The following is a 56765-nucleotide window of genomic DNA, read 5'->3' as shown; positions in this document are numbered from 1 at the left end:
GTACCGCAGCGGGAGCGGCGGGCACGGCAGGCGTAGGCCCTCCCGCCGCGGGTGCGTGCGCCGGCCCCGGGCATCCGGTCCGCGGCGCATGACCTGCGCGGTAATCGACGTGGTCGCCGCCACCCGGAACCCTGAAGGGCGTACCCCTTCGCCGGCACCGGATTCCGGGAGGTTCCCCCATGCCGTACTTCGCAAGCCCCGTCGACGGCACCCGCCTGCACCACGTCGACCACGGACCCGCCGACGGGCCGGTGATCGTGTTCGTGAACAGCGCCTACCTCGACACCGGCATGTGGGAGTACCAGATGCTGCCGCTGGCCGAGGAGGGCTTCCGCTGCGTGGGTTTCGACCGGCGCGGGCACGGCAGGTCCGACGACGTGTGGGACGGGTTCGACCTCGACAGCCTCGCCGACGACCTGCACGGCCTGCTCACGCACCTCGACCTGTGCGACGTGACCCTGGTCGGGCACTCGGTGGGGACGGCGGAGATCGTGCGGTGCCTGAGCCGGCACGGCCTCGACCGGGTCGCCCGGACGGTGCTGGTCGGCGGCATGGTGCCGGGCCCGGCACGCTCGGCGCACCACCCCGGCGGCGTCGACCCGGAGGTCCTCCGAGCGGGGAACGAGGTGTTCCGCCGGGACCGGGCGGCCTTCTTCGAGGGCGGCGCGCGGGCCTTCTTCGCGCTGGACCTCCCCGGGAACGAGCTCTCGCCGGCCTATGTACGGTCCATGGTCGAACGGTGCCACGGGGCGACCCCGCGTGCCGGGACCGCCCTCCAGGAGCTGCTGACCACGCTCGACGTCGCCCCCGAGACGGCGAAGCTCGACCTGCCCGCACTCGTCGTGCACGGCACGCACGACACCTCCGCGCCCCTGGACCTGACCGGCCGTCGAGCGGCGGCACTGCTGCCCGACGGCACGCTCAAGGTCTACGAGAACGGCGGCCACGGCCTGTTCGCCACCCATGCCGCGCAACTGACAGCCGACTTGCGGGACTTCGTCTCCCGCGGCTGACCGCCGGGCCGTCACGCGAAGGCGTCGACCCCGGTCAGCTCCGCCGACAGCCGCCACAGGCGGGCGGCCTGCTCCGGGTCGGTGGCGTGGTCGCGCACGCCGGTGCGGGGACCGTCCGCCGGCGCCGGCTCGGCGATGTCGCAGTCCTCGCAGTACACCCCGCCGAGACCGTCCAACTGCGGCGAGGTCGCCGCCCACACCTGGGTGGCGGCACCCTGCTCGGGCGTCTTGAAGCCCGCGGGGTTCAGCGGCCTGCCGTCCTCGTCGATCCAGCCGCGCTCGACCATCTCCTCCTTCGGGAGGTGGCGTTGCAGCGGGGTGAGGATCCCGCCGGGGTGGAGCGAGAAGGCCCGCACGCCCGAGTCCCGGCCGAGCCGGTCCAGGTGCACGGCGAACAGCGCGTTCGCCGTCTTCGCCTGGCCGTACGCCTCCCACTTGTCGTAGCCGTCCCGCCAGTGCACGTCGTCCCAGCGGATGCCGGAGTAGTGGTGACCGGCGGAGGAGACGGACACCACGCGGGCACCGCCCGGCGCGATGGCCGGCCAGAGCCGGTTGACGAGGGCGTAGTGGCCGAGGTGGTTCGTCGCGAACTGCGCCTCCCAGCCGGGCCCCACCCGCGTCTCGGGGCAGGCCATCACCGCGGCGCTGTCGATGACGATGTCGAGGCCGCGCCCCGAGGCGAGGAACCGCTCGGCGAAGCCGCGCACGCTGTCGAGGTCGCCGAGGTCGAGTTCGTCCACCTCGACCCCGTCGAGGCCGGCCAGCGCCTCCCGGGCGACGGACACCCGGCGGGCGGGGACGACGACCCGGGCGCCCGCCTTCACGAGGGCGCGGGTCGTCTCCAGACCGAGCCCCGAGTAGCCGCCCGTCACGAGCGCGAGTTTTCCGGTGAGGTCGATGCCGTGCAGGACGTCGTCGGCGGTGCTCCGGGCGTCGAAGCCCGAGCCGATCTTGTGCTGTGCAGTGCTCATGCGGAGCACGCTACGAATTGGAGGGCACTCGAAGTCAACCGGACGCGACCGGCGCCCGGCGGTGCGCCCGGGCGGCGTGCCGGGACGGAAAAAAGGAGCCCCGACCGGACGGGGGAATCACGGTCGGGGCGGTACCGGTGTGGGCACGCATGGCGGTCGCCTCTCGGCGAGACGCTCCACAGGGCTTCAGCCGGACGATCGTCCCTGTGGGCAATAGGTGAGGCCCGGGGACACTGTCCCATCCGCACCCACGGTTGGTTCAACGGGCGACTACCGGCTGGTGTTCCTCGGAATGGGGGCATTCGCGGTGATCTGCGTCACGGCGGGACCGGTGCGCGGGTGCGGGCCCGTCCGGGGCGGCGTGCGCCGTTCCGGGCAAGCGCACAAAGCCGAGTGAAGGGGCTCATATAGGCTGCTCGTTCTGTCTTCCGTGATCCGCACCGAGCTGGGGAGTCCCCTGTGTCCGTAGCGAGCACCGCGCCCGAAGGGGCGGTCGTGCCCACCGACGAGACGTCCGCCGAAGAACACTTCTGGGACGAGGGAATCTCCGCCGAGCAGGCGACCCCGGCCGCGACGGAGGCTCCGGCGGACGCCGCCGCGCCGGTGGAGGTGCCGGCACAGGCGGCCGCGCCCGCGGCGAGCGAGGAGGAGCCGGCCGACCCCGTGGAACCGGTGGACGAGCGGGTGACGCGGGACGCGCACGACTTCGGCGTCTACGCGCGGACCGGCGGCTGGGCCTTCGCGCTGAAGGTGGCGCGCAGCGTCCGCCCCGGCGGACAGGCGGCGGGCGAGACCCCCAAGATCCCCGCGAAGGAGTTCGCCTCGCTCGCCGGGTGCTCGCCCGAGCGGGTCATGCGCTACTACAAGGCCTGGGACAAGGCGGCCGACGACGGCCTCGTCCCGCACTTCGAGGTGCTCGCCCCGGGGCAGGACGTCGACCTGCCGGACTCCGACGCCTGGCTCGCCTACTACACCTCCCGCTCCAGCGCCTCCTCCGAGCGCGGCACCGCCATCACCGCCGCCGCCGAGGCCGAGGGCATCCGCCCGACCAAGGCCCTGGAGGTCGCGGAGAACCCCACCGCACTGCGGGCCGCGATCCTGGCCGACCCCTCCACCGCCCAGGCGGCCCGGGCCGCGCTGCTCGACCGGGTCAGGGAGGACCCGGCGCTGCAGACCGAGCTGGCCCGGGACATCGCGCGTACCGACGACCTGAAGAAGGCGGTCGCCACGGAGACCCGCGCCGCCGACCGGATCGGCTACGTCCGCCAGATCGTCGAGAACGGCCAGGTCAAGACACCGGCCGGGCAGACCATCGACGCCCCCGCCGAGCTGCGCGCGGAGGCCGAGCGGCACCTCTCCCTCATCGACGAACTGGACGAGGACGAAGAGGCCGGGCAGTGGGCGACCGAGGCCTACGACACCGTCAGGAGCCTCGTCGTGCAGACCGTCGAGGCCGACCCCGAGCTGCGGGTCCAGGAGCGCCGCACGAAGTTCTACAGCAGCCTCCAGCGGGCGACGAAGGTCTTCGAGGAGCTGACCTTCGACGACGTCGAGGACATCGACGACATCTACGAGGACGACATGCTGCAGCGCCTGGAGGAGCTCCAGGCGGCCATCGGTGCCTGCATCACCAACCTCCGCAGGGCGGCGCCCGCCTCGTGAGCCCCGAGCCGGCCGAGGACACCGGGGGAGTGCCTCCCGGTGTCCCTCCGGCCGGCTCGTCGGGCGCCGGACGTCACGCCCCGGGCGCCAGGGGGCTGTCCGCCAGCCGGGAGAGCAGATGGGCGGGGTCCCGGTAGACCGAGCCCGCCCCCGCCTCCTCCAGGTCGGCGCGCGGAATGCCGCCGCACAGGACGCCCACCGTGGTCACGCCGGCCCGGCTGCCGGCCTGCATGTCCCACACGGTGTCGCCGACGAACACCGCCCGCTCGGGCGGCACGCCGGCCAGCTCCAGGGCGTGCTCGACGGGTTCCGCCGCCGGCTTGCCCTCCGCCACGTCGTCGGCGCTCGCGGTCGCCTTGATGGCGTCGTCGGCGTCGATCGCCCGGCGCAGGGCACCCAGCTCGGCCCCGCCCGCCGAGGTCGCCAGGACGACGGTCCAGCCGTCGTCGGCCAGCCGCCGCAGCAGCCGTCCGGCGTCCCGCAGCGGGGGAAGCCGGTCGAAATAGGTCCCGTAGAGGGTCTTGTGCGCCTGGCTCAGCGCCTCGTCCCCGTCCGGGTCGCGGTCCTCGCCGAGCAGGTGGGCGATCAGGTCCTCGGACCCGAGCCCGACCGCCCGGTGGATGGCGTGCATGGGCACGTCGTGCCCCGCCTGCCGGAAGGCCTCCCACCAGGTCGTCACATGAAGGTGATTGGTGTCGACGAGAGTGCCGTCGACGTCGAACACGGCCGCCCGTTGCATCAGATGTGTGCTCCTTTCGCGCCGTACGGGTACCACGTCACGGGCGCGCCACGCGTCGCGGTGTCGTCCGGTCCCGGGTCCAGGCCAGCAGTTCGTCCGCCGTCCAGGTGGTGACGACGCGCTCGGCGGGCACCCCGCACTCCTCGGCCCGTGCACAGCCGTGGATCTGCCAGTCCAGCTGGCCCGGGGCGTGTGCGTCGGTGTCGACGGAGAACAGCACGCCCGCGTCCACCGCCCGGCGCAGCAGCCGCCGCGGCGGGTCGAGCCGCTCGGGACGGCTGTTGATCTCCACGGCCGTGCCGGACTCGGCGCAGGCGGCGAAGACGGCGTCCGCGTCGAACTCGGACTCGGGCCGCCCGCGCCCGGTCACCAGGCGGCCGGTGCAGTGCCCCAGCACGTCCGCGTGCGGATTGCGTACGGCGGCCACCATGCGGCGCGTCATCGAGCGCGCGTCCATGCGGAGCTTGGAGTGCACGGAGACCACCACGACGTCGAGCCGCGCCAGCAGCTCGGGCTCCTGGTCGAGCGAGCCGTCGTCGAGGATGTCGCACTCGATGCCCGTGAGCAGCCGGAACGGCGCCCACTGCCGGTTGAGGCCCGCCACCACGTCCAGCTGCTCGCGCAGCCGCTCCGGGGACAGCCCGCGCGCCACCGTGAGCCGCGGGGAGTGGTCCGTGAGCACCGCCCATTCGTGCCCGAGGGCCGCCGCCGTCCGGCCCATGTCCTCGATCGGGCTTCCGCCGTCCGACCAGTCCGAGTGCAGGTGGCAGTCGCCGCGCAGCAGCGCCCGCAGCTCCGCACCACCCCGGGCGAGCGGCGCATCCGCCTCCTCCTCCAGCTTCTCCAGGTAGCCCGGTACCTGCCCGGCCACCGCCTCGCGCACCACCTGCGCGGTCTTCGGGCCGACCCCCTTCAGGGTCTCCAGCGTCCCGGCCGCCACCCGGTCGCGCAGCTCGCTCCCGGGCAGTGCGCCCAGTACGCCGGCCGCGGTGCGGAACGCGCGGACGCGGTACGTGGGCGCCTGGGCGCGCTCCAGCAGGAACGCGATCCGGTCCAGCGCCTCGACGGGGTCCATCGGCACCTCCTGTCCTCAAGCCTTGCCCAGCCGCCGCCGGCCCGCACGGCGGATCGCCGCCCCGGGGGGCCGCCCACCGGCCGGCGCATCCGCGGTGCGAGCGGTGCGGCGTCTCACCCGGCTGGGCGAACACGGGCCCCCGGGCCCTCGGGCCTCCTTCCGGGCCAGGGCGGCGCCGCCCGCCACCCGGCACCGCCACCGGCTCCCGGGAACCGCTCTACGCTCGGAACATGACCGAAATCGCGAGCCCGCACATGTCCACCCCGCGGATCATGGTGCTCGGGGTGCAGCCGGGCAGGCCGCCGTTCCGCATCGTCGAGATCGACGGCGAAGTGGTCGGCCAGGCCAGGGCCGTGACCGACGTCCTGCTGGTGGCCGCGGCCTACGGCATCACGGTGCACGACCTCGACGACCCGGACGTGGTGCGCTGGGTCGGCGGCGACAAACTCACCTGGACCCCGCACTAGGCCCGCTCCGAGCGCGCCGCGGGGCGGGTCGGTACGGAAAGCGGAGGGTCCGGCCGGGGGCGACCCCCTGCCGGACCCTCCGCTGCCCGCCCGGGCGGTCCGTCAGCCCACCGTCCACTTCTGGTTGGCGCCGCCGGTGCAGGTCCAGATCTGCAGCCGGGTGCCGTTGGCCGAGCTGCTGCCGGTGACGTCCAGGCACTTGTCGGCCTGGGGATTGACGATGTCGTGGGCCGCGGTGACCACCCACTTCTGGTTCGGACTCCCGCCGCAGTCCCACAGCTGCACGGTGGAGCCGTTTGCCGTGCCGTTGCCGGTGACGTCGAGGCACTTGCCCAGCGCGCGGATCGTGCCGTCCGAGGAGACCGTCCACTTCTGCGCGGCGGTGCCGTTGCAGTCGTAGAGCTGTACGGGTGTGCCGTTGGCCGAACTCGCCCCCGCCACGTCCACGCACTTGCCGGCGAGCCCGGTGATCGCGCCCGCGGTGCCGCCCGAGTCGCCGGTCGTCACCTTCACCTCGTCCACGACGAGCTGCTGCGGGAAGGAGGTGGAGCCGTCGGGATTGCCCGGCCAGTAGCCGCCGACCGCCAGGTTCAGGATCAGGAAGAACGGCTTGTTGAACACCCAGGACTTGCCGCCCAGGTCGGCCGGGGTGCGGCGCTGGTAGACCGTGCCGTCGACGGACCAGCTGATGGAGTCGGGCGCCCAGTCCACCGCGAAGGTGTGGAAGGCGTCCGCGAAGGCCTGACCGCCGGGCAGCGTGTATCCGGCCCCGATGCCGCCCGAACCGGAGTAGCCGGGGCCGTGGATCGTGCCGTGCACCGTGGAGGGTTCGAAGCCGACGTTCTCCATGACGTCGATCTCACCCGAGTTGGGCCAGCCGACCTGGCCGATGTCACTGCCGAGCATCCAGAAAGCCGGCCACATGCCCTGCCCGCGCGGGATCTTCATCCGCGCCTCGACGTGGCCGTAGGTGCTGGTGAACTTGCCGGACGTGTTCAGCCTCGCCGAGGTGTACTCGCAACGGCCGTACCAGCACTGGTAGTTGCCCGGGTTCTCCTTGCGGGCGGTGATCACCAGGTGCCCCTGGCCGTCCAGGGCGGCGTTCTTGCTGCCCGAGGTGTAGTACTGCCGCTCGTGGTTGTTGACGTTGTCGCCGGTCTCGATCTGCCATTTCGAGGAGTTGACGGCCGAACCGGCGGGCCCGTCGAAGGTGTCCGAGAAGGTCACGGCCGCTGCCGCCGCCCGGGGGCCCGCGTGCGCGGGGACCACGGCGGCGGAGGCGACGAACACGGCGGACAAAGCGGCGAGCAGACATCTGCGGAGCAGGCGCGGGGAGTCCATGACTCTCCCTTCTGTACGGCGATCCGCACGCGCGGATGCGCCGACCGAGGTGGGGGGTGCACGCTTCGCCTTGATTTAAGAAGTGAGGTAAGGGGCTGTCAAGGCTTTGGTACGGACCACCTCGGTCGGCCCCGCGTCAGTCGCGACGGCGGCGGCGGGGGTGCACCGCCCGGCCGAGGCGTCGGCCCAGCAGCAGGTAACCCAGCAGCGCCCCGCCGGTGTTGAGGATGACGTCGTCGATGTCGAAGGCGCGCCCGGTGATGAACGCCCCCTGGACCACCTCGACCAGCAGCATCACCACGGCGGTCAGCAGCACGACCCGGATCAGCCCCCGGGTCTTCGGTGCCAGCATGGGCAGCAGCACGCCGAACGGCACGCCCAGCAGAATGTTCCCGCCGACCTGCTTCACCGCGTCGCGCAGGGCCGGCTGCGACAGGTAGGCCTCCAGGGAACGGCCCGGATGCAGGTTGTTGTGGGTCAGTGCCTCCGAGGCCGGGGACGGCTCCAGGGTGAGCCGCGCCAGCACGGCCGCGAAGCCCACCATGGTGGCGAAGGCCAGCAGCATGACGAGCAGTCGCAGGGGCAGGGGGAGCCCCCGCCGCTCCCGGGGGGCCGGCTCCGGCGGCGGCGCCGGTGATCGCCGACCGGACTTCGTGGTACGTGTGGTGCGCAAGCCCCGCAAGCCCAACGCCGTACGAACCATTCCGTCCTCCCGTTTTCAACTTCTCAGTGGTTGAGGCCTGTTACCCGCGAAACGGCGGGGGATGCCCGGTCGAGGCATCGGCCGTCAAGCGGTGTCGTCGGTGATCACCACGGACCGTGATGCCCTTCCTCGCGTCTGCCCGCTTTCCTCCGCCTCACCGGGCGGAGAGGGCATGAAGGTTGGGTGTCGCCCCACCGGACGGCCGGCGGGCAGGACCCGGGGCGTGGAGGAGCCTGCCGTGGCGGGCGGGAGGGGCCCGGGAACAGCATGGGGCCCGGCGGGTGGATCACCCGCCGGGCCCCGTGGTGAAAGACCGGTGCCGGTCGCCACCGGGCGGCGCTAGCCGTTGCCCGCCTTCGCGTAGTCCTGTGCCATGCCGCCGGCGAAGTCGTACAGGATGACCTGCTCGTCACCCACGACCCAGGCGTCGTGTCCCGGCGGGCACACGAAGACGTCACCGGGGCCGACCTCGCCCTCGGCCCCGTCGTCCATGAGCAGCCGCATCCGGCCCTGGACGACGTAGCCGTTGTGGTGGATCTGACAGCTCTCCGTGCCCGCGATCGGGCCCACGGACTCGGACCAGCGCCACCCGGGCTCGAAGGTCCCCACGGCGAAGTCCAGTCCGGTGAGGTGGACCGCTTCGAGGTGGCCGCGGGGGAAATCGCGCCGCTCGTCCGGCTTGTCGACCATTTTGATCTCAAGCATGACGGCTCCCTTCAATCGGGCCGTGCCCGATGTGCCGGGGCCGGTCCCGTCTCCTCCGCGACGTCCTACGGCCGGCGCCCACGTCGACCGGACCCCTCACCTCCATGCTCCGCCCGTTCGGCGGGGACTGCCATCCGGGGGAACGGCAGTCCCCCGGCCGGTGGTCAGGCGGCGCCGTACGTGACCTTCACCTCCTTGAAGCCGAGCGAGCCCAGCAGGCCCTTGAGCATGCTCGTGGTGTTCTCCTCGGCGCGCACGGTGAGTTCACTGTCGTCCGCGGCCTCGCCGATGTGCTTGACGGCGAGCTTCTGCACGGCGCGTTCGCTGTTGGGGTTGTCGGAGAAGAGGTCGCCGAGCCGGTCCAGGAGGCCGCGCTGCTTGGAGACGGCGTAGGAGTGGTCGGCGTCGAGCGAGGGCTTGCCGAGCGCGGCGTGCGGCAGCCGGAGCGTGGCGGACGTGCGGTCGTCGTTGACGGACACGTCCTTCTCGTCCAGCCGGCCGAGGTCCACGTAGGCGTCCACGGTGCCCGCGCCGACGTACAGGGTGCGGGTTCCGCGGATCGCGTCCGGCAGGAGCTTGGCGTCCTTCTCCAGGTCCACGACCACCTGGAAGTTGCCGGACGCGGCCTCGTAGCGGCTCATGTCCTGGATGGACTTCAGGAGCGCGGGCCCGGACCGGTCGTGCGTCTCCTCGCCGAACATGTCCCGCAGTCCGGGAAGCACGCTGAGCCGCAGGCCGGCGAACAGCACCGCGAGCACCGCGACGAGGGCGATGAGCGCCTTGATCCAGCCGGGCAACCGGTTCCCGCTCCTGCGGTCCTCGGACGTCGGGCGGGGCGTCTGCTTGGTGGACGTCGTCATGTCGACAGTCCTCCTTTCTCTACGCCGTCTGCCCCCCAATTCCGTCGACACAACGCCGGGTTGGCCGAATCCTCGCGGCGGCGTCGGACGATCACGCGCTCGGCGGCGGTCGGGCCCCGGAACCCGCCGGCCGCCGCGCGGCCAACGTCCGGGCGGGAACCGTCCGCCGTGCCGACGGCGCCCGCGGGCCGGTCCGGGCAAGAGCGCCGCCCCGCCCGTCCGGCGTGCCGACGGCGCCCGCGGGCCGGTCCGGGCAAGAGCGCCGCCCCGCCCGTCCGGCCCCGGGGCGCGGCTGGTAGACAAAGCTTCCCAGCCGCCCCGCCCGACCGGCAGAACCCCCGGAAGGTCCTCCCCGCGCACATGTCCATCTCCGTCACTCGCGATCTGCCCTACACCACCTCGGCGGACGGCCGCCCGCGGCTCCTGGACGTCTACCGGCCCCATCTCGCCGGACCGCTGTCCGTCGCTCTGCTCTGGCACGGCAGCGGGGCCGACGAGAAGGACATGCTGGCTCCCCTGGCCGAGGAGGCGGCGGGCAACGGACTGCTGGTCTTCGTCCCCGACTGGGATCCCGCCGCCGACGACGGGGGCCGGTCCCAACTCCTCGACTCCCTGGCCTACATGCGCAGCCGGGCCGCCCGGTTCGACGGCGCGACGGACCGCTCGGTGGTGGCGGGCTGGTCCGCGGGAGCGGGGGCGGCCGTGGGTGTCGCCCTGTGTCCCCGGTTCGACGACTGGCGCCCCTCCGCGGTGGTCGGGGTCGCGGGGCGCTACGACGTCGTGGCCCGCAGCACCGGGACGGTCCCTCTCGGCGACCTGAAGGAACTGCCCGCCTCGCGGATCCCCGTACACCTGGTGCACGGCGCCGACGACACGGTCGTGCCCGCCCACCACTCGCGCCGGCTGCTCGACGCGCTGCACGAGCAGGGCCGGCCCGCCAGTCTCACGGAACCGGGCACCGACCACGCCGGGGTGGTCATGACCGAGTTCGACCCGCTGCTGGGCCGCTGCCGTCGCTCCCGCTCCGAGCACGCGGTCCGGGCCGGGCAGCAGACGGCACGCATCCTCGCGCAGGCGGCCGTGTCGGGAGCCTGAGCCGCCCCGGTGTCCCGGGGAGAGGCGGTGACCGGCGGTGCCGGGCCTGGCCGTAGCATGTGCCGCGCAGTCCGGATCTGATCTTGGAGGAGCGGATCGTGCGTGACATCGCCGTCTTCAGCGGTAGTGCCCATCCCGAGCTGGCGGCGGAGGTCTGTGCGCAGCTGGGCGTGCCGCTCAGTCCGGCCCGGGTCAGCCGCTTCGCCAACGACTGCCTGGAGGTGCAGCTTCAGGCCAACTGCCGTGAGCGGGACGTCTTTCTGATCCAGCCGCTGGTCGAGCCGGTGCAGGAACACCTCGTCGAGCTGCTGCTGATGTGCGACGCGGCCCGGGGTGCGTCGGCCGGGCGGATCACCGTCGTCATGCCGCACTACGCATACGCCCGCTCGGACAAGAAGGACGCGCCGCGCATTTCCATCGGGGGCCGGCTGGTGGCGGACCTGATGGTGGCGGCCGGGGCGAGCCGCGTCCTGGCCATGACGCTGCACTCGCCGCAGGTCCACGGGTTCTTCTCGGTGCCGGTCGACCACCTGCACGCCCTGCGGGAACTGGCCGCGCACTTCCAGGGGTACGACCTGTCGCGCACGACCGTCGTGTCGCCGGACCTCGGCAACGCCAAGGAGGCCGCCGCGTTCGCGCGGATGCTGGGCGCCCAGGTGGCCGCCGGGGCGAAGCAGCGCTTCGCGGACGACCGGGTGAGCATCAGCTCCGTGATCGGCGAGGTGGCCGGGCGCGACGTCATCGTGCTGGACGACGAGATCGCCAAGGGCAGCACGGTGCTGGAGCTTCTGGAGCGACTGCGGGAACTCGGGCCGCGGTCCATCAGGGTCGCCTGCACGCACGGGCTCTTCGCCGCCGGTGCCCTGAAGCGGCTGAGCGAGCAGCCCGACGTCCTGGAGATCGTGTGCACGAACACCGTGCCGATCGCGGCCGAGGAGCGCACCGACAAACTGCGGATCCTCTCCATCGCCCCGGCCCTGGCCGAGGCGGTCCGGCGCATCCACAACGGTGAGTCGGTCAGCGCCCTGTTCGACGCGCCCGACACCCCCTAGGTGTAGTGGCCCGCAGCGTTGTTGACGCCCCTGATGGGCGGGTGTCCGCACCGTCCCTCCTGCCCCGCGACGCCTGGCACGCGCCTTCGCCGCACGGGGCGTAAGGCCGAGTGCATCCAGTACGGGGCCGTGCACCCGGCACGCGGAGAGCACGCTCCAGGCGGAGCCGGGCCCGCCCTCCGGGCGGACGGAGGGACGTTGCGGACACGACCCGGCCCGGCCCCGCACCGGGCGCCCTCACTCCGAGGGGGCGGGGAGCGCTTGTCCGGGACCGGCCGGGGCGGTCGCCGCCGCACCGAGGACCTCCGTCACGGACGCCACCGGAGGCAGCAGCCTGGCGAGCCCCGTGACCCGCAGGATCCGCAGCGTCAGGGGGTGGGTGCAGACCAGGTGCAGTTCGCCGCCCCGGGCGGCGACCCGGTGCCTGGCGCGGTACAGCAGACGCAGCCCGGAGCAGTCGAAGAACTCGACGTGACGCAGGTCGATCACCACCCGCGGCTCCGGGCGACCGGTCTCGGCGTCCAGGTGCGGGACGATGCCGAGCGCCGTGTCGATGTCGATCTCTCCGTGGAACTCCAGCACGGTGTGGCTCCCGTGGCGGTGGATCCGCAGATGCCGGGCAAGGGGTGCGGGTTCGTGCGGCACGACGACATCGCCTCCCACCGGTTGCTGGACCGGCCCCCCGTGGTGCAAAGCCGTTCCCTGCTCTGCAAGTTACCCCCGTACGAATGAATTCCAGCATGTTCGATTGACATATGTCTCGGAATTGCTCGGCGAGTCCCGGGGTGAGGAGGCGGGCGGGGGGAACGGCGGCGCGGGATGCCCTCCGCCCGGCCCGGAGCGGGCCGGGCCGGGGCACCCTTTTCGCTACGGGATCGTCAGCACCAGCTTCCCGGACGTACGGCCGGTGTCGCCGAGCGCGTGCGCCTTGGCGGCCTCGGCCAGCGGGAACGATCCCGCGATGGTCGCGCGCAGCGTGCCCGCCTCGACCAGCCCGGCGACCGCGGTCATCCCCGCGTGGTCGGCCTCGACGAGCATCTCCACCGCACGGACGCCCAGCCGGCCGGCCTCCTCGATGAAGTCCGTCGCGCCGCTCGGCAGGATTGTGACGAGGAGACCGCCCGGGCGCAGGACGCGCAGCGAGCGGAAGCGGTAGTCGCCGCCGATCGTGTCCAGGACGACGTCGACGTCACGGACGGCCTCGGCGAAGTCGGTCTCCCGGTAGTCGACCGGCTCGTCGACGCCCAGCTCGCGCAGGAAGTCGTGCTTGCCCGCGCTGGCCGTGCCGATCACGTACGCGCCGCGCGCCTTGGCGATCTGCACGGCCAGGTGGCCCACTCCGCCCGCGGCGGCGTGGATCAGCACCCGCTGCCCGGGCTGCACGTCGGCGGTGTCGACGAGTGCCTGCCAGGCGGTCAGCGCGGCGAGCGGGATCGCGCCGGCCTGCTCGTGGTCGACCGACGCCGGCTTGCGGGCGAAGGTGCGGGCGGGGGCGGTGACGTACTCGGCGTGCGAGCCGACGCCGTACGGGTAGGGCAGCATCCCGAAGACCTCGTCGCCGGGCTTGAAGACGGTGACGCCGAGGCCGACCGCCTCGACGACACCGGAGACGTCCCAGCCGAGGACGAAGGGCGGCTCCTTGAGGAAGCCCCCGTTCTCGCGGTGCTTCCAGTCGGTCGGGTTCACTCCCGCGGCGCGCACCCGCACCAACAGTTCGCTCGGGCCCGGGGCGGGGCGCTCCAGTTCCACTTCCTCAAGGACCTCGGGGCCTCCGAGGACGGTCTGACGGATGGCTCGCATCGTGTTCGCAGTGCTCATGGCCTCAAGCCTGCCGGGGTCGGCGCGGCGAGGAAATGGCAAGATTGCCAATATCCGATAGGATCGTGCCATGGAATCCACCGAGCGCGTCGTGGTGCTGGCACTGGAGGGGATCTACCCCTTCGAACTCGGCATCCCCAGCCGGATCTTCGGTGCCGCGGACGGTCGGTACGAGGTGCTCACCTGCAGCGTCGACGGCCGCCCGGTACGCACCAACGCCGACTTCTCGGTGACCGTCGAGCACGGTCCCGAGGTCCTGGCCACGGCGGACACGGTGGTGATCCCGCCCATCACCCCGTCGTACGTCACCTCGTGGCTGTCCGACGAGATCACCGCCGCGCTCCGGCACATCCGGCCCGGCGCCCGCATCGTCTCGATCTGCACCGGCGCCTTCGTGCTGGCGGCGGCCGGTCTCCTCGACGGGCGGCGGGCCACCACGCACTGGCAGCTCGCCGACCACTTCCGCACGATGTTCCCGCGCGTGGACCTGGACCCCGACGTGCTCTTCGTCGACGACGGGGCGATCCTCACCTCGGCCGGCGCCGCCTCCGGCGTCGACGTCTGCCTCCATCTGATCCGCAAGGACCACGGCAGCGAACTGGCCAACAGGGTGGCCCGTCGCTGCGTCGTGCCGCCGTGGCGGGACGGCGGTCAGGCGCAGTACATCGAGCAGCCGGTCCCCGAACCCTCGTCCGCCGGTACGGCCGCCACCCGGCAGTGGGCCCTCGAGCGCCTCGGCGACCCGCTGACCCTCGCCGATCTCGCGGGCCATGCCCGGATGAGCCTGCGGACCTTCGCCCGCCGCTTCAACGACGAGGTGGGCATGAGCCCGGGCCGCTGGCTCATCCAGCAACGGGTCGCGCGCGCCCGCCATCTCCTGGAGTCGAGCGATCTCGCCGTGGACCAGATCGCCGGCGAGGTGGGCTTCGCGACCGGTGCCTCCCTGCGCCAGCACCTGCACGCCGCGATCGGCGTCTCGCCCCAGGCGTACCGGCGCACGTTCCAGGCCGTGCGCTAGGGGGTGCCGTTCGGATCGCCCCCCGGTGGCCCCGGCCCCGGCCCCTGCGCCGGTCACCGGCTCCGGTGCAGGGCGACCAGCAGCTGCCAGGCCTGGTGGGCGATGTCCTCCGGGGTGGCCTCGATGAGACCGTGCAGCCAGTCGGCGAGGACCCCGGCGAAGGTGGCGGCCACCGCGGAGGCGACCAGAGGGGCGTCCGCGGCGCCGGCGAGCTCCCGCTCGGCGAGGCTGCGGGCCCGGAGGTCGCGGTGGAGCACGTGTCCGAGCGGTCCGCCGCCGCCCGGGCTCAGCAGGGCCCGGCAGAGCCCCGCGTGCGGGGCGAGGCCCGCGAAGAACGCGAGCAGGGCGGGCGGCGCCGACACCGGGTCCGGACGGCCGCGCCACGCGTGCAGCGCGTCCACGGCGTCCCGTACGACCTCGGCGCAGGCGTCCACCGCCAGCGCCTCCAAGTCGGCGTAGTGCACGTAGAACGTGGCCCGGCCGACCCCGGCCGTGCGCACGAGCGCCGCGACGCCGATCTCCTCCAGGGGGCGGCGGGCGCACTCGTCGAGCAGCGCTTGGCGCAGCCGCGCCCGGGTGCGCGCGGCACGCGGGTCCTGCGAGACCGGCGGCGCGTGTGGGCCCTGGTTCTCGTGCGGGCCCCGGTTCTCGTGCGGTGCCCGGCCCTTGTTCGGCTCCCGGCCTTCGTGCCGGGCCCGGCCCTCACGCGGCACCCGGCCCGCTCGCGGGGCCGGTCCGGTGCGGCCCTCCCGCGGTCCGCGGCGGTCCTCCGGCGTCACCGGGCGGCCAGTACCGCGGCCAGGGCGAGGGCGCCGGGCAGCGCCTGGGCGACCAGGATGCGGCGGTTCGCGGTGGCCGCGCCGTACACCCCCGCCACCACCACGCAGCCGAGGAAGAACACCTGGACGCGGAAGCCGGTCGGGTCCCCGGCGATCAGGCCCCACAGCAGGCCGGCGGCCAGGAATCCGTTGTAGAGGCCCTGGTTGGCGGCCAGCGGTGCCGTCAGCCGGGCCGTCTCGGGATCGAAGCCGTGCAGCTTCCGGCCCGGCCCGCGCTCCCACAGGAACATCTCCAGGACCAGGATGTAACCGTGCAGCGCGGCCACCAGCCCGACCAGTACGTTCGCGACCGCTTGCATCTGCTCCACCGCTCCCGGGCAAGGCGTCTTCTTGGACAGGTGTCCACTATAGCTGGACAGTCGTCCAGGAAATGCCACGCGCCCGCAACCTCACACGTGCCCGGACCGAGGGCGCGATTGCCCCGTGCGCCTCAGGGGTAGCGATGCGGAGGTTTCGCGCCCGGTCGAGTTCCTCGTGCTCACCGGTCCTGCTTTTTCCGTCTCCAAAGGGGGAGTTGACGTGTCGGGCAGCCTCGCGCCCAGCGAGTTGAGTCGGAGTGAGCGGAGCATGTGGGCCGCGTTCCGCCGTGGCGAGTGGCACGCGGACGGCGGCGAAGTGCGGGCTGCTGCCGTCCGCAGGCTGCTGCTCGCCCCGCCCCTGCCCGAGCCCGGACACCTGGCCAGGCTGCGCCTGCGCGACGTCCGCGTCGTCGGACGACTGGACCTCGCCGAAGCCGTCGTCGCCGGGACGCTGCGCCTGCACCACTGCCGCTTCACCGAGGCGCCCTGTCTCGACGGCGCGTCGCTCGGCGCCCTGGAGATCCGGGACTGCGCACTGCCCGGTCTGTCGGCGGTCGGCGTGACGACCGGCGGGAGGTGCGAGATCAGCGGCTGCCGCGTGGACGGCCCGACGTACCTCGACGGCGCCTCGATCGGCGGCACCCTGCACCTGGAGCACAGCCGGCTGACCGCGCGCGCCGAGGGCGCCCTGCACCTGCGGTGTGCCACCGTCGGCGGAGACGTCCGGGCCGGCGGGGGATTACGCGTCGACGGGTGCGCCGACCTCCGCGACACCTCCGTACGCGGCAGTGTCGTCCTCACCGGTGCGGCCCTCGCCGACCCGGACGGGACCGTGCTCAGGGCGAACCGGCTGCACATCGGCGGCGACCTCGACGGCCGCGGGGGCCTGATGGCCGAGGGGACGGTGGACCTGTGCGATGCACGGGTCGGCGGCGGCGTGCTCCTCGACGGCGCCTCCCTCGGCGTGGGGCACGGACCCGCGCTGCGGGCCCACGGCATAGACGTCGGCGCCGAGTTCAACTGCTGCGACGGCTTCACCGCACGCGGCAGACTCTCGCTGAGCAACATCACCGTGCGCAGCCGGGTGTCCTTCGCGGACGCGCGCATCGACGTCCCGGCGGGCAGTCCCGCCCTCACCAGCCGGCGCTCCACCGCCTCCGAACTCACCCTGAGCCTCGGCCGTCCGGTGCACGGCACCGTCGATCTCAGCCACACCCGGGTCACCGTGCTGCGCGGCACCTCCGAGGACTGGCCCGACGCCGTGCGCCTGGAAGGCGTCGTGTACGAGAGCCTGCTGCCGTACCTCCCCGCCCGGCAGCGGCTGCCGCTGCTGACCCGCGACCCGCAGGGCTTCACCCCCCAGCCGTACGAGCAACTCGCCTCCGTGTACCGGCAGCACGGCCACGACGCCGACGCGCGCACGGTGCTGCTGGCCAAGCAGAGCCGGTTGCGGGCCACCCTGCCGTGGCCGGGGCGGGTGTGGAGCCGGCTCCAGGACATCACCGTCGGATACGGCTACCGGCCGATGCGCGCCGTGTGGTGGCTGCTCGCGATCATGGCCACCGGCACCCTTCTGTTCAGCCGGTTTCCACCGCAACCGCTCGACCCGGGCGGACCGCCCCGCTTCCAGCCCGCCGTCTACACCCTCGACCTGGTCCTGCCCCTGGTGGACCTCGGCCAGGAACAGGCCTTCAGCCCCGGGGGCGGACTCCAGTGGGCGGCCGTGATCCTCGTCTGCCTGGGCTGGCTGCTGGCTACCACCGCGGCCGCCGGCGCCAACCGCATCCTGCGACGGTCGTGACGGCGGCAGGTGCGGCGGCCGCTCGCGTGCCCGCCCCCTCACCCCGCCTCGGCCGCACGGCGCAGCGCCTGGGCACGCAACGCCAGCTGCATCTCGAACTGGGCCGTCGGGTCGAGCAGTCGGTCGCCGAAGAGCGCGTCCAGCTGCCGCATCCGGTACCGCACCGTCTGCGGGTGCACGGCGAGCCGGGCCGCGACCTCGCTGGCGTTGTGCCCGCACTGCAGCCAGCTCAGCAGGGTCTCGGCGAGCCGTTCCCGCTGCGGGGAGCGCAGGTCCTCCAGTGGGCTCAGATGGCGTTCGGCCATGGCGTCCACCAGCGTCTCGTCCCGGAACAGCAGCAGCGTCGCCAAGTGGTCCCGGCAGCGGACCGGTTCCGTGCCGGGCAGGATGCCGCGCCGCACCAGGTCCAGCGCCTGCGCCGCCCAGCGCAGCGACCGCGCGCCCTCCCGCAGGGCGACCGTCGGGCCCATCGCCGCGCGCAGGCCGCGCAGCGCCGCGGCGACGGCGCGGGCCCGCCCCGGCCCGTCGGGGTCGGGCACCACGAGGACGGACGGCTGGACGTCGAACCGGGCGAGGAACCCGGGCGGCACGATGGGCCGCGCCGCCGTCGGGTGCGGTCCCGGGTCGATCGCCACCACCGCGAGCGTCCGCGGCACCGGCCACCGGACGGTGTGCGCCAGATCCCCGATGGCCTCGGCCGACACCGGCGGGTCGGCCGTCAGCAGGTCGATCAGCCGGGCCCGTCGCTGCTGCAGCTCGCCCGCCGCGTGCAGCCGTGCCTCCGTGTACCCGGCGGTCGTCGCGGCGGCCATCTCGTCCAGGTGCAGGAACAGGGCCTCGCCGAAGGCCGCGAGCACCCCCCGGGGCAGCAGGTCGGCGTCCACCAGGGCGTTGATACGCCGCCAGGTCACCCGCGCGCCGAGGCGCAGGGCGGACTGGAACGAGTCGAGACTGCGTCCCTCGTCCGCCTCCCCGCGCCCGATGCGCTGGTACGTCGCCTTCACCGGTTCCCAGTCGGTGTCCGGCTTCGCCATGCGTTCGAGGAACCCCTGCAGGGCATGCTCCACACCCCGGTGCACCACCTGCATGTACGTGTCGTCCGTCGGACGGGCGTACTCCGGGATGTCGGTCCTGATCGCGCGGGCGACCTCCTCGGTGATGTCGTCGAAGTACGGTCGCAGGGTGGCGTGCAGACCCGAAGGGAAGGCCTTGAAGGGGCCGTTCGGCTCCTCCACGGAGTCCGGGCCGGCCGTCTTCCGGGCGTCCCCCGGGGCCCGGGCGACCGGCCTGCGGCCGGCGTCCGAGTCGTCCACGGCCCGGCCCCCTCGGGTACGGCCGGCGGCGACGCCGTCCACGGTCCGGGCGCCCGCCTTGCGGCCGTCCGCCGACCCGTCCGGGGCCCGGGCGGCCGTGCTCCGGCGGCCCGGGCAGTCGTCCGAAACCCGCGGTGCCGCGCCTGAGGCGGTCCCACCGGCCGGCGGCACGTGCGTTCCGTGGACTGCGGCCTCGCTCTCCCACGTCCGTAACCCGTTCAACGCGGCGGCTCCCTCCTGTGCGCGGGAACAGGGGAGGGGAGACGATACCGGCAGTAACACCCGGCGGCTCCTCGGCGACGGACGAACCCGGGCGTGCGGATTGTCACTTGCGGACAACGCGCGCGTGTCCGCGGTCCCCCCGCGCCACCACCCTCCGGTGGCGGCCCCGGCGGCGCAGCGCGAGCAGCGTGACGAACGCTCCGGCCAGCACGCAGCAGGCGGCCAGCCGGAGTCCGAGGTCGTAGCCGTGCAGGAACGCGCTGCGCGCGTCCGCGCCGGCCCGCAGCTCCGCCCGTTCCCGCCGGGTGAGGGCGACGCCCACCAGCACCACGCCGAAGACCCCGGAGACCTCACGCGCCGCGCTCACCAGACCGGTGGCCGCGCCCGTGTGCGCGGCCGGCACCTCGGCCAGTGAACGCACCGTCAGCGGCGTGGTGAGCGCCGAGCCCACGCCGATCAGCAGCAGCCCCGGCTGCAGGTCCGCGTACCCGGCCCGCAGCCCCGTCCCGGAGACGTACAGCAGGCCGAGCGCCACCAGGGCGAGCCCCGCGGCGATCGACACGTGCGCGCCCAGGGTCCGCGCCGCCCGTTCGGCGAACGGCGTGCACAGGAGCAGCGCTCCGGCGAGCGGCAGGAAGGCCAGGCCCGCCTTCGTCGGGGAGAAGCCGAGGACGCGCTGGAGGTAGAGGGCGGTGAAGAAGAAGACGCCGTTGACGCCGATGCCCCACAGCATCTGGGCGAGGACCCCGCCGGTGAGGAACCGGTCGCGCAGCAGCCGCAGTTCGACGAGCGGCCGCGCCGTCCGCGCCTCCCGGACCACGAAGGCGAGGCCGCAGACCGCGGAGACGGCCAGGCACGGCGGGACGGGGGCCCGGCCGAAACCGTGCTCGCCTCCGCGCACCAGACCGAACGTGAGGAGGTACAGGGAGAGGACCGAGAGCAGGACGCCGGGCAGGTCCGGCGCGCCGCCCGCGGGGGCGGACCGGGCGGGGACGGCGGGCACCAGCAGCAGGGTGAGCGCGCCGAACGGCACGTTCAGTGCGAACACCCAGCCCCAGGACCACTGCTGGGTGACGAATCCGCCGACGACGGGTCCGAGGGCCAGGGCCACGGCCAGCGCCGCGGTCCACAGGCCGACGGCGGTGGAGCGCCTCGCGGCGGGCAGGTCGGCGGCGACCACGGCCAGTGAGGCGGGGATGACCAGCGCCGCTCCGACCCCCTGTACGCTGCGGGCCGCGATGAGGGTGCCGCCGCTGTCCGCGAGCGCCGCCGCACCCGAGGCCGCCGTGAAGACCACGATGCCGGTCGCGAGGACGCTCCGGCGCCCGAAGAGGTCCGTCAGCCGTCCGCCGGGCAGCAGCAGGGCGCCGAAACTGAGCACGTAGCTGGCTGCCACCCACTCCAAGTCGCTCACGGACAGGCCGAGTTCACGCTGCACGGTGGGCAGGGCCACATTGATCACGGTGTTGTCGAGGGTCGTGATGAACCCGGTCAGGGTGAGCAGCGCCATCAGGGCGGACAGCCGTGCACGTCCCACACCCGCTCCCTCCGCCGGACCGTGCCGTGGCACGGATTCTCTGCGCGGGGCAGCGGCCGGGGCTCTGCCCCGGGACGCCGAATCACGGCGCTCTCTTTGTCAGGGAACTGACATAAGTCAATTGACGATCTGTCAGCAGACCGTCTAACTCAACCCTCGCTCCCCGGCGGAACCTGGTGCACCTCCCCGAGGAAACAACCGTTCGACCGTACCGATCAGTTGGAGCCGCCATGACCTCCGCCAGGCTCGCCCCGGACGCCGCGCTGACGGACCACCTGGGGCACTGGGCCCGCCACCGGCCGCAACAACGGGCCCTGAGTCACGTCGACTTCCCCGACGCCGCCTCGGCCGGCCTGCACCGCACCCTCGGCTGGCGTGCCCTCGACGCCCGGGCCCGCGCCGTCGCCGACCGGCTGACGACGGTGGTGGCTCCTGGCGACCGGGCCGCCCTGGTGCTGCCCCAGGGCCTCGACTACGTGGTGGCCTTCCTCGGCTGCCTGTACGCCCGGGTGATCGCCGTGCCCCTCTTCGGCCCGCGACTGCCCGGCCACGAAGGCAGGCTGGCGGCCGTCCTCGCCGACTGCGAACCCGCCTGTCTGCTCTCCGACGCCGGCACCGCCGACGCCGTGCGGGCCTTCACCCGGGAACGGGGCCTGCCGTCGGTACCGCTCGTGGCGGTCGACCGCCTCGCCATCCAGCGCAACGGGTTCGGGGGTCCGAACCCGGCTCAGGACCCCGACGACATCGCCTACCTGCAGTACACCTCCGGCTCCACCCGCAGTCCGGCCGGCGTCATGATCAGCCACGCCAACGTCGTCGCCAACGCCCGGCAGGCCATCGAGGCCTTCGTCGCCGACCCGCAGGCCGCCACGACCGTCGGCTGGCTGCCGCTCTTCCACGACATGGGGCTGGTCCTGAGCGTCGCGGCACCCGTGGTGGGCGGCTTCCCGTCCGTCCTGATGGATCCGGTGGCCTTCCTGGAGGAACCGGCACGCTGGCTCCGGCTCCTCGGCGCGTACGACGGCACCGTCAGCGCCGCACCGAACTTCGCGTACGACTACTGCGTGGCCCGCACCGCGCCCGAACTCGCCGACGAACTGCGTCTGGACCGCGTCCAGGTGCTCATCAACGGCAGCGAGCCGGTGCGGCCGGGCACGATCGAGCGCTTCGGCGCCGCCTTCGGACCCGCGGGTCTGCACCCGGACGCCCACTGCCCCGCCTACGGTCTCGCCGAGGCCACCGTGTTCGTCACCGCGGACCCGCCCACGAGCGCGCCGCGCACGGTGGTGTGCGATCCGGTCGCCCTCGCCGAGGGGCGGATCGAGGCCATCGAGGCCGTCGCGGACGAGCCCACCGGCCGGCCGGAACACCCCGACCCCGCCGTGCTGGTCACCTGCGGCATGCCGGTCGGGCAGGAACTGCGGATCGCCGGCACGGACGGCGCGGTGCTGCCCGAGGGGCAGGTCGGGGAGATCCAGGTACGCGGCCCCAACGTAGGGCGCGGCTACTGGAAGCGCGCCGAACGGGCCTTCGGGGACCCGGACGGGTGGCTGCGCACCGGGGACCTGGGCGCCCTGCACGACGGACGGCTCCTGGTGACCGGCCGCCTCAAGGACGTGATCATCGTGGACGGGCGCAACCACTATCCGCAGGACATCGAGGAGACCGTGCAGAGCGCGCTGCCCCTCGTCCGCCGCGACCGGCTCGCCGCGTTCGGCGTGACCCGCGAGGACGGCACCGGCGAGGAGCTCGTGGTGGTGGCCGAGCACCGCAGGGACGCCGCGCCCACGGCGCGGCAGATCCGGGACGCCGAACGCGTCGTCAGGGCCGCGGTGTCGGCCCGGCACGGGCTGCGGCTCGGCGCGCTGTGCTTCGTCCCACCGGGCGCGGTGCCACGGACCAGCAGCGGCAAGGTGGCCAGGAACGCGACCCGGGCGCGCTTCCGCGACGGCGGGTTCGGTGCCCGATGACCCCGACGCGCACGCAGATCCGCGCCGTCGTCGTCGAGCGGCTGGGCGCCTGGTACGGACTCCCGCCCGAGGCCGTCCCCGACGACCGGCCGCTGGCCGAGCTGGGCCTCACCTCACGGGACGCGGTGGCGCTGACCGCACGGCTCGGCGAGCTGGTGGGGCGGCGGCTGCCCGACACGCTCCTCTGGGACACCGGGACGATCGACGCGCTGACCGCGGAGCTGAGCCGGGCCCGCGACCCGCGCGGCCCGGCGGGCCGGCGGACGGACGAGACGCCCACCGGTGGGCCGGCACCGCAGGCACGGGGAGGGACCCGCACCGCCGTCGACCCGGCCGGTCCGCCGGCCCCCGTCGCCGTCGTCGGGCTGGGCTGCCGCTTCCCCGGCGGTGCCGACTCGCCCGCCGCGTACTGGCGGCTGCTCACCGAGGGACGGGACGCCGTCGGCACGGTCCCCCGGGGGCGATGGGACCCCTTCCCCGTCCCTCCCGACGCGGTCAGGCACGGCGCCTTCCTCGACGACGTCGCCGGCTTCGACGCCGAGTTCTTCGGCATCGCGGCGCACGAGGCGGCCGCCATGGACCCGCAGCAGCGGATGCTCCTCGAAGTCGCCCACGAGGCCCTCGACCACGCGGCACTGCGGGTCGGAGGCACCCGCACCGGTGTGTTCGTCGGCATCAGCGGCAACGAGTACGCCCACCTCACGGCCGCCGCCCCCGACGCCTGGACGGCCACCGGCGCCGCCCTGAGCATCGCCGCCGGCCGCCTCTCGTACGCCCTCGACCTGCGCGGCCCGAGTCTCGCCCTCGACACCGCCTGCTCGTCGTCGCTGGTCGCCGTGCACCACGCGGTCCGCGCGCTCCTGACGGGGGAGTGCGAGACCGCGCTGGCCGCCGGGGCGAATGTGCTCCTGACTCCCGCCGTCACCGTCGGCCTCCAGCGGGCGGGCGCCCTCGCACCGGACGGTCGCTGCAAGGCCTTCGACGCGTCCGCCGACGGAATCGTCCGCGGCGAGGGCTGCGGAGTCGTCGTACTGAAACGACTCGCGGACGCCGAGCGGGACGGCGACCGGGTGCTGGCCGTCATCCGCTCCACGGCGGTCAACTCCGACGGCCGCTCCAACGGTCTGACGGCGCCCAGCGCGGCGGCCCAGCGCGCCCTCCTCGCCGACGCGCACCCCGACCCCGCGACCGTGGACTACGTCGAGGCGCACGGCACCGGGACCGCCCTCGGCGACCCCGTCGAGGCGGGCGCCCTCGGCGCGGTGCTCGGCACCGGGCGCGACCTGGAACGGCCCCTGCTCATCGGCTCGGCGAAGACCAACCTCGGACACCTGGAGGCCGCCGCCGGGATCGCCGGGCTCATCAAGACCGTGCTGGCCCTGCACCACGGCGAGATCCCGCCCCAGCTGCACTTCGTCCGCCCGGGACCGCACGCCGACCTGGACGCCCTGGGACTGCGCGTCGTCACCTCCGCCGAACCGTGGCCGCGCTACTCGGGGACGGCCACCGCAGGCGTCTCCGCCTTCGGCTTCGGCGGCACCAACGCGCACGCCGTGCTCGCCGAACACCGTACGGCCCCCCGGCCGCGGGCACCCCGCGAGCAGCCCGCGCTGCTGCTGCTCGACGCGCCCACCGCGCGGCGCGTCCGCACCTACGCCGGCGAGCTCGCCGACTGGCTGCCCGGAGCCGGCCGCGTCCGCGACGCCGACCTGGCCCGGACCCTGGCGGGCCGCGCCGGACGCGGACGCCGACGCGCCGCCGTCGTGACCCGGGACAGGACGCAGACGCTGGACGCGCTGCGCCGGCTGGCCACGGGCGAACCCTCCCCGTACGTGGTCACGGGAGAAGGGACACCGGAAGGGCCCGGGCCGGTGTGGGTCTTCTCCGGCTACGGCTCCCAGTGGCCCGGCATGGGACAACGGCTCCTCGCCTCCGAACCCGTGTTCGCCGAGGCCGTGGAACGCCTGGAGCCCCTGCTGCGGTGGCACGCGGGCGTCTCCCTGAGCCGCAGCCTGCGCCCGGACGCCGACCTGTCCTCGCCCGCCGTCGTCATGCCCGTGCTGTACGGCATGCAGCTCGCCCTCGCCGACCTGTGGCGGTCGTACGGGCTGGAGCCGGCCGCCGTGATCGGGCACTCCCTGGGGGAGATCGCCGCGGCCGTCGTCGCGGGGGCCCTGGACGCCTCCACGGGAGCGCGGATCGTCGCCGTGCGCTCCCGGCTGCTCGCGGGGCTGGCCGGGGGCGCCATGGCGGTCGTGGGCCGCTCCGAACGGGACGTCCTGGCGCTCGCCGCGGACCTGCCCACCGTCCACATCGCCGTGCACGCCTCCCCGGCGCAGTGCGTCGTGACGGGTTCCGCGGGGGAGGTGGCCACCCTGGTGGCGGCGGTGACCGACCGGGGAGGATTCGCCCGCTCCCTCGGAGTGTCCGGAGCCGGGCACTCGCCCGAAGTCGAGCCCATTCTCGCGGAGTTCGCCCGGGAGCTGGGCCATCCGGAACCGGCCGCCGCCGTACGTCCCCGCTATTCGACGGTGCTCGACGACCCCCGGGACCCCGCTCCGTACGACACCGCGTACTGGGTGGCCAATCTGCGCCGGCCCGTGCGGTTCGCCCAGGCCGTGCGCGCCGCGGCCGAGGACGGTCACCGTGTCTTCCTCGAAGTCGCGCCGCACGCCACCCAGTTGCACCCCCTCACCGACTCGCTGCCCGAGGGGTCCCTGATCGTCCCCACGCTGCGCAGGGACACGGACGACGCCCTCACGTTCCGCACCTCGCTCGCCACGCTCCTCGTGAACGGCGTGCCGGCCCCCGGCCTCCGCGAGCGGCTGGACGGCCGCATCGTGGACGTGCCCCCGCCGCGCTGGCGGCACCGCCGGTTCTGGTTCGGCGAGGAGAGCGATGCAGCCCCGTCGGCCGAGGCGCCCGAGACGGCCGGCGCCGGTCCCGTGGAGCGGCTGCGGGCGTGCGTGGCCGGGGTCATGGGATACGGCCCCGACCGCATCGACCCCGACCTGCCGCTCACCGACCTCGGCCTGGACTCGCTGACGGCCGTACGGATCCGCGGCGTCGTGGAGCGGGAGTTCGGGGTGACCCTCGAACCGGGCGTCCTGCTCAGGCAGGGAACCCTGCGAGCGGTGGCGACCCTCCTCGCCTCCGGGCCCGAGGCGGGCTTCGCACCGGTGATGGAGGCGGCCCCCGGGCCCGAGGCGGGCTTCGCGCCCGTGACGGAGGCCGCCCCCGGGCCCGGTGCCGCGCCCGCGGTGACCCCCGGCCTCCGGGCTCGGCCGAGTTCTGCGCACCGCGCCGCGGAGACTTCCTCGGCGTCCGCGGCGGCGTCCCTGCGGTGCCTTCCGGGCGCGGGCCCGGGCACCCCGCTGTTCCTCGCCCACGCCGCAGGGGGTTCCTCCGACGTCTACGCCCGGCTGGCCGAACGACTGGACGGGCAGCGGCCGTCGTACGGGTTCGACCGGCTGGCCGATCCGGACGACGTGCCCGGGCGCGCGGCCGAGTTCGTCCGGCGGATCCGGGCGGTGCGCCCCGCGGGGCCGTGGGCCGTGGGCGGCTGGTCGTACGGGGGAGTGCTGGCCCAGGAGGCCGCGCGGCTGCTGTCGGCACACGGCACGGTCGAGGCCCTCGTGCTCATCGACTCGGTGCTGCCGCTGCCCGCCCCGCCGGGAACCGACCACGCCGGCCTCACCCGGCGCCGCTTCGCGGACTTCGCCGCGTACGTGCACCGCACCTACGGGACACCGCTCGACCTCCCCTACGGCGAACTGGCCGCGCTGGACGACGCCTCGCAGATCGACCTCGTGATGAAGGTGCTCGCGGAGGCCGTGCCGCTGCCGCACTCCGTCCTGGAGCACCAGCGCACGTCGTATCTCGACCTGCGCAGCGGGGAACGCCACCGGCCGGGGTGCTACGAGGGCCGGACCCTGCTCTACCGGGCGAGCGACCCCGCCCCGCACACCGTCCGGGACCCCCGCTACGAGCGCGACGACGCGACGCTCGGCTGGGACGCCTTCTGCCCCGACCTCACCGTGGCGCCGCTGCCCGGCCACCATCTGTCCCTGCTCGATCCGCCCGCCGTCGATGCCCTGGCCCGGCTGCTGACACGCGATCTCGGCGAGCGGGACGCGTCCTGACCGTCCGATCCACACCGTCCCCAAGACGAGGAGTGGGCCCGTGCCCGTACACCGTCCCTCGCGCCGCACCGTCCTGCGCGCGACCCTGGCCTCCACCGCGACCCTGGCCGCCACGGCGGCCGGCACCACCGCGGCCTCGGGCGGCTCCGCCCGCATCACCGCCGAGACGTGGCTGGACGCCCGGACCGTCGACCTCACCGTCGCCTCGGCCGCCGTCGGCACGTCCCTGCCGGTCCGGGTCGTCCTGCCGGCCGCCCACGCCGCACAACCCGCCCGCACCTGGCCCGTCCTCTACCTCCTCCAGGGGGCGCACGACGACTACATGTCGTGGACCCGGGAGACCGACGTCGCCACCTTCCTCGCCGGCCGCGACCTCATCGCCGTGATGCCCTCCTCGGGGCCCACCGGCATCCCCACCGACTGGTGGACGTACGGCTCGCCCACCGCACCGGACTACGAGACGTTCCAGGTCGACGAGGTCATGGAACTGCTGCGGCAGCACTTCCGGGCGGGCGACCGGCGTGCCGTCGCCGGTGTCTCCACCGGCGGCTACGGCGCCCTGGCGTTCGCCGCCCGCCGCCCCGGCGTGTTCGGCGCCGCGGCCTCCTACAGCGGCGTCCTGGACACGACGGCGCCGGGCATGCCGACCGTGCTGTCCGCGATCGTCGCGCGGGAGTCCCTGCCGCCGTCGGCCCTGTGGGGCAGCCCCCTGCTCCACCGCGCCAACTGGAACCGGCACAACCCCGCCGCGCTCGCGGACGCGCTCGCAGGGACCCGGCTGTACCTCTCGCAGGGCGCCGGGCTCCCCAGCACCGACTTCGGCAACCTCGAAGGAGCGGTGCTCGAAGGCACGCTGACGGGCCAGTTCCGCCGGTTCTCCCGGCGGCTGGAGTCGCTGGGCATCCCGGCCCGGGTGAGCTCCTACGGCGGCGGCTCGCACTCCTGGCCCTACTGGCAGCGGGAGTTCAAGGCCTCCTGGCCGACGCTCGCCGCGGGCCTGGGCCTCAACTGACCCCTCGAAGGAGGAACGACATGGATGTCCTGGCCGAGGCCGTGGTGGCGGGAGCCGCCGGTGCCGAGCTGGAGCGCCTACCCCTGCCCACCCGCTTCACGGCCGCGCACCTCAGGGCGGAGGACGTCGACAGCTTCACCGGCGTCGCCGACAAGGACGTGCGCAAGTCGATCCACATCGGACCGGTGCCGATGCCCGAACTCGCGCCGGACGAGGTCCTGGTGGCCGTCATGGCGAGCAGCATCAACTACAACACCGTCTGGTCCGCGATGTTCGAGCCGCTGCCGACCTTCACGTTCCTCCGGCAGTTCGGCCGCCGGGACCGCTGGTCCGCCCGGCACGACCAGCCGTTCCACGTGGTGGGCTCGGACGCGGCGGGTGTCGTCGTACGCACGGGTGGCGGCGTGCGCAGATGGCGGGTCGGCGACCACGTCGTCGTCAGCCCCGTGCACGTCGACGAGGAGGAACCCGAGACGCACGCCGACGCCATGCTCGGCCCGGGCCAGCTGGCGTGGGGGTTCGAGACGAACTACGGCGGGCTGGCGCAGTACGGCGTCGTCCGGGCCAGTCAGCTCCTGCCCAAACCGCCCCGGCTGACCTGGGAGGAGGCGGCCGTCAACCCGCTCTGCGCGGGGACGGCCTACCGCATGCTGGTCAGTGACCGGGGCGCCCGGATGACCCAGGGCGACGTGGTGCTGATCTGGGGGGCGGCCGGGGGGCTGGGCGCCTACGCGGTGCAGCTCGTGCGCAACGGCGGCGGCATCGCCGTGGGCGTGGTCGGCAGCGAGGCCAAGGCGGAGTACGCGCGCCGCCTCGGCTGCCATGCTGTGATCGACCGCAACGAGATCGGGCTGACGGGAAGTGAGCCCGCCGATCCCGCGACGGTCGGCAAACGGCTCGGCAAGCGCATCCGGGCCGCGACCGGCGAGGACCCCCACATCGTCTTCGAGCACGTCGGCCGGGCCACGTTCGGTGTCTCCGTCTTCGTCGTGCGGCGCGGCGGATCCGTCGTGACCTGCGGCTCGAGTTCCGGGTACCGCCACGAGTTCGACAACCGCTACCTCTGGATGCGGCTCAAGCGCGTGATCGGCAGCCACGGCGCCAACCTCCAGGAGCAGGCGGCCGTCAACCGGCTCCTGGACCTCGGCCGGCTCGCGCCCGCCCTGACCGCCACCTACCCCCTCGCCGACACGGCGGAGGCCGCCCGGCTCGTCCAGAACAACGCCCACATGGGCAAGGTCGGCGTCCTGGCCCTGGCGCCGCGGCCGGGCCTCGGCGCCACCGCGCCGGGCCCGGCGGGGACCAGCTGAACCTCAGGCGTCCGCGGCCGCGAACACGCGCTCACCGCCGACGTACGTCAGGGCCACCCGCGCCTCCGCGATCGCCTCCGGCGGCCCGGCGAACAGGTCGCGGTCCAGCACGACCAGGTCGGCGAGCGCACCGGCGCGGACGCTTCCGGTGTCGTCCAGGTGGTTGGCGTACGCCGAACCGGCCGTGTACGCCGTGATCGCGGCCGTCAGGGCGATCCGTTCGGCGGGCAGGAACACGGGGCCGGACTCGCCGGGCAGCACCCGGTTGACGGCGACGTGGATGCCCTGGAGCGGGTCGGGGCTGCTGACCGGCCAGTCGCTGCCCGCCGCGAGCCGTGCCCCCGCCCGCAGCAGCGACCCGAACGGGTACTGCAGGGCGGCCCGTTCGGGTCCGAGGAAGGGGATCGTCAGCTCGTCCATCTGCGGTTCGTGGGCGGCCCACAGCGGCTGGATCGTGGCGGTCGCCCCGAGCCGGGCGAAGCGCGGCACGTCGTCGGGGTGCACGACCTGGAGGTGGGCCAGGTGCGGACGGTTGTCGCCGGCGCCGTTCGCCCGGCGCGCCGCCTCGACGGCGTCCAGGGCGTCGCGCACCGCCCGGTCGCCCAGGGCGTGGAAGTGGCACTGGAAGCCGAGGGCGTCCAACGCCGTGACGTACGAGGGGAGCCGCTCCGGATCGATGAAACTGGTGCCCCGATTGGCCGTGGCACAGCCGCACTTGTCGAGGTACGGGTCGAGCAGCGCCGCGGTGCCGGTCTCGGCGACCCCGTCGAGCATCAGTTTGACGGTGGAGGCACGGAACCGGCCATGGCTCAACGCGGCCCGACGCTCGACGAGTTCGGGGATCTGCTCGGCGCCGCGCGCCCGGTCCCACCACAGGGAGCCGACCACGCGGGCGGTCAGCGAACCGTCCCGGGCCGCCGCCAGGTAGGCGTCCGCCGGATCGTCCATGCCGAGGAACGCGCCGACCAGGGCGTCCTGCCAGGCGGTGATCCCGAGGGCGTGCAACCGCCGTTGGGCGTGCAGCAGCGCGGCGAGCCGGTCCGCCGCGGTGGCCGGCGGCGCGAGCCGGCCGACGTACTGCATGGCCCCTTCCTGGAGCATGCCGGTGGGCTCGCCGGCGGCGTCGCGCTCGAACCGTCCGTCGGCCGGGTCGGGGGTGTCGCGTGTGACGCCCGCCAGCTCCAACGCACGGCTGTTGACCCAGGCGCCGTGGTGGTCCCGGTTCGGCAGGTACACCGGCCGGTCCGGGACGACCGCGTCGAGCAGTTCCCTGGTCGGCGTGCCGCCCTCGAAGGCCTCCATGGACCAGCCGCCGCCCGTGATCCACTCCCGTCCTGGGTTCCCGTCGGCATAGGCGCGGACGGCGGCGAGGGTGTCCGCGGCCGTCTTCGCGGCGGTCAGGTCGCACTGGGTGAGTTCCAGCCCCGCCGGCACCGGATGGACGTGCGCGTCCTGGAAGCCGGGGAGCAGCAGCCGGCCCGCGAGATCGACGATCTCGGTCCGCGGACCTCTGAGCTCCAGGAGTTCGGCGCCTCCGACGGCGGTGATGCGGTCGCCGGTGACCGCGACGGCGCTCGCCCGGCCTCCGTCGGGGGTGAGGACGGGTCCGCCGGTGAGGATGACGTCAGCGTGCATGGTGCGCTTCCTTCAGTTGGGGGTGGCGAGGAGTCGAGGGGTGTCGGTGTCGGCGTCGGTGCCGTGGCCGGTGCGGAAGTACGGCGATCTGCGCACCCACTTGGCCCAGGCCGCCGCCGCGACGCCGGAGACGATCATCAGGGTGGGCGCGAGGAGCAGGAACCGGCCGTTGTCCGCGCTGAACTCGAAGTGATCGGTGGAGGTGAAGAAGGACCAGCCGAGGTAGCCGCCGAGGCCGAGGAGGGCAGCGGCGCTCAGGACGGGCAGCACCACGGCCCGGACCCCCTGACGCCAGTCCTCGCGCAGGAGTCCCCGGAAGCGCACGGCTGCCGCGAGGGCGGTGAGCGCGTAGGACAGGGCGACGACGATGCCGACCGCGTTGACCGTGGCCATGATCATGTCGGCGAGACGCGGGATCACCAGGGCCAGCGCCGCGATCACGGCGGCCAGGGCGCCGATCAGCAGCGTGCCCGCCGCCGGGGTCCCGTACCGGGCGCTGACCCGGGACCAGACCGGCCCGAGCGTACGGTCCCGGCTCATCGCGAACATGCCGCGCGCCGTGGGGATGACTCCGGCCTGCAGCGAGGCCACCGCGGAGAACATCAGCGCCACCAGCGGGAGTGCGGCCAGCGGCTGCGCCGCCAGCCGGTCGCCGAAGAACGCCAGTCCCTCGGCGCCGTGCCCGGCCAGTTCCTCCTGCGACAGGACGCGCTGGAAGGCCACCGAACCGAGCAGGAACAGTCCCAGCATCGTCACCAGGGTGATGGTCCCGGCCCGGGACGCGTCCCGCGGGTGGCGCACCTCCTCGCTCACGCTGAACGCCGCCTCGAAGCCCCAGTAGCAGAACACCGAGAGCAGCAGCCCCTGCGCGAGCGCCGACGCCGAGGGGATCGCGAACGGGTCGAACCAGCTCAGGCTGAAGGGGTGCGGGCCGGTGACGATGCCGTACCCGCAGAAGCCCAGGAGGACCACGTACTCGAACACCAGCAGCCCGCTCTGCAACCGGGCCGCCGTGCGGACGCCGGTGACCGCGGTGAGCGTGACCGCGACGAGGACGACGATGCCCACGCCGGTCGTCTGGGCGGTGGAGCCGGGGTCGAGCGTGTGCCCCGCCACCCCGTGCAGACCCGCCCGGCCGGCCAGCTGGAGCAGCGCGGAGCCGGTCACCGCCGTGGTGTAGGCGAGGAACGCCAGCGTCGCCACGATGTTCACCCAGCCGACAAGGAAGCCGAGCCACGGAGTGAGGGAACGGCCCACCCACACGTAGCCGTTGCCCGCGTTCGGTTCGACCCGGTTCAGCCGCGCGTAGGCACCGGCGATGCCCAGGACCGGCAGGAAGGCCAGCAGCATGATGGCCGGCAGATGCAGGCCCACGACGGCCGCGGTCACCCCGAGGCCGATGCCGATGCTGGTGGTGGCGGCCGTACTGGAGGCGGCGATGGCCACGCCGTCCAGGACGCCGAGGGATGTGCGCAGGGACGGCCGCGCGGGAGGTGCCACCCCGTTCCGGTTCTCTGTCATGCCGACTCCGCTCGCACCCTGGGGCCTGGGGACGGCCCGGTGACGGCACATGAAACTGCCCGCGCACCGAACAGGTCAACGCTGTTGACATAAGGTGCCGGCACCGGTCCACTGGGTCCCGCACCGTCACGGGATCCCGCCCGTCCCACCGGTCCCGCTCGGGATCACCCGGCCCGGTGGCGGGCCGCCGGGTCCCGGAGCCGGGCCCCCTTTCCCGGACCGGCCCGACGGCCCGCTCCGGCCCGTGCCGCGGCCCGACAGGAGGAAGCCGATGAACGACCGTCTCGTCCCGCCCGACGCGCGCCGGCGCCGCCGCCCCACGAAATCCGGTGTCGTGCTCTCCGAGGAACTGATCGTCGAGACCGCGCTGCGGCTGCTCAAGGAGCACGGCGCCGACGCCCTCACCGTGCGCCGTCTCGGTCTCGCCCTGGGCGCCGACCCCAGCGCCCTCTACCGCTACTTCCGCGACACGGACGACCTGCTGCTCGCCATCGCCGACGAGCTGATCGGCCGTACGCTGCGTACCTGGCGCCCGTCCGGTGACTGGCGCGCGGACCTGCGCGACCTCGGCCTGCGCATGCACGCCGGAGCGCTGGCGCACCCGCAGGCCGCCGTGCTGAGCGCCTGCCGGGTCACCGGGCGCGTCCACGAGATCCAGGCGGTCGAGACGATCATCGGCGTGCTGCGCGGAGCCGGATTCCCGGACGCCGAGGCCGTGCGCGTCTACCACGCGTTCGTCGACCAGGCGCTGGCCTTCGCCGCCCTCGACGCGGGGAGCATCGCGCTGCCGGCGCCCGCGCGGGAGGCGGACGCGAAGGTGTGGCGGGCGACGTATGCCCGGCTGCCCGCCGACACCCACCCGCACATCTCGGCGACGGCCCGCCACCTGGTCGCGGACATGCGGCACAGCGCGTACCCGTCGGCCCTCGACCTGCTCCTCACCGCGGCCGAGGCCCGGCTCGCCGGCCTCACCGGCCCCGGGCCGCGGTGACCGGGCGCCGCACAGGGGGAGTTGCGCGTCGCGTGAGGGACGGGAGAAAGTGACGCACCGTCAACTCGCCGCGGCGGGCGGTGTGTCACGGAGCGCGGCGGTACCCGACTGATTCCGTCGGGCAGGGGGTACCCGGGCAGCGTATGGCAGCAGGTGGCGCCGCCGCCCGCGCCCCGGAAACCGTACGGAGGAAGCATGGGACTGACCGTCACCGGCGTCGTGGTGCTGGACTGCGCCGAGCCGGAGAAACTCGCCACCTTCTACAAGGAACTGCTGGACGCCGAGGAGACGGACGCGACCGCGAACCGGGTGGAGATCAAGGCGTCCGACGGTATGCGGCTGGCGTTCCGCCGCGACGTGATGGCGACGCCGCCGAGCTGGCCGCGCCCCGAGAACTCACTCCAGGCCCATCTGGACTTCCACGTGAACGACCTCGACGAGGCGGAGCGCCGGGTCGTCGGGCTCGGCGGCCGGCCGCTCGACACCAAGGACGCCTCCGGGCCGTACGAGGAGCGCGGCTACGCGGATCCGGCGGGGCACTCCTTCACCCTGCGGCTCGTCCCCGCCACGGCCCCCAAGCAGGGCTGAGCCCCGGCGGCGGTCCTCGGACCGCCGCCGGGCGGCACCGGCACCCTCAGTGCCCGTGCACCGGCGGGACTCAGTCCCGGCCGGTCTTGTCGGTGGTCGGCCAGACGCCCGTCGAGCGCTCGATGGCCTTCGCACCGGTACGGTCCACCGCGCTCCGCACGACCGCGAAGATGGCGCCCTGGACGGCCGCGGCGAACAGCACCTCGCCCCAGCCGCGGTCCTTGTCCAGCGCGTCCGGTGCGTTGTCCTCGTGCCGGATGGCCTTCCAGGTGGCCTGGAACGCCATACCCGCCAGCGCACCGCCCGCCCAGCCGAGTACGAACCCGACGGGCTTGTAGGCGAGGGGGAGCGATTTCTTCTTCTTGGACATGTGGTTCTCCTTTGTGCCTCTCGGCCGGCCTGCGGGGTGTCGCCGGACACTTGGCGTGTGTCCCTATCGGCGGCGAATACGCAGGCCGGGGTCGGGTGTCACAACCTTCGCCGATCAGGGCCGCCCCTGCGCGGGTACCTCCTCACCCTCGCGCACCGGACCCGGCGGCGTTCCGTCGCCGAACGGCCGACCGCCGAGCTCGCCGCGGTGATGCGGTGTCAGCCAGCCGGCGAGGTCCGGCCCCAGCGGCACGATGCCGGCCGGGTTGATGCCTGAGTGGACCTGGTAGTAGTGCCGTTTGATGTGGTCGAAGTCGACCGTGTCGCCGAAGCCGGGCGTCTGGTAGAGATCGCGGGCGTACCCCCACAGCACCCGGTCCTCGGCGAGCTTCCAGCGGTTGCACTTGAAATGGCCGTGGTACACAGCGTCGAACCGGACCAGCGTCGTGAACAGCCGGATGTCGGCCTCGGTGATCGTGTCCCCGACGAGGTAGCGCCGGTCCGCGAGCCGCCGCGACAGCAGCTCCAGCCGCCGGAAGACGCCCGCACAGGCCTCCTCGTACTGCTCCTGCCCCTTCGCGAAGCCGGCGCGGTAGACGCCGTTGTTCACGTCCTCGTAGACACCCGCCATGACCTCGTCGATCTCGTCGCGCAACCGCTCCGGATACAGGTCGGGCGCTCCCTCGCGGTGCAGGTCCGTCCATTCGGTGGCCAGATCCAGGGTGAGCTGCTGGTAGTCGTTCGTGACGAGCCTGCCGCTGGGCACGTCGACGAGCGCGGGCACGCTTACGCCGCCCGGGTGGTCCTTCTCCCGGGCGAGGTACGCCTCCTCCAGGTAGCGGATGCCGAGCACCGGGTCCCGCCCGCCCGGATCCAGGGTGAACCGCCAGCTGCGGTCGTCCTGGATCGGGTCGGCGACGGCGAGCGAGAGTGCGTCCTCCAGGCCGAGCAGGCGGCGCGAGACCAGCGCGCGGCTCGCCCACGGGCACGCCCGGCTGACGACCAGCCGGTACCGCCCCGCCTCCACCGGCCAGCCGTCCCGGCCGTCGGCCGTGACGCGGTCCGTGAAATGACTCCTGGAGCGCTTGAACTCCTTGCTTCCGCCGCCGGCGTTGCCCGCTCCTTCGCCCATGACGCCTCTCCTTCCGCTCCGGCCCCGCTGCGAATGCCCTGGTGGAGGGGTTCCCCGATTTCCGCGGACGGCACTGTGTGAGCGGGCGGGGCCCGGGCATCCGGGGCCTGTGGCCAACGACTCGACGCAACAACCGACCAGCTCCGACCGCAAGACGCGCATCACCGTCCTGGTGGCACTGGGAGCCAATCTCCTGATCGCCGTCGCCAAGGCGGTGGGCGGTCTGGTGTCCGGCTCCCCCGCGCTCCTCTCCGAGGCCGCGCACTCCGTGGCCGACAGCCTCAACGAGGTCTTCCTGCTGGCGGCCCTGCGGCGCAGCCGCCGCCCCGCCGACCGGCGCCATCCGTTCGGCTACGGCAAGGAGCGGTTCTTCTGGTCCCTGCTGGCCGCCGTCGGGATCTTCGTGATGGGCGGCTGCTTCTCCTTCTTCCAGGGCTTCGAGGCCCTCAAGAGCGGCGCCGAGGAGTCGTTCTCCGGGTACGTGACCGGGCTCGTGGTCCTCGGCGTGGCGCTGGTGGCGGAGGGCGCCTCCCTGGTGCGGGCACTGCACCAGGTGCGCAAGCAGGGCGGGGGGCTGAAGGACCCGGCGCTGCGGACGGTCGTCGCCGAGGACGGCACCGCGGTCCTCGGCGTGACGCTCGCGATCATCGGCATGGCGCTGCACATGGTCACCGGCCAGGTCGTGTGGGAGGCCGCGGCCTCGCTGGCCATCGGCGCGCTGCTCGTCTGCGTCGCCTACTGGCTGGGCCGCGACGCCCGCGCCCAGCTCGTCGGCGAGGCCGCCGACGAGGAACTGAGCGACCGCATCCGCGCCGTCCTGGACGCGCAGCCCGAGATCGACAGTGTGGAGGCGCTGCTCACCATGAAGATGGGCCTCGACTCCACCCTCGTGGCCGCCCGCGTCGACCTGGTTCCCGGGCTCGACAGCGAGGAGGTGGAGGAGGTGGCCGTGCGCATCAAGCGTTCCGTCGCCCGCCTGGTCCCGGAGGCCGATCACATATTCCTGGACGTGACGGACGCGCGTGCGGCACGCGAGGCCGCGAAGGCCGAAAGCCCCGCCGCGACGGGGGAGCGCGGCGGGGCCTGACGGTCGGGTGCCCGGGGACCGGCGGATCATGCGGTCCGGTCCACCGGCTCCCGTGCCGCGTCGCGCGGCCGTGCGGGCGCCGGTCCCGGCGCCGCGGCACGGTCCACGCGGGGCGACTCAGCCGGCCGGTTCCAGCACGAAGACGGGGATCTCGCGGTCGGTCTTCTCCTGGTACTCGGCGTACGGCGGATACGCCGCCACCGCGCGCTCCCACCAGAGGGCCTTCTCCTCGCCGGTGACCTCACGGGCGGTCAGGTCGTGCAGCGCCGGGCCGTCCTGGAGCGACACGGCCGGGTCGGCCTTCACGTTGAAGTACCAGACCGGGTGCTTGGGCGAGCCGCCGAGCGAGGCGACCGCCGCGTAGCGTCCCTCGTGCTCCACCCGCATCAGCGGCGTCTTGCGGATCTTGCCGCTCTTCGCGCCCCTGGTCGTGAGGATGATGACCGGGAGACCGGTGTTCCCGAGCGTCGTCCCCTTGGTGCCGCCGGAACTCTCGTACAACTCCACCTGGTCGCGCACCCATTGCTCGGGGCTGGGTTCGTACTCGCCTTCCAGAGGCATGTCTGCCGTCCCATCGTCGCGTCGTACTGGCGTCGTCCAATCAAGATTCAACACCGGATCGCGCGCAAATCAACCACACCCCACCTCGCGGACGGTCGGCCCCGGCGGCCGTTCCCGGCACGGTGGTCCCCTCGTCGCGCCGCCGCCGGACCCGTGCGGGTGCCCCCGAGCGGACCGCCGAGCCGTACGCCGAACGGGGTGAGCGGAGGCCGAGCCGGCCACCGGACGAGCGCGGCCGGCCCCGCGAGGCCGAATTTCGGCCCGGATCAGGTCCCTTGCTCTCTGGTGGGGGCCGGATTCGCCGTGTAGCGTCGCTGTCAGATGTCGTGGTTCGCCGTACCTGCCCGCGCTCCGGCGCGGGCGCTTTGCTGTGCGGTGGACCCGGGCGATCACCTCCGGGGTCCGCGCGGTGCGGATCCCGATCTCAACTGGAGGGCACCAGCATGGCCAGCGGAACCGTCAAGTGGTTCAACGCCGAAAAGGGCTTCGGCTTCATCGCGCAGGACGGCGGCGGGCCGGACGTCTTCGCGCACTACTCCAACATCAACGCGACCGGGTTCCGTGAGCTCCAGGAGGGCCAGGCGGTGACCTTCGACATCACCCAGGGTCAGAAGGGCCCGCAGGCGGAGAACATCACCCCGGCCTGACCCACCCGAACCGGGCCGGCCCACCGGCCGGGCCGGTTCAGGCATGTCCGGACCGGGGCTCGCGGAGCGGCGGTCACGGCCGTCCCGGGCCGCGGACTCCGGCCGGATCGCGGCGGCGACGCATCTGGCCGAACTTCGGGTGGTCCTGTTAGGTGCCCTGGGCATCTAATGAAGATCGGCAAGAGGGAACCATCGCTTGCGAGGTCTTCATGACAGAACCCGTTGCCTTTCCGCAGGACCGTACGTGCCCCTACCGGCCGCCCGCCGCCTACGAGCCGTTGCGCGAGGCGGGACCCCTGGCGCGCATCTCGCTGTACGACGGCCGCGACGTCTGGCTCGTCACTGGCCACGCCGAGGCGCGCACGCTTCTCGCCGACCCCCGGCTGTCCTCCGACCGCACCCTGCCCGCCTTCCCCGCGCCGACGGCGCGGTTCGCCGCCGGCCGCACGCGCCGCCTGGCCCTCCTCGGGGTCGACGACCCCGAACACCGCACGCAGCGCCGCATGCTGGTCCCCAGCTTCACCCTCAAGCGGACGGCCGCGCTGCGCCCGCGCATCCAGGAGACCGTGGACCGGCTGCTCGACCGGATGGCGGAGCAGGGCCCGCCCGCCGAGCTGGTGGGCGCCTTCGCGCTGCCCGTGCCCTCGATGGTCATCTGTGCCCTGCTCGGCGTCCCCTACGCCGACCACGACTTCTTCGAGGAACAGTCCCGCAGACTGCTGCGCGGCCCCGCCCCCGCCGACACCCAAGCCGCACGCGACCGACTGGACGCCTACTTCGGTGCGTTGATCGACCGCAAACAGCGGGACCCCGGGGACGGGCTCCTGGACGAGCTCATCCACGAGCAGCTGCGCGAGGGCGCCCTCGACCGCGAGGAGCTCGTCGCCCTGGCCACGCTGCTGCTGGTCGCCGGGCACGAGACGACGGCGAACATGATCTCGCTCGGCACGTTCACGCTGCTGCGGCATCCGGAGCGGCTGGCCGAACTGCGCGCCGACCGGACCCTGCTGCCGGCCGCCGTGGAGGAGTTGCTGAGGTATCTGTCGATCGCGGACGGGCTGCTGCGGGTGGCCACGGAGGACATCCGGGTCGGCGGCACCACGATCCGGGCCGACGAGGGTGTCGTCTTCTCCACCTCCGTCATCAACCGCGACGCGGACGCCTTCCGGGCGCCCGACGCCCTGGACTGGCACCGCTCGGCCCGCCACCACGTCGCCTTCGGCTTCGGTATCCACCAGTGCCTCGGGCAGAACCTCGCCCGGGCCGAGCTGGAGATCGCCCTGCACTCCCTCCTCGGCCGGTTCCCCACCCTGCGGCTCGCCGCCCCGGCCGAGGAGATCCCCTTCAAGCCGGGGGACACGATCCAGGGGATGCTGGAACTCCCCGTGACCTGGTAGGAGGCCTCGCGTATGCACGACGGCATCGCCATCGACAAGGACGTCTGCATCGGCGCGGGCCAGTGCGCCCTGGCCGCCCCGGGGGTCTTCGCTCAGGACGACGACGGGTACGGCGAACTGCTGCCGGGCCGTGAGGACGGCGAAGGCGACCCGATGGTGCGCGAGGCGGCGCGGGCCTGTCCGGTCGGCGCCATCACGGTGCCGGGGGACTGAACGGGCGGGCGCCCGCGGAGACCGGATTCAGCGGCAGGCGTCCATCAGGGCCCGCGCCGCCTCGCGGGCGCTGATGGCGGGCGCCGCGCTCCGCTCGATGCCCGCGGTGACCATCGCGCCCTCGGCGAGCAGGTACACCTGGCCGGCGAGGGCGACCGGCAGCCCCGCGGCGGTCACCAGCCCCGTCAGATAGTCCCTGAACGCCTGCTTGTGCGCACGGACCCGGTCGGCCACGCGCGCCGAGGCGGCGCCCAGTTCGCCGTACGAGTTGATCCACGCGCAGCCGCGGAAGCCCGGCTCGGCGAACCACTGCCCCAGCCAGTCGAAGACCGCGAGGATGCGCTCGCCCGGCTCCTCGTGCCGGTCGGCGTACGCGGCCAGATGCTCCCGCCAGCGGACGTCACGCCGCTCCAGGTATGCCTCGACCAGCAGCTCCTTGGCCGGGAACAGCTGATAGAGCCGCTTGAGCGAGACCCCCGAGGTGCTGCGGACGTCGTCCATGCCGACGGCCTGGATGCCGCGGCCGTAGAACAGCTCCTCCGCCGCGTCCAGCGCCTGCTCCCGGGCGCGGGCCATGGCCTGTTCGCGGGCGGCCGTGCTGTCCATGCGCAGTCCACTCCTTGACGCGAGAACCATCGTTCTCTACGTTAGCAGCCGACCGGAGAACGACCGTTCTCCATCTGTCGGGACCGCCGCGTCCCACGACGAGGAGCACGTCATGAGCGACCGTCCGCCCCTCCCTCCGTTCACCCGCGAGACCGCGGCGCAGAAGGTCCGGGCGGCCGAGGACGCCTGGAACACCCGTGACCCGCACCGGGTCTCGCTCGCGTACTCCGAGGACTCGGTCTGGCGCAACCGCGACACCTTCGTACGGGGCCGGGCCGAGATCGTGGAACTCCTGACCGCCAAGTGGGCGCGGGAGCGGGACTACGCGCTGCGCAAGGACCTCTGGGCCTTCGACGGCAACCGGATCGCCGTGCGCTTCCAGTACGAGTCCCGGGACGCCGACGGCCGGTGGTGGCGCTCGTACGGCAACGAGCTGTGGGAGTTCGACGAGCACGGTCTGATGACGCGCCGCGAGGCGAGCATCGACGACGTGCCCATCGAGGAGGAGGAGCGCCGCATCACCGGCCCGCGCCCGGAGGCCGAACGCGGGCGCTCCTTCCCGCTCCGCTAGGGGGGTGTCGTTCGGATCGCCGCGGACCCGGGCTGATCCGGACGGCACTCCCTGGACCCGCCCGGCGACGCCGGCCGGCGCGCGGGAGGCGGACCGGGCGACCGGGCCGGCCCGGAGCGTGTCTAGGGTGCTCAGGTGACCCGACACGCCGAGAAGCCCTTCCTGTACGTCGTCGTCTGCGCGGCCGGCATAGCCGAGGACGTGGGCACCCTGATCACCGCGGCCCGGCGGCGGAACTGGGAGGTCGGCGTCATCGCCACCCCGCAGAGTCTCGGCTTCTTCGACACGGAGGCCGTCCGGACCGGCACGGGCCGCCCGATCCGCTCCGCCTGGCGCTCGCCCGGCGAGCCGCGCCCGTTCCCGGCCCCCGACGCGGTGACCGTCGCCCCGGCCACCTTCAACACCGTCAACAAATGGGCGGCCGGCATCTCCGACACCCTCGCCCTCGGGACCCTGTGCGAGGCGTACGGCCTCGGCGTCCCCATCTCCGTACTGCCCTGCGTGAGCGACGCGCTGGCCGCCCACCCCGCCTACCGGGCGAGCGTCGACCGGCTGCGCGGCATGGGCGTCCGGTTCGGCGATCCGTACGGGGGAGAACCGCAGGAGGGCGGCGGCTACGCCCGGTTCCACTGGGAGCGGGCCCTGGACCTGCTCACCCCGCCTCGGTGACCGCCGGCCCCCTCGTCCCGGGCGGGCGGGCCGGCGGTCGGCCACCTCGCGCTCGTGGGGGCCGGCCCTCACGAGCATGTCCTTCGTGTGCACGGCCTGCCCCGGGACACCCAAGAGCCCGGCGTGAGCGGTCCGGGTGCCGGGCAGCGCGTTCGCGTCAGCGGGTCCGCCGTACGTAGTCCGCGTCGCCAGGGGTGGAGACGAGCACGTCCCGGCGCACGATGCTCAGCCTGCCGCCGAAGCCCGAACGGGCCTTGCGCAGGCCGCTGTCGGTGTACTCCACGACCAGCACCCGGTCCCGGAAGGCCTTCGCGTAGGCGCCGCACTCGTCGTACTCGCCGCACTCCTCCGCCACCGCGAAGTCGAGCCCGGCCGCGGTCCGCCGCCCGGCCAGCTCCACCGTGTTCTTCTGCCCGATGGCCAGCTGCCGGGAATGCGCGTGCGCCGAGAGCAGCCGGATGAACGCGGTGGCGTCGGCGGCGGTCAGCAGATGCCGGGAGCGGGTGTAGCTGTCGTAGTTGTCCGGCTCGACCGCGTCGTAGCCCTTGGCGGCGCAGCCGTCGATCCACCGGTTGACCCGCGCGGCCACCCGCTTGCGCTTGGCGGCCGTCCCGATGTCGAGCAGCGGTTCGTCCCAGTCCCGGTCCACGACGACCTTGCCGCGGGCGTCGCGCAGCAGCAGATCCGCGGGCCAGGACGCCTGTTCGCCGGGCTGGGCCTGGAAGGCGTTCACGTAACAGACGTTGTAGAGCCCGGGCGCCGGCGGCGACGAGCGGTCGCGGCTGACGATGCGCACGCCAGGCGGCGGGGGATAGGCCCCGCCGATCTGGTAGTCGAATCCCCCGGCGCGCGGCGGGAGCCGGACCCCGTCCCGTGGGTGCGCCGCTCCGTTCTCCCGGCCCTGTCCGGCCCCGTCGGAGACATCGGCGCCGCATCCGGCGAGCAGTACGGCGGCGACCAGGGCCGTGGCGACGGTCCCGAGGTGCCGGCCGCGGGCACCACGCGTGGCGGGCATGTCCGCTCCATCGATCGCGAGTACGTCCCCGCCTCGGACGCAACCGCGGTCCTGGCGACTTCGGCCGGGCTTGGAGCGAGTCCGCTACCGGCTGGGCGCACCTCTGCGTGCCGGGTCGGATCCGCGGCACGCAAGTGATCAAAGCGTGCGATCCCGCCCTCGTCAAGCGCGGGTGAGCGCCACGGAGTCCGGTCAGCCGACAGAAGCAACTCCGCGGGCCGTGCCCGATGCTGACCGAGGCGCACGTCGAAGGAGCCGGGCACACCACGGGAAAGCAGGCACGCCATGCCCATCGGGATCATCGGGGCCGGAGCGCTCGGCCGGGCCCTCGCGGGGCGCTTCGTGGCCGCCGGCGAGCGGGTCCTCATCGGCGACCGCCGCGGTCCGGACTCGCTCCGGGGACTCGTGCACGCCCTCGGGCCCGAACTGACCGCCGGGACGGTCGAGGACGCGGCCGCCGAGGAGATCGTCGTGCTCGCGGTGCCCTGGCGCGGCCTGGGGGAGGCGGTGCGCGCGGCGAAGACGTCCGACTGGCAGGAGCGGATCGTCGTCGACACCACCAACCCGCTCGGCGGGCCGGGAGCGACGCCTGCCGACCTCGGCGGGCGCGGCTCCAGCGAGGTCGTCGCCGACCTCGTGCCCGGCGCGCGCCTGGTCAAGGCGTTCAACACCCTCTCCCCGGCCCTGCTCGGCGCCGAGCCGCTGACCCCCGCGGGACGCCGTGTGATCTTCCTCGCCGGGAACCATCCCGGCGCCAACGACCGCATCGCCCGGCTCGCCCGGCGTGCGGGCTGGGCGGCCGTCGATCTCGGCCCCCTGGCCGGTGGCGGCCGGCTGCAGCAGTTCCCGGGCGGGTCCCTGGCCGCGCTGGACCTCATCCTGAGGCCCGGACCGGAGGCCTTATTGTCATGACATGACGAAAGACCGCAGCGCACTGGCCGTTCACGACCACGGAGGTGAGGGTCTGCCGCTGCTCCTGCTGCACGGCGCGGGACGCACCCTCGCCGACTGGGCGGCCGTCGCGCCGATGCTCGTGCACCGGCACCGGGTGCTCGCGGTCGATCTGCGCGCCCACGGCCGGTCGCCCTCGGGGACCTGGAGCGTGCCCGAGGTGCTCGGCGACCTCGAATCCGTCCTGGCGGAGCACGGCATCCCGGGCGCGCTGCCCGTCGGGCACTCCCTCGGCGGCATGCTCGCCGTCCTGTACGCGCGCGAGCACCCGGACGTCACCCCCGGCGCGGTCAATCTGGACGGCTACGGCTGGGGCCGTCCCGACCAGTACGTGGGTCTCGACCCGGCCCGCGTCGAAGAACGCCTCGCGCAGCTCCGGGAGCTGGCGGTCGCCGCCTCGGGGCGGCCCCTCCCGCCCGACGGACTGCAGGACCTGCTCGCCCGGCAGCGCGTCCTCTCCGGTCAACTTGGCATCCCCTACGACCTGTTGGAGGCAGGCGTCCTGCGTGCCACGCACGAGCGCGGCGACGGCCGGCTGGAGCTGCGGCCCGAGCGCGAGCACGCGCTGGAGATGCTGTCCGCGGTCGACTCGCTCGACCTGTTCGCCGTCTTCCGGTCCACGGTGCAGCCCCTCCTCCTCGGCCGCGCGCTGCGGCCGCCGGTGCCGATCCCGGGCCTGGACTGGTTCGGCGGACTCATGGCCGCGTTCGCCGAAGGACTCACCCGGGACCTCGCCGAACTGGCCGCGACGCGGCCCGGCGTGACGGTCGCCGGCATCGACGCCACGCACGCGATGCTCCTGGAGAACCCGAGAGCGGTGGCCGACGCGATCCTCCGGTTCGCCTCGTGACGCCGGCCGGTGACGAGTGGATCGTCGGCCGCGAACCCGAACTGGGCGTGCTGGCCGGGCTGGTGACCGAGCCGACCGCTCAGGTCCTGCTGGTGACCGGCGGCCCGGGGCTCGGCAAGAGCGTGCTCCTGGACGCCGCGGCCCGCCTGGCCCGGCGGGCGGGAGCACGCGTGCTGCGCTGCCGCGGCTGCGAGGGGGAGTCGGAACTGGCCTTCGCCGGGCTCCACCAACTGCTGCGCCCGGTCCTGGACCTGGCCGCCGGTCTCCCGTCCCGTCAACGCGCGGCGCTGCTCGGCGTGTTCGGCGTCGAGGAGAGCGCCGAGTCCGCCGCGGACCCGCTGCTCATCGCACTGGGCACCCTGACGCTCCTGTCCGACGCGGCGACCCGGGGCCCGCTGCTGCTCGTCGCCGACGACGCCCACTGGCTGGACGTGGGCACGCTCGACGTCCTCGCCTTCGTCGCCCGGCGCCTGGAGGGCGAGCCGCTGACCCTGCTCGTCGCGGCGCGCGACGGTGCCGTCCCGGCTCCCTTCGCCCGCGAGGCCCGGACGCTGACCGTCGAACCCCTCGACGCGGCGGCGGCCGGCCGGCTCCTCGACGTCCAGCCGCAGCCGCCGGCCGGGCGGGCCCGCTCCCGGATCCTGGAACAGGCCGCGGGCGTGCCCCTGGCCCTGGTGGAACTGGCCCGGGCCGCAGGCCGCGATCCGGTCGCCGCGCAGGACGGCACCCTGCCGCTCACCGACCGGCTGCAGGCCATCTTCGCCGCGGACCTGCCCGGACTGCCCTCCGGAACACGGCAGTTGCTGCTCCTCGCGGCGGCCGCGGAGACGGCCGAGCTGCCCGTCATCCTCTCCGCCGCGGCGACGACGTCCGCGGACGGGCCGGCGACACCCGGCGACTGGCTGCCCGCCGAACGGGCCGGACTCGTCCGCATCGACGACGGCCGCATACGGTTCCGCCACCCGCTCGTCCGCTCGGCCGTCTACCAGAGTGCCACCTACGCCGAACGCCACGCCGCGCACCGGGCGTTGGCCGACGTGCTCGACGCCGAGCCCGACCGCCGCGCCTGGCACCGCGCCGCCGCCGTGTCGGGCGTCGACGAGGACGCGGCCCGGGAACTGGAGGACAGCGCCTCGCGCGCCCGGCGGCGCGGCGGCTATGCGGCGGCGGCCACCGCACTCGAACGGGCGGCCCTGCTCACCCCCGACCCGGACCTGCGCGCCCGACGCCTGGTGCAGGCCGCCACCATGGCGATGTACGCCGGACACCCGCGCTGGGTCGGGCAGATAGCCGCCCGGGTCGCGGCGATCGGTGAGGACCCGGCCGTACTGGCCGAGGCCTCGCTCCGGGCGGGCTGGGCCCTCGCCGTGACGACCCAGTTCGAGGGCTCGCTCGGCTTCCTGCTCCCGGTGGCCGAGGCCGCGGCGGACACGAACCCCGGGCTGGCGCTGGACGCCCTCAGCACGGCCACCACACCGGCGTACAACGCGGGGGGATCCGCGCACCGCGAGAAGATCCTGCGCACGGCCGAGCGTGTGCCGCCCCAGCAGGACGAGGCGGGCCGGCTGTGGATCCTGGCCGGCTGCGACCCGCTGCTGCACCGGTCCCGGGCACTCGGCCTGCTCCGGGGCACGGCCTGGACCGCACCTGCCGCCGGCCCCGAGTCCGGCGCGGCGTCCGACCAGCGGCTGTCGCGACTCGTCGTCGCGGGTGCGGCGGCCTGGATCCTCGACGAAACGGCCGAGGCGGTACGTCTGCTGGGTGCCGCGCTGGAACACCTGCGGCGCTCGCCGACCGCCGGGGCCAACGCCACCGTGGCCCAGGCCCTCGCCCTCGCCCTGTACGAGAACGGCTCCTGGACGGCGTGCCGGGAAGCCGTCGACGAGGCCTACCGCACCGCGGCGGAGGCCGGCCTGGAGAACGTGGCCGTCGGTTCGCCCGTACTCGGGGCCACGCTGCTCGCGCTGCGCGGCGACACCGAGGAGGCGCGCGCCGCCGTGCAGCGCGCCACCCGCGGCATCGACCTGCCCGACTGCCGCAGCCTGCAGGTACGGGTGCACTACGCGCTGGGCGCCGCCGCACTGGCCGAGGGGGACCACGCGGCGGCCTACGACCGATTCCGCGCCGTCTACACCCAGGACCCGGAGCCCGCGCCCCTGCACTTCCACGCCTCCGACTACTACCTGGCCGACCTCGCCGCGGCCGCCGTACGGACCGGTCGCGCCGAGGACGCGCGCGTGGTCCTGGCCGCCGTCCGCGAGCGGCTCGCCAGAGGAGAGGTGTCCGTGCGGCTCGACGCGGTGGTGCAGCGGGCGAGCGCCCTGCTGGCCGGCCCCGACGAGGCCGAGCGGCACTTCCTCGCGGCCCTCGCCGACCCGGCCGGCGACCAGTGGCCCTTCGAGCGGGCCCAGGTCCGGCTCGACTACGCGGAGTGGCTGCGCCGCAGACGCCGATCGGTCGAGGCCCGACCCCTGCTCGCCGCGGCACTCGACGTCTTCGAGCGGCTGGGTGCCCGTCCCTGGCGTGAACGCGCCCTCGCGGAGCTGCGTGCCGCGGGCGTCGCCCCCGGCCGGCCGCAGGTCCCGGACGCGCCGGCCGAACTCACCCCGCAGCAACTGCAGATCGCCCGGCTCGCGGCCACCGGACTCACCAACCGCGAGATCGGCGAGCGTATCTTCCTCTCACCCCGCACCGTCGGATTCCACCTTTACCGGATCTTCCCCAAGCTCGGTATCACGGGGCGGGCCCAACTCCGCGACGTGCTGGGCACGTAGGCTCACCGCCCCGCCCGGGACGGGGCGGTGAGCGCCGCGAAATGCCTTCCGGACGCCTTATTGACAAGGGGTCAACCTGCCGTCTCCCGAACACGGTACGAAAGTTTCGTGATCTCTTGTTCCGGCTCGGTGACCTGTGCAAAGGTGTGCCCTGCTTGACGGGGGGCGGTCAATTCCGTTTCCCCGTGCACGCATATGGCTTTCTGGTGGCCTCCCGCTGCGGAACTCCTGGTACGGACTAATGGCCGCGCGGGCTCTTGGAGGAAAGTGAACGTGAATGACGTGGCTCCGCCGAATTCCTCCGCACCCGGCCCCTCGCTCGCGGCGACGGACGAGCAGCTGGCCACGGAGCTGAAGAGGTACTCGGGAAAAGGGCCCACGCACCAGCCCGTCGGCGATCTGCTCGCCCGGCACTGGGAAGCCGCCTTCTCCTACGCGCGCCTGTGCACCGACGGGCCCCATCCGGCCGGAATGCTCACCACGGCCGCGTTCACCCGGCTGTTCGAGGAAGCGCTGAGCGGCAGCGGTCCGACGGCGGCGTGGCGGCCCGAGGTGCTGGTCGCCGTACGGCGGATCGCGGCCGAGTGGGACGCCGACCACCGCCGGGAGCTGCTCCACCCGGCGCTCCGCTCCGCCGCCGGGGGAGAGCCCGTCGCGCGCCTGCTGCTGCCCTCGGAGACCGGACGGCTGGTCTCCCGGGCCTTCCAGCGTCTCGGGGCGCCCGCCCGCTGCCTGCTCTGGCACATCGAGGTCGAGGCCGAGCAACTCGACGCGCCCGCAGCCCTGTTGGGCCTGGGCGTCGAGGACGCCGCCGTGAAGCTGGAGCGGGCCCGCTCGCTGCTGCGCGCGGGCTGCCTGGACGTCCACCGCGAACTGGCGCCCGACCAGGAGTGCCGCCGCTACAGCCGTCTGCTGGACGTCTCCCTCCGGCGTGACGACAACGTTCTCGACCCCGATCTGCGCGACCACATGACCACGTGCCGGCACTGCCGGTACGCCGCCGACCAGCTGAACCACCGCAACGGCCGGCTCGCCCCGCTGCTGGCCCACGCCGTGCTCGGCTGGGGTGCCCGGGCCTACCTCGACTCCCGGCCCGGGCGCACCGGGACGGCGGACGCCGCGCCCGCGCCGGGTGCGGTGCGCGGCGGCGAGCCGTTCGGCGCCACCGCGGCGACCACGGCTGCGGATCGACGCGGCGGCGCCGGGCCCGAGGGCGGGTCGCCCGCGTCCGGGACCGGTACGACCCCCGCGGCGGGGGTCCGCCGCCGCACGCGCCGCGCCGCGGCACACCGGGCGCGCGGCACCGCCGTCCGGGGCCCGGCACTCGACGGCAGCGGAGCTGCCGGGCCCTCCCGGGGCATCGGCGTCGACGCACTGTTCCGGTTCCGGCGCGGCGACACCCCGGGTCCCGCCGAGGACGGCGACCGGGACCGCGGTCCTGCGTCCGAACCGGCCGGGTCGACGCCCGGCCGCTCCGCCCTGCGGGGACGGAAGACCGGTCCGGCGGCGGGAACGACGGCAGGCACCGAGCCGACCGCCCGGCCGGAGCGGGACCTCCGCCCGACGGCGGGGCCGGCAGCGGGTACCGGACCGACCGGACGGACAGCGGAGGGTTCCGAACGCACCGCCGGGCGGGCGGGGAGCGCCCGGCGGACGGCGTCTTCGGCAGCGGTCGCCGAGCCGCCGGCCGCCCGGCCGGGAGCCGACGGGGTTCGGGCCGGCGCGGCGACGGCCGAGGGCGCCGGTCGGGTGGCCTTCCTGGCGGAGCGGGCACTGCGGACCGCCCGTGCGGCCCGTGCGGCTCGCGCGACCGCGGCCCCGGCCGCCGGGGCCGATCCGATGGCGTGGTCCGCGGCGGAGGGCGCTTCGGCCGGAGCGTCGGCTGCCGGGGGCGGGGCGGCTGCGTCGACGGTGGGGGAGGACGACCCCGCCGTAGCTGTGCCCGCGGCGGGCGATTCCACCCTGGCCGCCCCCTCGGGGGCGGGCGCTGGGGCCGGGCGGCCGGTGCTGCCCCCTCGGCCGCCGGACCCCGCGCGGGGAGGGATCCCCCCGCGGCCGTCGCTTCCCGCGGAGGTACCCCGCAAGCCCTCCGAGCCCCCGCGTCCCGCGCGGGCGCCGCGTGCGGGGTCCCGTACCGCCGCGCTCCGGGCGCAGCGGGTCGTGCGTCGTCGCCGCCAACTCGCCCTGGCCGTCCTGACGGTGAGCGCCTGCGTCCTCGTACCGCTGGTCGCGTGGGTCGGACACGGCTCGGACGAGGACGCGGACGGCGGCAAAGGGGCCGAGGGGGAGGGCAAGAAGGCGGCACCCGACGCGCCGCCCTCCTGGGTGGGAGCCGCGGACGACGGCCCCGTCGGAACCCTCCGCGGGCGGCTGCGCAATGCCGCGAGCGGACTGTGCGTCGGCCTCGACCGGAAGACTCCGGTGGCGGGCGCCGAGGCCGTCCTGGTGCCCTGCTCCCCGGCCGCGAACCAGCAGTGGGTGTACGAGACCGACGGACTGCTGCGCAGCCGTGCCGTGCCCGGTCTGTGCCTCGACTCCCACCTCGGCTACTCCGTCGTGCTGGGCACGTGCACCGGTCCGTCCGCGCCCGGAACCAGGGACGTGCGCTACGACTTCACCCTGCAGGGCACCGTCGTGCCCCGGTGGAACCAGGACCTCGCCCTGACGCCCGCCTCCGGGCGGGACGGCGCGGCACTCGTCCTCAAACCCCGGGCGGACGACTCGGCCGCCCAACGCTGGCTGACGGACACGTCGACGGACGAGCTGAAGCTGAAGTCGGTCACCTGGGACACGGTCGGCGCGTCGACGCCACCGGTGGACGAGGCTCCGGAGCCCTCCCGGACCCCCGCACCCGCCTCGACGCCGGCCCCCGACCCCGCCGCGTCACCCACAGCCGGGGGTTCCGGCCGCCACGGGTGGGACAGCTGCTCCTCCGTCGACTGCTCGTGGGAGGGCCACGGCGGCTGGTGGCGCCGCGACGGCCGGCGCTGACCCGACGGGCTGCGACCCCCTAGTGCGGAGGCGGCGGCAGGGTCGTGACGTCCGGCGCCGGTTCCGGCCAGACGAGGAGCACCGGACACGGTGCGTGGTCGACGACGAAGCGCCCGGCGGGCCCGAGGCTGTGCGGGCCGAGCCGGGCGCGGTCACCGTCACGGGCCAGGACGAGCAGGTCGGCGCCGTCCGCCGCGGCGACCACTTCGCGCTCGGCCCGCCCGGTGCGCTCCACCCGGGTGCACGGGACGCCCAGCCGCTCGGCCGCCGCGTCGAGGAGCTGAACGGCCGACGCCGTGCCGAGATCCTCCAGGCGGTCCCCGGGGTCGTTCTCCGGGTGGCCGCGGCCGAGCAGGCCCGCGAAGGCGCCGTGGGCGAGGCCGGGCACCTCGGGTTCGCTGACGTGCAGCAGGGCCACCTCCGCCGCCCGGGGTGCGTGGCTGCGCACGGCGTCCACGCACGCGGGCCAAGTGCCCTCCACGAGCCAGGCGATCACCCGCATGTCCATCAGCCTCCGAAGACCCGCAGTCCCGTCCACAGCGCCGCCACGGCGGGGATCAGCGCGGCCGGCACGGTGATCAGACCGAGCCGGGTGAACTCGCCGAGATCGACGCCGTGGTCGTGCTCGTGCACGATACGCCGCCACAGCAGGGTCGCCAGGGACCCGGCATAGGTCAGGTTCGGGCCGATGTTGACGCCGAGCAGTACGGCCAGCACCGCGCCAGGACCGGACGCGGCGGTCAGCGGCAGCAGCACCAGGACCGCGGGCAGGTTGTTGATCAGGTTGGCCAGCACGGCCGCCAGCGCGGCGATGCCGAGGAGCGCCAGGAACCCGGTTCCGTCCGGGAGAAGCCGCCCGAGGGCGTCGGAGAGGCCGTTGTCCACGACCGCCCGGACGACGATGCCCAGCGCCAGGACGAAGGCGAGGAAGGCCGGCGCGGTGGCGCGCACCACCGCGAGCGGAGTGGTGCGCCGGCGGACGAGCGCCCGGACGGCGAGCACGGCCGCCCCGGCGAGCGCGGACCACGCCGGGTCGAACCCGAGTGCCGAGGCGACCACGAAGCCCGCCAGCGTGCAGCCCACGGTGATCAGGGCGAACCGGGGAACCCCGGGCGGGGCGTCGGTGCCCGGCGTGGGGGCGGCGGCGTTCAGGTCGCGGGCGAAGAAGCGCCGGAACACCACGTACTCCGCGCCGATGGCGACCAGCCAGGGCAGCGCCATCAGACCGGCGAAGCGGGTGAAGCTCAGCCCGCTGGCCGTGAACGCCAGAAGGTTGGTCAGGTTCGAGACCGGCAGCAGCAGCGAGGCGGTGTTCGACAGGTGCGTACAGGCGTACACGTGGGGCTTGGGGCGCACCCCCATCCGCCCCGCGGTGGCGAACACCACCGGGGTGAGCAGCACGATGGTGGCGTCCAGGCTCAGCACGGCGGTGATCGCCGAGGCGAGTGCGAAGACCGCGGTCAGCAGCCGGCCGGGCCGGCCACCCGCCCGGTGGGCCATCCACGCCCCGCACGCCTGGAAGAGGCCGTCGTCGTCGCAGAACTTGGCGAGGACCAGCACGGCGGCCAGGAACCCGACCACCGGGCCCAGATGGGCGCTCTCCGCGCGGGCGTGGTCCCAGGAGATCGCGCCGGTCGCGACGGCCACGCCGGCCGCCGGGACCGCCACGACCGCCTCGGGCCAGCCGAACGGGCGGATCACGGCGCAGACCAGCACCGCCACGAGCAGGAGGACCGAGAGGGCCTCGGCGAGCGGGGTGTTCAGGGTTCGGTCCTCCGGGCGCGGTTCGTCGTGCCCGTTCATGAAAGCAGCCCGCACGGACCGCACCGTCACGGACCCGGCCGTACGACCCCGGCAAACCCGTTCACCGGCCGGAGTCCGCTCACCGGCCGGGCGGTCCGCGGCGCCTCATTCCTCCAGCAGTGCGATCTCCGCCCAGATCGTCTTGCCGTCGGCGGTGTGCCGGCTGCCCCAGCGCTGCGTCAGCTGGGCCACCAGCAGCAGTCCCCGGCCGCCCTCGTCGAAGGTCTTGGCCCGGCGCAGATGCGGGGCGGTGTGGCTGCTGTCGGACACCTCGCAGATGAGGGTCGTCTCGTCGTGGATGAGGCGCAGCCGGATCGGGTGCTCGCCGTACCGGATCGCGTTCGTGACGAGTTCACTGACCACCAGCTCGGCCGTGAACCCGGCGTCGCTCAGGCCCCACGCGTCCAGCTGCTCCACGACCTGCTTGCGGATCGGGGCGACGAGCGAGGGGTCGGCGGGCACGTCCCAGGCCGCCACCTGGGAGGACGGCAGCTCACGGGTCCGGGCCAGCAGCAGGGCCACGTCGTCGGAGGCACCGCCCGGGGGCAGCAGGGTCCGGAGCACCTCGCGGCAGGTGTCGTCCAGGGAGCCCGCGTACCGCTTCAGGACCTCGCAGAGCAGCTGCTGACTGGCGTCCAGGTCCCGCTCGCGGCTCTCCACGAGCCCGTCGGTGTACAGGGTGAGCACGCTGCCCTCGGCCAGCTCGAACTCGGCGGACTCGAACGGCATCCCGCCGAGACCCAGCGGCGGTCCGGCCGGCACGTCGAGCTGCCGCGAGGGGCCTTCCGGCGGGATCAGGATCGGCGGCAGGTGCCCGGCCCTGGCGACGGTGCAGCGGCGCGACACCGGGTCGTACACCGCGTAGAGACAGGTGGCGCCGACCTCGCCGGTGGTGCCGTCGCTCCCGGCCTCCGAGGACAGCCGGACGACGAGGTCGTCGAGGTGCGTCAGCAGTTCCTCGGGCGCCAGGTCGATGTCGGCGAGGGTCCGCACCGCCGTGCGCAGCCGCCCCATGGTCGCCGACGCCTGGATTCCGTGGCCCACGACGTCGCCGACGACCATGGCGACGCGCATCCCGGACAGCGGGATCACGTCGAACCAGTCGCCGCCGACCCCGGCGCGGGCGGCGGGCAGATAGCGCGACGCCGCCTGCACGGCGGCCGTCCGGGGGAGCGAGCGGGGCAGCAGGCTCCGCTGCAGGGCCAGCGCGGTCTCCCGTTCGCGGGAGAAGCGGCGGGCGTTGTCGATGCAGACCGCGGCCCTGGCGGTGATCTCCTCGGCGAGCAGGACGTCCTCGGCCGTGAAGGGCTCCGGACGGCGGAAGCGGCTGAGCACGGCGACGCCCAGGGTCGCGCCGCGCGCCTGGATCGGGACCGACATGGTGGCGTGTATGCCGTACTCGGCGACCCGGTCGCCCCGTCTGCGGTCCCAGGACATCCAGTCCGCGACGGCCGCGGACTCGTCGGGCGCGACGATGGTGCGGGCGGCGAGCAGGGAGTCCGCCTGGGGTGAGGCGGCGGGGTAGACGTCCGTCTGCCCGAGCGGGACCACGGCCTCGGGGGCGCCCGGGTTCACCGACCGGTGGGCGGCGCGGCGCAGCGTCACGGGCGCGGTGACCGGGGCGGGACCGGGGTCGCCCGACTGGTCCGCGGGTTCCAGCAGGTCGACGCTGACGAAGTCGGCGAGCGCGGGGACGCAGACGTCCGCCAGTTCCTGTGCCGTGCGGGTGACGTCCAGGGTGCTGCCGATGCGGACGCTCGCCTCGTTGACGACGCGCAGCCGCTCCCGGGCGCGGATCTGGTCGGTGAAGTCGTGCGCCGACAGGCACACGCCGAGTACCCGGCCGTCGGTGTCGGTGACCCGCGCGATCCGGGCCAGCCAGGCGTGGGCGTGCTCCTCGCCGCCCGCGCGCAGGTACGTCTCCACGTCGCGGGGGACGCCCGACACGAGCACGTCGTGCATGTGGCGTTCGAGCTCGCCGTTCTCCGGCTTGCCGCCGATCTCGGGGGCGCGCAGTCCGCGGACGTGATCCTCCGGGAGGCCGATGACCTCGGCCATGGCGTCGTTGACGCCCCTGAGCCTGAGCCGGTCGTCGTAGACGGCCGTCGCACAGGGGGACTGGGCGAGGGCCACCCCGACGAGGAGGTCGTCCGTGGGGCGCCGGGCGCCGCCGTCCGGCGCGCTGACCAGGAGCCAGTCGCTCGCGCCGCCGTCGTCGGGGCGCCGGTGGTGGGCGAGCACGCGGACGGTCCGTGAGCCGCCGTCGCGGTGGCGCAGGTCGAGCGTGCCGCTCCAGCGGTCCCCGTCCGGCGAGGGCGCGTGCCCGGAGGCCAGCAGGGCGGTGGCGGGGCGGCCCTCGACGTCGGCGGGCGCATGGCCCAGCAGGCGCCGTGCGCCCTCGCTCCAGTGGCGCACGATGCCGTTCTCGTCGACGACGGCCCGTGCCGAGGCCGAATCGTCGAAGGGAAGGACCGGGCCCATCGTCGCCACTCCCTTGCGCACACCCACAGTAAACAAGCGCGTCACTCGCGTTCCAGCCTAGTGGGTGACGGGGCCCGGCACCCTGGGGACGGCCGGTCCCGGGCCCCCGGCCGGGAAAACGGCGGCGATCGGCGCCCTGAGCAGGGCGGAACGGACCGCGGGCCGGAAGGAGGCGAGCCGATCGCCGAGGGGGTCGTGTGCCTTCTCGTCAGAAACTGTCCGTACGCGACGGGTTGTGGGTCGTTCCGGGGAACGGGTGCCGGACAACTGCCGGTGTCCGGTGCGCAGTTCGCCGTTCGGGAGGCGCGCGGAGCCGGCCGGGCGAGCACGTGGGCACCGCGGACGGGCACCGGGTGCCGGCGGGCCGGGTCCGGAGCCCGGTCCCCGGAGACGTCCCGGGGCCGCCGGCCGAGGGCGGGAGGAGCAGGGCCGGCGGCCGGTTTCGCGCGGGAGAGCCGCCGTCCCGCGCGGGGCCTTCGAGAAGGGCCGGATCCCAGTGGACTACGGAGTTACGCGCGCCGGGAGCGTGCGCGGGGCGCCGGCGCGGGCGGCCTCTTCACACGGGGCGCGTGGCATTTCGAAAGCCGGTGCGAGCGGCATGAGTTGCGGCGCTTATTGACTTAGTTTCAATTGCCGTCGATGTTCCCCGGACGCCTTGTTGGCCGAACGCGACGTGTGCAAGGGTGAACTCCCCGCGCAGGGGCAATGACCAGGTCTGATTCGCCACTCGGTATTCCGGGAGGCCGGCGGGCCCGAAAAAGGCCCTGGCAGACGGTCGTCGTGCAGCCTCGTCCCCGGCTGCTTTCCCCGGCGTTCGCAATAAGGTACGCACCAACGAAGGGCCATTCGGGCAAGCGGAACTTTTGCCGGAGTGCGCCCTGGAAGGAATCCGCTCTGTGCACACCCCCCACCCCCCACGGCCCGCTCATCCCCCTCGGCCCGGGCCGTCCTCCGGTGAATCCGACGAGAGTCTCGCCCTCCGCCTGAATGCCCACCCCGAGGGCGCTGCGCCGCACGCGGTCGCGCTGCTCATGGCGCGGCACTGGCAGTCGGCGTACGACTACGCGGTCGTCTGCCTCGCCTCCTCGGCGAACGTCGCCTCCATGGTGACCGCCGCCTCCTTCCACCAGGTCCTGCACGATCTGGCGCAGGGCGCGTCCGGCGCCGCACTGCGCCCCCTGCTGCTCGTCACGGTCCGGGACACCGTCCGGGACTGGTCCGGCGACGAGACGATATCCGCCGCTCTGCCGCAGCTGCGCAAACCCGCCGGGGGGCGCGGGCTGCGGGCCGCGACATCGGTGACGCCGGAAAACCGCCGGCTCGCGGAGCGCGCATTCCTGAGCCTTCCCGGCCCGGCCCGGTGCCTGCTGTGGCACACGGAGGTCGAAGCCGAGCCCATATCCGTACCGGCCGGTCTGTCGGGGCTCGGTACCGGTGGCGCAACGGCCGCACTGGAGCAGGCGCGTGAGCAATTCCGGACGGGTGTACTGCGTGCCCACCAGGAACTCGCGCCGACCAAGGAATGCCGCTTCCACAACAGGCTCCTCGATGTTCCCATTCGGCGTGGCGGTGCCCTGCTGCCCGATGTCCTGCAGCATCTGCAGGAGTGCCGCCACTGCCGATTCGCCGCCGAACAACTGAGCCATTTCGAGGGCGGGTTGGGCCCATTGCTCGCCGAATCGGTACTCGGCTGGGGGGCGCGGCGCTACCTGGAATCCCGCCCGGGGCGCGCCCGCCAGGGGGCGCAGGCGAAGGCGTCCGCCCCCCTCGGCGGGGACGGTCCGCGCGGCGGTGGACGCACCGGGGGCGGGCGGGCCCGTGCCGCGGGCGGCGGACGGCACCGGCTCCTGTCACGGATCCCCGCGTCGGCCCGCAACGCACAGCGCGGACTCGACACGCGGACCGTCGTCACCGGCCTCGGCATCGCCTCGGCGGCCGTCCTCGCGACGGTGCTCGTCGCGAGCATCTGGTCGCAGGACGGCGGTGGAGCCGACCCGGCCGCCTCCACCGGGGCGAGCGGCGCCACCGCGGCCTCGCCCGCGCCCGACCCGGGCTCCCGCACGCCGCCCGCCGCGTCGGCCCCGCCCGGCTCGGCCGGCCTGCCCGCGGTTCCCCGCCGGACCCGGCTGCGCAACCTCGCCGCCGACCTGTGCCTGGACATCAAGGGTGGCCGGGCCGACGCCGGCACGGGGACCGCGCTGGCGGTGTGCTCCTCCGCGTGGACCCAGCAGTGGTCGCTCGCGGAGGACGGACTGCTGCGCAGTGTCGCCGCACCCGAGTTGTGCCTGGACTCCCACGCGGACGCCTCCGGCCTGGTCGTTCTGGGCCGTTGTGCCGCCGGGAGCGCGAAGCGGGGCGACGACGTGCGCTACGACCTCACCGTTCGGGGCGAGTTGCTGCCCCGCTGGAACGAGGAGATCGCCGTCACGCCCGCCGCCCGGGATCCGAAGGCGGACGTGGTGTCCAAGGTCAGGGACGGTACCGACGACCAGCGCTGGGTCACCGACTCCCCGTCGTCCGGCCCCGATTCGCTCTCCATCGCCGGGACGGCCACCCCGCCGCGGAGCTCCTCCACCGCTCCGCCGCCCTCCTCGGACGCTCCGCACGAGCCGCGGGACGGGCGGGCCGACCCCTCGGTGCATCCGGAGAAGTCCCCGTCGGAGAGCTACCGGGAACGCCGGGCCGTGACCGTCGGCGACGACTCCGGCCGCGCCCCGGCGCGGCCCCTGCCGGTGCAGCCGTCCGCCGTGCTGGCGGGTGCTTCCGTGCCGGAGGGCACCGTCGTACCGGACGGTGCCTCCGTACGGGAGGCCGGAGCGGCCCCGGAGAGCGCCGGTCGCTGACCGCGCACGCCCGCGGGCGGGTCCGGGCCCGCCGGACCCGCCCTCGCGTCGGGTCCGGCACTGCGTGGGGCGCCCCGCACCACCCCTCCTTCCCCCAGGGGAGGGT

The 56765-nt window shown here is 74.2% G+C and carries 48 protein-coding genes (1 of these 48 only partly in view); 25 read left to right on the top strand and 23 right to left on the bottom strand.

Features of this window, described 5'->3' with window-relative positions; all coding sequences use genetic code 11:
* Positions 1-36 carry the 3' portion of an NrfD/PsrC family molybdoenzyme membrane anchor subunit gene (gene nrfD, locus ACZ4NT_RS20690; protein WP_467726844.1) on the top strand. The gene continues 861 nt to the left of window position 1, outside the view, so 36 of the gene's 897 nt are visible here — the last part of the coding sequence; its start codon lies off the left edge, out of view; its stop codon occupies positions 34-36.
* 143 nt (positions 37-179) lie between these two features.
* The gene (locus tag ACZ4NT_RS20685) at positions 180-1013 is read left to right on the top strand and encodes an alpha/beta fold hydrolase (protein ID WP_121407464.1); all 834 of its coding nucleotides are present in this window, start codon (positions 180-182) and stop codon (positions 1011-1013) included.
* 11 nt (positions 1014-1024) lie between these two features.
* On the opposite strand, the gene ACZ4NT_RS20680 is transcribed toward ACZ4NT_RS20685, so the two are convergent.
* A complete protein-coding gene (locus tag ACZ4NT_RS20680; protein WP_467726778.1) occupies positions 1025-1984 on the bottom strand; it encodes an SDR family NAD(P)-dependent oxidoreductase in 960 nt (319 codons plus the stop codon).
* A gap of 459 nt (positions 1985-2443) precedes the next feature.
* Here ACZ4NT_RS20680 and ACZ4NT_RS20675 point away from each other — a divergent pair, with 459 nt between their 5' ends.
* A complete protein-coding gene (locus tag ACZ4NT_RS20675) occupies positions 2444-3646 on the top strand; it encodes a hypothetical protein (RefSeq protein ID WP_467726776.1) in 1203 nt (400 codons plus the stop codon).
* Between the two features lie 73 nt (positions 3647-3719).
* Here ACZ4NT_RS20675 and ACZ4NT_RS20670 read toward each other — a convergent pair whose 3' ends face one another.
* On the bottom strand, positions 3720-4385 hold the full coding sequence (locus ACZ4NT_RS20670) for an HAD family hydrolase (RefSeq protein ID WP_121407467.1): 666 nt from the start codon (positions 4383-4385) through the stop codon (positions 3720-3722).
* 37 nt (positions 4386-4422) lie between these two features.
* Positions 4423-5460, bottom strand: coding sequence for a PHP domain-containing protein (locus tag ACZ4NT_RS20665; protein ID WP_121407468.1), 1038 nt, complete (start codon positions 5458-5460; stop codon positions 4423-4425).
* 230 nt (positions 5461-5690) lie between these two features.
* Here ACZ4NT_RS20665 and ACZ4NT_RS20660 point away from each other — a divergent pair, with 230 nt between their 5' ends.
* Complete coding sequence (locus ACZ4NT_RS20660; RefSeq protein ID WP_121407469.1) at positions 5691-5927, top strand: hypothetical protein; 237 nt, start codon at positions 5691-5693, stop codon at positions 5925-5927.
* A gap of 102 nt (positions 5928-6029) precedes the next feature.
* Here the strand turns inward: ACZ4NT_RS20660 and ACZ4NT_RS20655 are convergent, their stop codons facing one another.
* The 4 genes from ACZ4NT_RS20655 to ACZ4NT_RS20640 form a co-directional block, all read right to left on the bottom strand.
* Positions 6030-7268 carry a ricin-type beta-trefoil lectin domain protein gene (locus ACZ4NT_RS20655; RefSeq protein ID WP_467726773.1) on the bottom strand — a complete coding sequence of 413 codons (1239 nt, stop codon included), beginning with the start codon at positions 7266-7268 and terminating at the stop codon, positions 6030-6032.
* 136 nt (positions 7269-7404) lie between these two features.
* Positions 7405-7971, bottom strand: coding sequence for a VanZ family protein (locus ACZ4NT_RS20650; RefSeq protein ID WP_121407471.1), 567 nt, complete (start codon positions 7969-7971; stop codon positions 7405-7407).
* A 339-nt stretch (positions 7972-8310) separates the two neighbouring features.
* A complete protein-coding gene (locus ACZ4NT_RS20645) occupies positions 8311-8676 on the bottom strand; it encodes a cupin domain-containing protein (RefSeq protein WP_121407472.1) in 366 nt (121 codons plus the stop codon).
* A 164-nt stretch (positions 8677-8840) separates the two neighbouring features.
* Positions 8841-9536, bottom strand: a complete 696-nt coding sequence (locus ACZ4NT_RS20640) for a DUF4230 domain-containing protein (protein WP_121407473.1) — start codon at positions 9534-9536, stop codon at positions 8841-8843.
* A gap of 360 nt (positions 9537-9896) precedes the next feature.
* On the opposite strand from ACZ4NT_RS20640, the gene ACZ4NT_RS20635 reads away from it, so the two are divergent.
* Both ACZ4NT_RS20635 and ACZ4NT_RS20630 read left to right on the top strand, forming a co-directional pair.
* The gene (locus ACZ4NT_RS20635) at positions 9897-10631 is read left to right on the top strand and encodes an alpha/beta hydrolase (RefSeq protein ID WP_121407474.1); all 735 of its coding nucleotides are present in this window, start codon (positions 9897-9899) and stop codon (positions 10629-10631) included.
* A gap of 98 nt (positions 10632-10729) precedes the next feature.
* Positions 10730-11683 (top strand): ribose-phosphate diphosphokinase, encoded by a 954-nt coding sequence (locus ACZ4NT_RS20630; protein WP_121407607.1) that lies wholly within the window; start codon positions 10730-10732, stop codon positions 11681-11683.
* A 237-nt stretch (positions 11684-11920) separates the two neighbouring features.
* On the opposite strand, the gene ACZ4NT_RS20625 is transcribed toward ACZ4NT_RS20630, so the two are convergent.
* On the bottom strand, positions 11921-12328 hold the full coding sequence (locus ACZ4NT_RS20625) for an anti-sigma factor antagonist (RefSeq protein ID WP_467726769.1): 408 nt from the start codon (positions 12326-12328) through the stop codon (positions 11921-11923).
* 222 nt (positions 12329-12550) lie between these two features.
* Positions 12551-13501 carry an NADP-dependent oxidoreductase gene (locus ACZ4NT_RS20620; protein WP_467726767.1) on the bottom strand — a complete coding sequence of 317 codons (951 nt, stop codon included), beginning with the start codon at positions 13499-13501 and terminating at the stop codon, positions 12551-12553.
* Positions 13502-13571: 70 nt separating this feature from the next.
* Between ACZ4NT_RS20620 and ACZ4NT_RS20615 the strand changes: the two genes are divergently transcribed.
* On the top strand, positions 13572-14519 hold the full coding sequence (locus ACZ4NT_RS20615; protein WP_121407476.1) for a helix-turn-helix domain-containing protein: 948 nt from the start codon (positions 13572-13574) through the stop codon (positions 14517-14519).
* A gap of 53 nt (positions 14520-14572) precedes the next feature.
* Here the strand turns inward: ACZ4NT_RS20615 and ACZ4NT_RS20610 are convergent, their stop codons facing one another.
* A complete protein-coding gene (locus ACZ4NT_RS20610; protein WP_121407609.1) occupies positions 14573-15085 on the bottom strand; it encodes a TetR/AcrR family transcriptional regulator in 513 nt (170 codons plus the stop codon).
* A gap of 209 nt (positions 15086-15294) precedes the next feature.
* A complete protein-coding gene (locus tag ACZ4NT_RS20605) occupies positions 15295-15657 on the bottom strand; it encodes a DUF1304 domain-containing protein (protein WP_121407610.1) in 363 nt (120 codons plus the stop codon).
* 220 nt (positions 15658-15877) lie between these two features.
* Here ACZ4NT_RS20605 and ACZ4NT_RS20600 point away from each other — a divergent pair, with 220 nt between their 5' ends.
* Positions 15878-17458 carry a hypothetical protein gene (locus tag ACZ4NT_RS20600; protein WP_467726765.1) on the top strand — a complete coding sequence of 527 codons (1581 nt, stop codon included), beginning with the start codon at positions 15878-15880 and terminating at the stop codon, positions 17456-17458.
* Between the two features lie 38 nt (positions 17459-17496).
* Here ACZ4NT_RS20600 and ACZ4NT_RS20595 read toward each other — a convergent pair whose 3' ends face one another.
* Both ACZ4NT_RS20595 and ACZ4NT_RS20590 read right to left on the bottom strand, forming a co-directional pair.
* On the bottom strand, positions 17497-18771 hold the full coding sequence (locus tag ACZ4NT_RS20595; RefSeq protein ID WP_467726763.1) for a PucR family transcriptional regulator: 1275 nt from the start codon (positions 18769-18771) through the stop codon (positions 17497-17499).
* Between the two features lie 325 nt (positions 18772-19096).
* Positions 19097-20530: an MFS transporter gene (locus ACZ4NT_RS20590; RefSeq protein WP_467726761.1), complete on the bottom strand. Its 1434-nt coding sequence runs from the start codon at positions 20528-20530 to the stop codon at positions 19097-19099.
* A 230-nt stretch (positions 20531-20760) separates the two neighbouring features.
* Between ACZ4NT_RS20590 and ACZ4NT_RS20585 the strand changes: the two genes are divergently transcribed.
* From ACZ4NT_RS20585 to ccrA, 4 genes are read left to right on the top strand one after another with little or no spacing between them, the layout of a single operon-like run.
* The gene (locus ACZ4NT_RS20585) at positions 20761-22500 is read left to right on the top strand and encodes a fatty acyl-AMP ligase (RefSeq protein ID WP_121407478.1); all 1740 of its coding nucleotides are present in this window, start codon (positions 20761-20763) and stop codon (positions 22498-22500) included.
* Positions 22497-26642, top strand: coding sequence for a type I polyketide synthase (locus ACZ4NT_RS20580; RefSeq protein ID WP_121407479.1), 4146 nt, complete (start codon positions 22497-22499; stop codon positions 26640-26642). The genes ACZ4NT_RS20585 and ACZ4NT_RS20580 overlap by 4 nt, the downstream gene beginning before the upstream one ends.
* 40 nt (positions 26643-26682) lie before the next feature.
* Positions 26683-27654 carry an alpha/beta hydrolase gene (locus tag ACZ4NT_RS20575; RefSeq protein WP_467726758.1) on the top strand — a complete coding sequence of 324 codons (972 nt, stop codon included), beginning with the start codon at positions 26683-26685 and terminating at the stop codon, positions 27652-27654.
* Between the two features lie 20 nt (positions 27655-27674).
* Positions 27675-28964: a crotonyl-CoA carboxylase/reductase gene (ccrA, locus tag ACZ4NT_RS20570; protein WP_121407481.1), complete on the top strand. Its 1290-nt coding sequence runs from the start codon at positions 27675-27677 to the stop codon at positions 28962-28964.
* A 3-nt stretch (positions 28965-28967) separates the two neighbouring features.
* Here ccrA and ACZ4NT_RS20565 read toward each other — a convergent pair whose 3' ends face one another.
* Together ACZ4NT_RS20565 and ACZ4NT_RS20560 are read right to left on the bottom strand one after the other, a co-directional pair.
* Entirely contained in the window at positions 28968-30599 is a 1632-nt protein-coding gene (locus ACZ4NT_RS20565) for an amidohydrolase (protein WP_121407482.1), read from the bottom strand.
* 12 nt (positions 30600-30611) lie between these two features.
* Positions 30612-32120: an APC family permease gene (locus tag ACZ4NT_RS20560; RefSeq protein WP_121407483.1), complete on the bottom strand. Its 1509-nt coding sequence runs from the start codon at positions 32118-32120 to the stop codon at positions 30612-30614.
* A 271-nt stretch (positions 32121-32391) separates the two neighbouring features.
* Here ACZ4NT_RS20560 and ACZ4NT_RS20555 point away from each other — a divergent pair, with 271 nt between their 5' ends.
* Together ACZ4NT_RS20555 and ACZ4NT_RS20550 are read left to right on the top strand one after the other, a co-directional pair.
* Positions 32392-33111, top strand: a complete 720-nt coding sequence (locus ACZ4NT_RS20555; RefSeq protein ID WP_121407484.1) for a TetR/AcrR family transcriptional regulator — start codon at positions 32392-32394, stop codon at positions 33109-33111.
* A 195-nt stretch (positions 33112-33306) separates the two neighbouring features.
* The gene (locus ACZ4NT_RS20550) at positions 33307-33699 is read left to right on the top strand and encodes a VOC family protein (RefSeq protein ID WP_121407485.1); all 393 of its coding nucleotides are present in this window, start codon (positions 33307-33309) and stop codon (positions 33697-33699) included.
* Positions 33700-33769: 70 nt separating this feature from the next.
* Here the strand turns inward: ACZ4NT_RS20550 and ACZ4NT_RS20545 are convergent, their stop codons facing one another.
* The gene (locus ACZ4NT_RS20545; protein ID WP_121407486.1) at positions 33770-34069 is read right to left on the bottom strand and encodes a DUF4235 domain-containing protein; all 300 of its coding nucleotides are present in this window, start codon (positions 34067-34069) and stop codon (positions 33770-33772) included.
* Between the two features lie 114 nt (positions 34070-34183).
* The gene (locus tag ACZ4NT_RS20540) at positions 34184-35200 is read right to left on the bottom strand and encodes a glutathione S-transferase family protein (RefSeq protein WP_467726754.1); all 1017 of its coding nucleotides are present in this window, start codon (positions 35198-35200) and stop codon (positions 34184-34186) included.
* On the opposite strand from ACZ4NT_RS20540, the gene ACZ4NT_RS20535 reads away from it, so the two are divergent.
* Positions 35199-36287 carry a cation diffusion facilitator family transporter gene (locus ACZ4NT_RS20535; RefSeq protein ID WP_467726752.1) on the top strand — a complete coding sequence of 363 codons (1089 nt, stop codon included), beginning with the start codon at positions 35199-35201 and terminating at the stop codon, positions 36285-36287. The genes ACZ4NT_RS20540 and ACZ4NT_RS20535 overlap by 2 nt on opposite strands.
* A 117-nt stretch (positions 36288-36404) precedes the next feature.
* Here the strand turns inward: ACZ4NT_RS20535 and ACZ4NT_RS20530 are convergent, their stop codons facing one another.
* Complete coding sequence (locus ACZ4NT_RS20530; protein WP_121407489.1) at positions 36405-36848, bottom strand: nitroreductase family deazaflavin-dependent oxidoreductase; 444 nt, start codon at positions 36846-36848, stop codon at positions 36405-36407.
* 443 nt (positions 36849-37291) lie between these two features.
* Between ACZ4NT_RS20530 and ACZ4NT_RS20525 the strand changes: the two genes are divergently transcribed.
* The 3 genes from ACZ4NT_RS20525 (at position 37292) to ACZ4NT_RS20515 (ending at position 39105) form a co-directional block, all read left to right on the top strand.
* On the top strand, positions 37292-37495 hold the full coding sequence (locus ACZ4NT_RS20525; RefSeq protein WP_037622929.1) for a cold-shock protein: 204 nt from the start codon (positions 37292-37294) through the stop codon (positions 37493-37495).
* 209 nt (positions 37496-37704) lie between these two features.
* Entirely contained in the window at positions 37705-38892 is a 1188-nt protein-coding gene (locus ACZ4NT_RS20520; protein ID WP_121407490.1) for a cytochrome P450, read from the top strand.
* A 12-nt stretch (positions 38893-38904) separates the two neighbouring features.
* On the top strand, positions 38905-39105 hold the full coding sequence (locus ACZ4NT_RS20515) for a ferredoxin (protein ID WP_121407491.1): 201 nt from the start codon (positions 38905-38907) through the stop codon (positions 39103-39105).
* 27 nt (positions 39106-39132) lie between these two features.
* Here the strand turns inward: ACZ4NT_RS20515 and ACZ4NT_RS20510 are convergent, their stop codons facing one another.
* Positions 39133-39711 (bottom strand): TetR/AcrR family transcriptional regulator, encoded by a 579-nt coding sequence (locus ACZ4NT_RS20510; RefSeq protein WP_467726749.1) that lies wholly within the window; start codon positions 39709-39711, stop codon positions 39133-39135.
* Positions 39712-39823: 112 nt separating this feature from the next.
* On the opposite strand from ACZ4NT_RS20510, the gene ACZ4NT_RS20505 reads away from it, so the two are divergent.
* Both ACZ4NT_RS20505 and ACZ4NT_RS20500 read left to right on the top strand, forming a co-directional pair.
* Positions 39824-40282: a nuclear transport factor 2 family protein gene (locus tag ACZ4NT_RS20505; RefSeq protein WP_467726747.1), complete on the top strand. Its 459-nt coding sequence runs from the start codon at positions 39824-39826 to the stop codon at positions 40280-40282.
* 135 nt (positions 40283-40417) lie between these two features.
* Positions 40418-40951, top strand: a complete 534-nt coding sequence (locus ACZ4NT_RS20500; RefSeq protein WP_121407493.1) for a flavoprotein — start codon at positions 40418-40420, stop codon at positions 40949-40951.
* A gap of 157 nt (positions 40952-41108) precedes the next feature.
* Here the strand turns inward: ACZ4NT_RS20500 and ACZ4NT_RS20495 are convergent, their stop codons facing one another.
* On the bottom strand, positions 41109-41966 hold the full coding sequence (locus ACZ4NT_RS20495; RefSeq protein ID WP_121407494.1) for an endo alpha-1,4 polygalactosaminidase: 858 nt from the start codon (positions 41964-41966) through the stop codon (positions 41109-41111).
* Between the two features lie 285 nt (positions 41967-42251).
* Here ACZ4NT_RS20495 and ACZ4NT_RS20490 point away from each other — a divergent pair, with 285 nt between their 5' ends.
* The 4 genes from ACZ4NT_RS20490 to ACZ4NT_RS20475 all read left to right on the top strand — a co-directional run bounded on the left by ACZ4NT_RS20490 (position 42252) and on the right by ACZ4NT_RS20475 (position 49532).
* On the top strand, positions 42252-42878 hold the full coding sequence (locus ACZ4NT_RS20490; protein ID WP_121407495.1) for an NADPH-dependent F420 reductase: 627 nt from the start codon (positions 42252-42254) through the stop codon (positions 42876-42878).
* 1 nt (position 42879) lies between these two features.
* Positions 42880-43767 (top strand): alpha/beta fold hydrolase, encoded by an 888-nt coding sequence (locus ACZ4NT_RS20485; RefSeq protein WP_467726744.1) that lies wholly within the window; start codon positions 42880-42882, stop codon positions 43765-43767.
* Complete coding sequence (locus tag ACZ4NT_RS20480; RefSeq protein ID WP_467726742.1) at positions 43764-46541, top strand: AAA family ATPase; 2778 nt, start codon at positions 43764-43766, stop codon at positions 46539-46541. Before ACZ4NT_RS20485 ends, ACZ4NT_RS20480 begins: the two co-directional genes overlap by 4 nt.
* A gap of 282 nt (positions 46542-46823) precedes the next feature.
* Positions 46824-49532, top strand: a complete 2709-nt coding sequence (locus tag ACZ4NT_RS20475) for an RICIN domain-containing protein (RefSeq protein ID WP_467726740.1) — start codon at positions 46824-46826, stop codon at positions 49530-49532.
* A 19-nt stretch (positions 49533-49551) separates the two neighbouring features.
* Here the strand turns inward: ACZ4NT_RS20475 and ACZ4NT_RS20470 are convergent, their stop codons facing one another.
* The 3 genes from ACZ4NT_RS20470 to ACZ4NT_RS20460 all read right to left on the bottom strand — a co-directional run bounded on the left by ACZ4NT_RS20470 (position 49552) and on the right by ACZ4NT_RS20460 (position 53816).
* The gene (locus tag ACZ4NT_RS20470) at positions 49552-50034 is read right to left on the bottom strand and encodes a universal stress protein (protein WP_467726738.1); all 483 of its coding nucleotides are present in this window, start codon (positions 50032-50034) and stop codon (positions 49552-49554) included.
* 5 nt (positions 50035-50039) lie between these two features.
* Complete coding sequence (locus ACZ4NT_RS20465) at positions 50040-51335, bottom strand: arsenic transporter (RefSeq protein WP_183117127.1); 1296 nt, start codon at positions 51333-51335, stop codon at positions 50040-50042.
* A gap of 105 nt (positions 51336-51440) precedes the next feature.
* Positions 51441-53816, bottom strand: coding sequence for an ATP-binding SpoIIE family protein phosphatase (locus ACZ4NT_RS20460; RefSeq protein WP_467726840.1), 2376 nt, complete (start codon positions 53814-53816; stop codon positions 51441-51443).
* Positions 53817-54712: 896 nt separating this feature from the next.
* Between ACZ4NT_RS20460 and ACZ4NT_RS20455 the strand changes: the two genes are divergently transcribed.
* Entirely contained in the window at positions 54713-56659 is a 1947-nt protein-coding gene (locus ACZ4NT_RS20455) for an RICIN domain-containing protein (protein ID WP_467726736.1), read from the top strand.
* Positions 56660-56765 lie beyond the last annotated feature (106 nt).

This window comes from Streptomyces sp. NPDC026417 (genome assembly GCF_055567695.1).
The sequence above is the reverse complement of the archived record's forward strand: the minus strand, read 5'-3'. Positions and strand labels throughout refer to the sequence as shown.

Bases quoted from the DNA above. Each gene is read 5' to 3' on its own strand.
- ACZ4NT_RS20685 (WP_121407464.1), top strand. From the start codon at position 180: ATGCCGTACTTCGCAAGCCCCGTCGACGGCACCCGCCTGCACCACGTC.
- ACZ4NT_RS20680 (WP_467726778.1), bottom strand. From the start codon at position 1,984: ATGAGCACTGCACAGCACAAGATCGGCTCGGGCTTCGACGCCCGGAGC.
- ACZ4NT_RS20670 (WP_121407467.1), bottom strand. From the start codon at position 4,385: ATGCAACGGGCGGCCGTGTTCGACGTCGACGGCACTCTCGTCGACACC.
- ACZ4NT_RS20665 (WP_121407468.1), bottom strand. From the start codon at position 5,460: ATGGACCCCGTCGAGGCGCTGGACCGGATCGCGTTCCTGCTGGAGCGC.
- ACZ4NT_RS20660 (WP_121407469.1), top strand. From the start codon at position 5,691: ATGACCGAAATCGCGAGCCCGCACATGTCCACCCCGCGGATCATGGTG.
- ACZ4NT_RS20655 (WP_467726773.1), bottom strand. From the start codon at position 7,268: ATGGACTCCCCGCGCCTGCTCCGCAGATGTCTGCTCGCCGCTTTGTCC.
- ACZ4NT_RS20650 (WP_121407471.1), bottom strand. From the start codon at position 7,971: ATGGTTCGTACGGCGTTGGGCTTGCGGGGCTTGCGCACCACACGTACC.
- ACZ4NT_RS20645 (WP_121407472.1), bottom strand. From the start codon at position 8,676: ATGCTTGAGATCAAAATGGTCGACAAGCCGGACGAGCGGCGCGATTTC.
- ACZ4NT_RS20640 (WP_121407473.1), bottom strand. From the start codon at position 9,536: ATGACGACGTCCACCAAGCAGACGCCCCGCCCGACGTCCGAGGACCGC.
- ACZ4NT_RS20635 (WP_121407474.1), top strand. From the start codon at position 9,897: ATGTCCATCTCCGTCACTCGCGATCTGCCCTACACCACCTCGGCGGAC.
- ACZ4NT_RS20620 (WP_467726767.1), bottom strand. From the start codon at position 13,501: ATGAGCACTGCGAACACGATGCGAGCCATCCGTCAGACCGTCCTCGGA.
- ACZ4NT_RS20615 (WP_121407476.1), top strand. From the start codon at position 13,572: ATGGAATCCACCGAGCGCGTCGTGGTGCTGGCACTGGAGGGGATCTAC.
- ACZ4NT_RS20605 (WP_121407610.1), bottom strand. From the start codon at position 15,657: ATGCAAGCGGTCGCGAACGTACTGGTCGGGCTGGTGGCCGCGCTGCAC.
- ACZ4NT_RS20585 (WP_121407478.1), top strand. From the start codon at position 20,761: ATGACCTCCGCCAGGCTCGCCCCGGACGCCGCGCTGACGGACCACCTG.
- ACZ4NT_RS20580 (WP_121407479.1), top strand. From the start codon at position 22,497: ATGACCCCGACGCGCACGCAGATCCGCGCCGTCGTCGTCGAGCGGCTG.
- ccrA (WP_121407481.1), top strand. From the start codon at position 27,675: ATGGATGTCCTGGCCGAGGCCGTGGTGGCGGGAGCCGCCGGTGCCGAG.
- ACZ4NT_RS20565 (WP_121407482.1), bottom strand. From the start codon at position 30,599: ATGCACGCTGACGTCATCCTCACCGGCGGACCCGTCCTCACCCCCGAC.
- ACZ4NT_RS20560 (WP_121407483.1), bottom strand. From the start codon at position 32,120: ATGACAGAGAACCGGAACGGGGTGGCACCTCCCGCGCGGCCGTCCCTG.
- ACZ4NT_RS20555 (WP_121407484.1), top strand. From the start codon at position 32,392: ATGAACGACCGTCTCGTCCCGCCCGACGCGCGCCGGCGCCGCCGCCCC.
- ACZ4NT_RS20550 (WP_121407485.1), top strand. From the start codon at position 33,307: ATGGGACTGACCGTCACCGGCGTCGTGGTGCTGGACTGCGCCGAGCCG.
- ACZ4NT_RS20545 (WP_121407486.1), bottom strand. From the start codon at position 34,069: ATGTCCAAGAAGAAGAAATCGCTCCCCCTCGCCTACAAGCCCGTCGGG.
- ACZ4NT_RS20535 (WP_467726752.1), top strand. From the start codon at position 35,199: ATGACGCCTCTCCTTCCGCTCCGGCCCCGCTGCGAATGCCCTGGTGGA.
- ACZ4NT_RS20540 (WP_467726754.1), bottom strand. From the start codon at position 35,200: ATGGGCGAAGGAGCGGGCAACGCCGGCGGCGGAAGCAAGGAGTTCAAG.
- ACZ4NT_RS20530 (WP_121407489.1), bottom strand. From the start codon at position 36,848: ATGCCTCTGGAAGGCGAGTACGAACCCAGCCCCGAGCAATGGGTGCGC.
- ACZ4NT_RS20525 (WP_037622929.1), top strand. From the start codon at position 37,292: ATGGCCAGCGGAACCGTCAAGTGGTTCAACGCCGAAAAGGGCTTCGGC.
- ACZ4NT_RS20520 (WP_121407490.1), top strand. From the start codon at position 37,705: ATGACAGAACCCGTTGCCTTTCCGCAGGACCGTACGTGCCCCTACCGG.
- ACZ4NT_RS20515 (WP_121407491.1), top strand. From the start codon at position 38,905: ATGCACGACGGCATCGCCATCGACAAGGACGTCTGCATCGGCGCGGGC.
- ACZ4NT_RS20510 (WP_467726749.1), bottom strand. From the start codon at position 39,711: ATGGACAGCACGGCCGCCCGCGAACAGGCCATGGCCCGCGCCCGGGAG.
- ACZ4NT_RS20505 (WP_467726747.1), top strand. From the start codon at position 39,824: ATGAGCGACCGTCCGCCCCTCCCTCCGTTCACCCGCGAGACCGCGGCG.
- ACZ4NT_RS20495 (WP_121407494.1), bottom strand. From the start codon at position 41,966: ATGCCCGCCACGCGTGGTGCCCGCGGCCGGCACCTCGGGACCGTCGCC.
- ACZ4NT_RS20490 (WP_121407495.1), top strand. From the start codon at position 42,252: ATGCCCATCGGGATCATCGGGGCCGGAGCGCTCGGCCGGGCCCTCGCG.
- ACZ4NT_RS20485 (WP_467726744.1), top strand. From the start codon at position 42,880: ATGACGAAAGACCGCAGCGCACTGGCCGTTCACGACCACGGAGGTGAG.
- ACZ4NT_RS20470 (WP_467726738.1), bottom strand. From the start codon at position 50,034: ATGCGGGTGATCGCCTGGCTCGTGGAGGGCACTTGGCCCGCGTGCGTG.
- ACZ4NT_RS20465 (WP_183117127.1), bottom strand. From the start codon at position 51,335: ATGAACGGGCACGACGAACCGCGCCCGGAGGACCGAACCCTGAACACC.
- ACZ4NT_RS20460 (WP_467726840.1), bottom strand. From the start codon at position 53,816: ATGGGCCCGGTCCTTCCCTTCGACGATTCGGCCTCGGCACGGGCCGTC.